Genomic DNA, 57,671 nt, shown 5'->3' with positions numbered 1-57,671 from the left:
TTCAAGGGCACTCCCGAACATGTCATCAACTATTTCTTCTACGTTGCAGAAGAAGTCCGCGAACTGATGGCAGGTCTTGGCATTGCCAAGCTGGACGATGTGATCGGCCGATCCGACTTCCTCGACAAGGACGCCGCGCTCGAACATTGGAAAGCAAAAGGCCTCGATTTCTCACGGATCTTCTTCCAGCCAGAAGCAGCTCCTGAAGAAACACGCTGGACAGAGCGCCAGGTACACCCGATCGACAATATTCTCGACCGCCGGCTGATTGCGGCAGCGCTTCCAGCGCTGGAAAGCAAAGAACCGACGGTGATCGACGAAACGATTTGCTCCGTCGACCGTTCCGTCGGTGCGATGCTGTCTGGTGAAATTGCCAAACGCTATGGCAACAAGGGCCTGAAGAAGCCTGACACCTTGAAGATTAACCTCAAAGGGACTGCTGGTCAGGCCTTTGGTGCGTTTGTCGCACGCGGTGTCACAATTGATCTTGCCGGTGATGCCAATGACTATGTCGGCAAGGGTCTGGCCGGAGGAAGGCTGATCGTACGCCCGCCGGAAAACACACGTATTGTTGCCGAGAACTCGATCATCGTCGGAAACACCGTGCTTTACGGTGCAACGGAGGGAGAGTGCTATTTTCGCGGTGTCGCCGGTGAACGCTTTGCCGTTCGCAACTCCGGCGCTATCGCCGTCGTTGAAGGCGTTGGCGATCACGGCTGTGAATACATGACCGGCGGTGTCGTTGTCGTCATCGGCCAGACTGGCCGCAACTTTGCGGCCGGCATGTCCGGTGGCATCGCCTATGTTCTGGACGAAGACGGATCTTTCGGCACCCGCTGCAATCTTGCGATGGTTGATCTGGAACCGGTGACTGAAGAGGACGACCTGCTTGAGAAACTCCATCACCATGGTGGCGACATCGAACACAAGGGCCGTGTTGACCTGTCTTGCGACATGACACGTCACGATGATGAGCGTCTGCGGCAAATGCTGACCAAGCATGTGGAGTATACCGGTTCGGCCAAAGCACAAACCATCCTGGACGACTGGACCACCTACCGGCCGAAATTCGTCAAGGTCATGCCGGTCGAATACCGCCGTGCACTTCGGGAAATGGAAGAGCAGCGCCTCGGCATGGTGGCGGCTGAGTAATCAGGCACTTGAACAAACAGGCTCTTGGTCATCTGAAGCGGCCAATCGAGCCCCCATGTGGAAGAGAAACGTTTTGAGGAGGTCGCCTTGGGTAAGGTAACCGGTTTTCTGGAAATCGATCGGCAGGAACAGAAGTATCAGCCTGCTTCGGATCGTATCCGCCATTTTAAAGAGTTCACGATTCCGCTGAACGATCAGGAAGTCGCGAATCAGGCGGCGCGCTGCATGGATTGCGGTATCCCGTTTTGTCACGGTCCAACTGGCTGCCCGGTCAACAACCAGATTCCCGACTGGAACGATTTGGTGTTTCAGGGCGACTGGGACATCGCGCTTCGAAACCTGCATTCGACGAACAATTTCCCGGAGTTCACGGGCCGCATTTGCCCGGCTCCCTGTGAAGAGGCCTGCACACTCAACCTGGAAGATATCCCGGTCAACATCAAAAGTGTTGAGCAGGCAATCGCTGACAAGGGATTTGAGCAAGGCTGGATCGTGCCGGAACCGTCTGCGACCAAGACCGGCAAGGCTGTTGCCATCATCGGCTCTGGTCCGGCAGGAATGGCGGCTGCGCAACAACTGGCCCGGGCCGGTCATACCGTGCATGTCTACGAGCGGGAGCCACGCGCGGGTGGGCTGCTGCGCTATGGCATTCCCGACTTCAAAATGGAAAAACACTATATTGACCGCCGCGTCGAGCAGATGGAAGGCGAAGGAGTGACCTTCCATTATGGCGTCAATGTCGGTGTGACTGTCAGCATGGAAGAACTGACGGAACGGCATGACGCGGTGATCCTGTGCGCAGGTGCCGAGCGTCCGCGCGACCCTGGCGTCACCGGCATGGAGCTTGAAGGCTGTCATTGGGCAATGCCCTATCTGGTTCAGCAGAACCGACGCGTTGGCGGCGAACCTGAAGGCGATGAAGCTCCTATCTGGGCGGGGGGCAAACATGTCGTCGTCATCGGTGGTGGAGATACAGCATCCGACTGTGTAGGTACCGCGTTCCGGCAAGGCGCACTCTCCGTCACCCAGCTCGATATCCGTCCGATCCCGCCGCTGAAGGAAGACAAGCTGACGGTTTGGCCCTATTGGCCGACCAAATTCCGCACGTCGTCATCGCAGGCTGAAGGCGCTGAACGTGAGTTTTCCGCCGCAACGCTTTCCCTTGTTGGTGAAGACGGAACGGTTACGGGTGTGAAATGCGCACGCGTTGATGAACAACGGCGCCCGATCGAGGGAACGGAATTCATCCTGCGCGCAGACTTGGTTCTGGCTGCAATTGGGTTTTCGGGTCCCTCGCTTGAGACTTATATCGCAGAGGCCGGAGACAAGCTGGAGCTTGACGGCCGCACCAACGTGAAGGCCAACACCGACGACTACAAGACCAGTCTCAACAAGGTATTCGCCGCCGGTGACGTGCGTAAAGGCCAGTCCCTCGTGGTCTGGGCAATCAGGGAAGGCCGTCAGGCAGCCCGTGCTGTGGACGAATTCCTGACTGGCTCCACCGATCTGCCTCGCTGATCGAACAAAGCTTTCAAACAAAAAAGCTCCGTCAGTTTAGCTGACGGGGCTTTTTGTTTAAGTTCTATCGACTTGTTCAGGATCCGCTTGACTGCTCATCGGTGAGCGCCGAAGTGCCCTCAACCGCGACCCCCGGGTCGTCGACGCGCCCCGGCATGGGTTTCAAAGGCTCTCCTTTGACGAAAAACCGATATGCGGCGCTGTCAGGATCTATAGCCTTGTCTTCCTCACCACCCAGAAGCAGAGCTTCCGGAGAGGTTGTTCGGCCTGTCAACACAATGAAATTCGGGTCGTCTTCGACACCTTCAAACGCCAACCCGCCATAACCGCCAAGAATGCGGGACAGTTCTCTCTCAACGAAGAATGCAACTTTTCGATAGCCCGCCCAAGTGAAGCCAACCCTGTCATTGGTTCTTAGACGAGCGTTCTTGCCATCCACATCCGGACCGAAGGAAGAATAGCTGCCATCCTCGGCCAGGAAGATATCCCAGATGTCGACATAGCGAACACGCCGGTCGGCGGCAGCGCCCTGAAACAGCGAATTCAATTGTGTGAAATCACCGTTGGTCAGCTCATTGTTCGTCGGCGGAAGACCAGCCCAGATCATCGGCTTTTTCTCCTGCCTGACCACCCTGACCAACGCTTCAACTTTATTGCGGTAAGTATCGAGCCATTCCGCTGTCATGAATTCGATTGGCGGGTCTCCGGGAAAGGTTTTCCCGAGATCGCGGCTTCCGATCATGACGACGACCGCTTTGACGTCTTCACCTCGAATTTTTGAAAGAACTTGTGTCGACCAGTCCGGTGGCGTTTCACCTGCGAAGCCAGCCTTGTCTTCGGTAATCCGTTCGACCTTGATCTGCGGCTTTTCCGCCAGTGTGAACTTCAACCCTTCGGCCACCCCACGTGCCATCCGGTCACCGACAACGAGGATCAGTCCAGCATCCGGGTCTTTCGGCATGACCTCAAACCTGGGCGCCGCGCCTGCTGGCCGTGTCGCTCTGGGACGTTGCTTGACGCGTTTCTGCGGCTCTCGGCGTCTTTCCGCACCGCCACCGAAGAGCCTTTGCAGCGGCGCGAACGGATTAAATCCGCGCAGCGGTCCGTTTTGCGCCACGACTATTTCGCCGGCCGGAGCGGACTGCGCCAAAGCGGCTGGCACCTCACTGAAGAGGACAGCCATCATACAGGCCAGCCCAACCCGTGTTGACCGGTTTGCCGGGGTCCAGCTTTTCGCTGTCGGGCCAGTAAAGCGCAAGGATGCCTCCTGTCAGGCGCCGTCCACTGAGGAGGCGCGATGGCGGCAGTTTAACTGTCGACTTTCAAACGCGCCAGCAAAACAACAGAGGCATAGCCATCCGGGATCATGCCACGTGAACGTTGATATGCCCTTATTCCACGTCGTGTCGCTGGCCCGACTTTGCCGTCCGCTGTTCCAACCGAAAATCCACGGCGGTTTAGCAACTTCTGGAGCTCCGCGGTCTCGGTGCGGTTCAATGGCATGTGCTCGCGCGACCAGTCTCCGGCAAGAGGACCGCCACCGATGATCCGGTCCGCCAGATGGCCTACAGCCAGGGCATAAGCTGTCGCGTTGTTGTACCGCTTGATGACGTAAAAATTGCGCAGCATCAGGAACGCAGGGCCGCTGGCACCTGCGGGCAACACGAGAATGCCCTTGTCGGAGGGACGCGGAAAGCCTTTGCCATTGATCCGCTGTACACCTGCCTTGTGCCACGCACCTAGTGTCTTCGTCTTCTCGCCATCGGCAAGATTATAGTCGAAACCCGCCGGCAGCCGAACTTCATAGCCCCAGGTCTTGCCTGTCTGCCAGCCATGTTTCTTCAGATAGTTCGCCGTTGAGGCAAGCGCATCGGGAATGGATGTCCAGATGTCGCGGCGACCATCGCCATTATAGTCGGCTGCATAGGCTTTCCAGCTGGACGGCATAAACTGCGTGTGCCCCATGGCGCCGGCCCATGAGCCTTCCATGTCCTTGAACTGTACATGGCCTGCCTGCACGATTGCCAGTGCGGTCAGCAGCTCGCGCTGCCAAAAACTCTTTCTGCGCGGTGCGGCATAGGCAAGCGTCGCAAGGGCCTGAACGACATTGTGGCGACCCATGAAGCCGCCATAGTTGGTTTCCATGCCCCAGATTGCCAGCACCGCTTCCCGGTCAACGCCATAACGGGCTTCGATCTGCCTAAGGACAGGACCATATTCCAGCAAAAGCTCACGGCCTTTTTCGACCCGCGTATCGGATACAGCGCTGTCCAGATAATCCCAGATGGGTTTGACAAATTCGGACTGCTTGCTCATCAGTCGAAGCGTGTCGTTGTCCGGCTCCATGCCCGTAAAGACGGCATTGTAGGTATTGGCGGAAATTCCCACTGCCTGGGCTTTTGGCCAGAAGTCCCGAACAAACCTGTCAAATCCGGCATCCGCGAATGCCGTGTTGGCTGAAACCGATAACATACCTGCAAGCAACAATGGTGTCAGCCGTTGCGCTCCAGCAGACCGGATCGGTTTTGCTCGCGACACAAGAAATCGGGACAGCGTCTTGATCACGCTAGACGTTTGCCGTGCAATGCTCCGCATCAGGGCCTCCTTAACGCCCAAATCTGTGTTGTACTGCCCCCGGCACTATCAATGATGCTTATTTGGTTAGCTTATAGTTAATGCCGGAAACGAAGACCGGCTTCAATCGCATTTTCCGAGTAATCGCTCCCGCTTTCAGAGCTGTCAAACCGGCGATGCGTGTAGTCAGCCGTAATCGCCACGTTTTGCGTCAATGCAAATGTGACACCGCCAAAGCCGGTCAAAGTACTTTCTTCGATCGATATTCCCTCATAGGTTCGATAGCTGTAACCAACCCCTGTTTCTCCGACCAGACGGTCGCTGAATGCATGTGCAAGCCGAATATCGCCCGAATAGATAATCGACCCGCTTGCGCCGTCAATATCGGTCGCCTCAAAGCTGGTTCCAAGCCCGGCAGTCACGGTCGTCAACCGGCTTGGAGACCAGACAAGCGATCCATCAATGACAAGTCCGGACAAACTGTCCAGTCGGTCGTCGTCAATGTCTTCAATCCGCCAACCAACGCCAACTTCGCCATTCATCTTGGGGCCCGACGCGATTGTGACACCGCCTCTCAGCTCATACCCGTTCGCATCGCGGTTTTCGCAGAGGCTGTCGTTACAGGCCTCTTCAAACCGGCGCAGCAACAACGACCCTTCCACGAAAGGAGCAATTACACTGCCTGTGTTGGCGTCGAGCCTCAGACTTGCCGAATAGAGTGTATTGTCACGGTCACTGTTCGTGGTGCCACCGTCATCCGCAGTATAGATACTGCGGTCAGCGCCAAGCCCAGCTGTTGCGGCCAGGAGACCGATACTCCGCGTTGCGCTGAGACTTCCGGAGAGCTGGTGAACATTGTCAGTTCCGCTGGCTGATTCTGCACTGCCATCTTCTTCGCGGGTAAAAGTATAAGCAAGGCCAGTGGTGACCTGGGTCGCCTCACTGACATCCAGTCTCAGGTTTGCTGCAGCAAATATCGAGGCATCATTGTCATCGGAGTTTTCCGGATATCCGGTGTAGGTTCCCCGCAGCGAAGCATCGAACTGGTGCCGCGACCATCCCGATGTAAGCGAGATATCCGGTGAAATCCGGTAAAGTCCGCCGGCGGTTCCATCCGCCGACTGGGCAGTATTGTCAGAATAGCCGGTCATGACCGTCACTTGCGGTATCAATGTGAACGAACCTAGGCGTATGCCTTCCGCGGCATCAAAGGTCGTGTCGCCACCAAATACGCTTATGTCTAGTCCCGGACCAGAAAGCGGCACAGCCCTCCCGACAGCGGCAATCCGATCGGAAAATGGACGGACTGGCGTCACTCGGCCATTAGTGCCAAGACCGGTCGATCCGGTTTCCGCGGCAGCTGCGTTAAGCGTGCGGCGAAGTGCAAAAACGTTGGCTTGTGCCGGGTTGGTTTGAGACGCTGCAGCCTGATCGGCTGTGTCTTCTGCATCAAGAGCGTCTGCCGGATCACCACTACCACGCAATTCGGTCACTGCCGTCTGTGCAGCAGCGGGTGCCGCCTGCAATACGGCACAACAGACAAAAAAGGGCAGGATACGGCGCATGAAGCTTGTAGAACCAGTCGACGTCGGGATCCCGTTCAAATTGACGAAGGTTGGTTAATGCTTCGTTTCTTTTTCGCATTTTGATAGTTTGAACAAAGATTCAAATTCTAATGCATTTAAAAGATCACAGGTTCTTGATCCTCTGATGAGAGTGGCCTAGAGCTACACCATTCAAGAAAAAGAAAAGTTGCATTCAATGACCAAGCCGTTGCTCGATGCCGTTTCAGAAGAAACAAATGACATTGCGTCTCATTGTCTTGTTTCCGCAGAACGCACGCTGGAAACAGAAATCGCAGGCTTGAGCGCGGTCAGAGCCGCATTGAAAAACGGGCTATCCGCCAGCTTCCAGCAAACCTTCGACCTTATCCGGAAGAGCCCAGGTCGCGTCATCGTCACCGGGATCGGCAAAAGTGGCCACATCGGCACGAAAATTGCCGCCAGCCTCGCGTCGACCGGAACGCCTTCCTTTTTTGTACATGCAAGCGAAGCAAGCCATGGCGACCTTGGCATGATAACGGATCAGGACGTCGTGCTGGCTCTGTCGTGGTCTGGTGAGACCCAGGAACTCGCCGGTATCGTCAGTTACACCCGCCGTTTCAAAGTCCCTCTTGTCGCCATCACATCGCGCCAGGACAGCACACTGGGCCGCGCCGCTGACCTTGTGATGAAGCTGCCAAGCGTTACAGAAGCATGCCCTCATGGCCTCGCACCGACCACATCGGCGCTCATCCAACTGGCCATCGGCGATGCTTTGGCGGTTGCACTGCTGGAAGGACGCGGCTTCACGGCACAGGATTTTCGGGTCTTTCATCCGGGCGGACGTCTCGGCGCAAGTTTGAAATCCGCAAAAGACATCATGCACTCGGATGATCGGATGCCGCTGACACCGGCCTCAACGTTGATGAGTGAGGGAATCGTGCTGATGACGCAGAGAGGCTTCGGCGTCCTGGGTGTCACGGATGAGCTGCGTCAGCTGGTTGGCATCATTACTGATGGTGACTTGCGCCGTCATGTCGCTTCCAATCTTCTGGAAAAAACGGCCGGTGAAATCATGACGCCGGCGCCGAAAACCGTAACGCCGGACACCCTGTCCGCGTCTATCCTGGAACTTGTGAACTCACTCTCGATCACATCTGTTTTTGTGGTCGAGGACGGTCGTCCAGTCGGCATCGTGCACTTGCACGACCTGCTTCGTATCGGCGCCGCCTGACACCCGAACGGCCTTCACAAATACGTCACGCACGGGAAAAACTGAATGCTCCGGTGCGCATTCTGTCGTTCATTAGGATTTGATTAGCCATAACCCACTTACACTGAGTCCAAGTTTCAATGGCTTGAACGCCACAAACACTGGTGTGTGTACAGAATGGATCTGGCGACATTAATCGGCATTATCGGTGCTTTCGGCGTCGTGATCACCGCCGTTTTCCTGGGCGGCAGCTTCGGTCAATTCATCGACATTCCGTCGATCCTGATCGTGCTTGGCGGCGGCCTGGCCGCTACCCTGATTCGGTTTCAGCTTTCAGATATCCTTGCTGCCTTCGTAACCGGCTTCAAAGTTGCTCTGGCGGGCAAAAACGCGAGCCCGCGGGATCTTATTTCCGAGATTACCAACCTTGGCGAAATCGTTCGCAAGTCAGGTCCGCTCGGACTTGAAAACGTCGATGTCTCTGATCCGGTGCTGGCAAAAGGTGTGCAATATGTCGCCGACGGTTATGAGCTGGAGTTCATCAAGGAAGCGATGGAACGTGAGCGCGACCTGCAGCTCACCCGCCTGTCGGAAGGAAAACGTGTTTTCAAAGCACTCGGTGATTCGGCCCCGGCTTTCGGGATGATCGGAACGCTCGTTGGTCTGGTGCAGATGCTGGCCAACATGGATGATCCGGCGGCCATTGGTCCTTCCATGGCAGTCGCCCTTCTGACGACACTCTACGGTGCGCTTGTTTCCAACATCATCTGTCTGCCCTTGGTGGACAAGTTAGACGCAAAATTTGATGTCGATGAACTCAGCCAGACACTGATTATCGACGGCGTTTGCCAAATCAGAGAATCCAAAAGTCCGGCGCTCATCAAAGAGATGCTGGTGGCGTATCTGCCTGAGAAGATACGTACCGAGCTTGCGGAAGCCGCCTAATGCGGACGGAAAACCATGGCTAGGAAGAAAAAGGCACAAGGCGGCGGCGCGCCCGATTGGCTGGTCACATTTGCTGACCTGATGTCGCTGCTCGTTTGTTTCTTCGTATTGATCATTTCATTTTCCATTCAGGACAAGGAAAAACTGCAGGTTGTTGCCGGCTCAATGCGAGAAGCTTTTGGCGTCAAGGATTCAGCTCGAAAAACCGGGATTATCGAGGTCGAGGGCATCCCGATCCGCGATTACATGAAAGACATCAGTCAGGTCGAACAGGAAGTGGACTCCGACTTCGCGACGGAGCGTCACGAAAAGCGTCGCAAACAGGGGCCGGAAGCAAACACACACGACACATTGGAAGCGGAAATCGAAAAACCGCGTCAGTTTGCGACCGCTGCAGCCTCGTTGCGCCAAGCCTGGCAGGAGATGCCGGAAATTACGGAGATCTCCAACAACATAATCCTTGAGGAAACCGAAGACGGTCTCAACATCATGCTGGTCGACCAGGATGGCCGGTCCATGTTCCGCGAAGGATCCAAGTACCCTTACGAAACTACACGGCGCTTGATCGCAAAAATGGCGCCAGTCCTGGCAAAGATGCCGAACCGCGTGGAAATCACGGGCCACACAACCGCTGGTCAAATCCCTTCGAACCCAAGTTACACGGGTTGGGATCTTTCCAGCGAAAGAGCCAATATCGCACGTCAGATCTTGGCGGAATATGGTGTTCCGGGCGACCAGTTCTATGCGGTTGTCGGCAAGTCGGATACAGAACCGCTCTTTCCAAACGACCCATATCTTGCCGCCAACAGGCGGATAGGCATCCTGCTCAAGGCAGAAGAGCCACCAATACCGCCAGGTCATAAGCCCTAGTACACTAGAGGCACGCCTCGGCAATCAGGCCAGGGACCAGGTGTTCACTCGCTGGCTGAGACAACCAGGCGAGCGCCGTCGATCGAGTCGACCCGCACCTTTGTACCCGCCGGCAGGTCGGGGCCGGTAATCCGCCAGATCGTATCGTCGATGGATAACTTGCCAGCGCCTTCATTCAATGGCGCAGCAAGTGTGAATTCCCTGCCGATGTAACGGCTGCCACGTTGGTTGAGACCCGGGTCCCCCTTTTCCGAGGCCAGGTTTCTCATCAAGCGTCTGCCGATCAAGAGGCTGGCCAACGACAGCACCAGAAACAGTCCGACATCTACTTGCCAGGCAAAATCAAAAAGGAGTGAAATGACCCCAACGACCAGTGCCGACAGCCCGAACCACAGGAAAATCGTACCGGGCGCCAAGATCTCCAACCCGAGCAGGAACAGGCCGAGAACGAACCAGCTCCATGGGCCGAGCGCTGCAATTGTGCTTTCGACAAGGCTCACCGATCATCCCCTTCGTTCTGACCGGTATTCGGGATCCCTGACGCAATTCTTGACCCGCTCTTGCCGTCGCCGAATGCTTCTTTCGCGATCTCGCCGATACCCGTCAATGCGCCCAGAAGCGACGTCGATTCCATCGGCAAGATCAGAGTTTTCTGATTTCTGGATGTGGCAAGAGCCTGGAACGCTTCGACATATTTGGTGGCGACGAAGTAGTTGATGGCTTGAACGTCGCCCGCTGAAATCGCCTCGCTCACCATACGCGTCGCGTTGGCTTCTGCTTCCGCTTCGCGCTCGCGTGCCTCTGAGTCACGGAACGCTGATTCCCTGCGGCCTTCCGCTTCCAGGATCAACGACTGCTTTTCACCTTCAGCTTTGAGAATCTCCGACTGGCGCTTGCCTTCGGCTTCCAGGATGGACGCGCGTTTGTCTCTCTCAGCCTTCATCTGCCGAGCCATTGCATCGACAAGATCGCGTGGTGGATTGATGTCCTTGATCTCGATACGCGTGATCTTGACGCCCCAGGGCTCCGCTGCAGCATCCACAACCCGAAGGATCTTGGCGTTGATTTCATCGCGGTTCGACAGAAGGCTGTCGAGGTCCATGGATCCCATGACCGACCTGATATTGGTCATTGTCAGGTTCAGGATCGCGTTCTGCAGTCCAAGCACTTCATACGCAGCCCGCGCAGCATCAAGCACCTGATAAAACGTTACACCGTCTGCGCTGACCGTAGCATTGTCCCGGGTGATCACTTCCTGGGTGGGAACATCCAGAACCTGCTCCATCATGTTCAGCTTGTGACCGATCTTGTCAACAAAGGGAACAATGAAATTCAGACCAGGAGTCAGTGTCTTACGGTACTTTCCAAATCGTTCAATCGTATAGTTGTAGCCCTGTGGCACGGTTTTCACGCCGGCGAAGAAAACCAGAATGACCAGCAATACGAGGCCGATCAGAAAAATGTCAAATCCCGCGATTGGCATGAATATCTCCCGGAAAAAATTGAAATCTGCGGCCACTATGCGTTGTTTCACCGCCCTGTTCCAGCATCTTTCCCTTGTGACCCGAGCAGTCGGGTCGTGCAACCGGTAATATGCAATTTTGTCAGTGTTGTCGCCAAACGCAGTTAACTGCGAACTATCCTGTGCTTCAAAAGGTTCAATGCTGCAGGCACCAAGGCGTTGCCCGCACTTTTTGAAGGCTTGCGCTAACACAAGCCTTCATATCCTCACTTGAACTCAGAAGTGTTCTTGGGCAGCGGATCTTCAGATCCAGCCCCCCAACTCGCGGCGGACAATATGAGCGATCACGTCCATGCCGAGTTCGCTGTCATTCAGACACGGAATATGAGTGAAGTTCTCACCGCCGCTTTCTTCAAAGATTTCTCCGGCTTCACCGGCGATCTCTTCAAGAGTTTCCAGGCAATCCGAGACGAAACCCGGGTTCATGACGGCGACGTTCTTCACCCCGTCTTTGGCCAGCTTTTCAACGGTCTTGTCGGTATAAGGTTGAAGCCATTCCTCCGGTCCGAACCGGGACTGGAAGGTCACACGCAGTTTTTGATCGTCCCAACCAAGGACCTCGCGCATCAGCCGCGTGGATTTCATGCAATGGCAGTGATATGGGTCGCCGCGATTAAAGTAGGACTGCGGAATACCGTGATACGATGTCAAAAGAACGTCCGGTTCGAAATCCAGGCTCTCAAGGTGGTTCTCAACCGATTTTGCAAGCGCATTCACATAAACGGGATCATCGTGATAGGGCGGGACAGTGCGGATGGCCGGTTGCCAGCGCATTTTCAATAAAGACTTGCAGACCACATCATTGACTGTCGCCGTGGTGGTTGCCGAGTATTGCGGGTAAAGCGGGAAGATCAGGATCCGGTCACAACCAGCGTCTTTCAGAGCCTTGAGCCGGTCCGGTATCGACGGCTGACCGTAACGCATTGCCCAATCAACGTGGATCCGCCCGTTGTCATCGCCAAGGATGTCAGAAAGTTTGTCTGACTGGCTTCGCGTGATTGTGCGAAGCGGAGACTCGTCCTTATCGTGGTTCCAGATTTCATCATATGCCTTGCCCGACTTTCCAGGACGGGTCATCAGAACTATTCCGAAAAGGATCGGGTACCAGACCGCCTTGGGCCACTCGATCACGCGTTTGTCCGTCAGAAATTCGCGTAGGTATCGGCGCATCGACCAATAATCGGTCGCATCCGGCGTTCCCAAATTGACAAGCAATATGCCAACCTTACCGCTCTTTACGGAAGGATGGCCCTCCGGCAATTTGACGGTCTTGAAATCTGCCTCGCTTTCAGCAGTCAAGGGAGCGGACGGTTGGACGGTCATCGGCGGGGGTTTTCCTCAATATCTCTGTCACTCTTGTGCCTTACATAAGCCACGCACGCGATAAGGCCAATGCGGCATATGTCATACGAGTGAGGAAAGCACCGGATCACCTGATGTCGGAGGCTCCTTCAACCTTGCCTGGGTTGGTATCAACCATACTCCCGCTCATCGGCGATAACCTTTCCGTCGTTCGGCAATCCACCTGGTGGCACGAGATGAATTTCTCCCTTTAGGCGCGTGACATCCCGCAAGGTTGCGGCCACGCGCTCGGACAAACCGTTCTCGACGGCCTCCGTTTCAACAGACAGTGTCATAGCGTCGGCTTCACCTTGCCGTACAACGGCAAGACGCGCCTTTTGCACTTCCGGATGTGCTGCCACAATTTGCGCAATCTGCGCCGGGTCGACAAACATACCTTTGATTTTGGTACGTTGATCTGCCCGTCCCATCCAGCCGGCAAGCCGCATGTTGGTGCGCCCGCAACCTGCTTGACCAGGCACGATCTTGGAAAGGTCGCCTGTGGCAAACCTGATCAGCGGATAGAGACTGTTGAAATTGGTCACAACCAACTCACCCACTTCACCTTCGGCAACCGGTTCGCCAGTACCGGGGCGAACGATCTCAACGATATAGTCCTCGTTGACCACCATGCCGTCGCGGCTTTCTGTTTCATAGGCAATCACGCCGAGGTCGGCAGTCGCGTAGCACTGACCGACCTGGATTCCCTGGTCTTCGTACTCCTGTCTGAGTGACGGAAACAGAGCGCCGCCGGAAACAAGGGCTTTCTTGATGGAGGAGACATCCCTGCCCTGTTCCCGGCCGCGGTCCAGGAGGACCTTCAAATAGTCAGGTGTTCCAACGAAGCCGGCCGGCTTGAGCACTTCTATGGCTTCGACCTGCGTGTCGGTATTGCCGACGCCCGCTGGAAAAACGGTGCAGCCGAGCGCAATCGCGCCTTGATCCAGGATGAAACCGCCAGGCGTCAAGTGATAGGAAAACGCATTGAGAACGACGTCACCTTTCCGAAATCCGGCGGCAAACAGGCTGCGTGCGCCGTTCCAGGCGTCAAGGCCGGGTGCCTGTGGTTCCCAGATCGGGCCTGGTGACATGAAAACTCTGGCAGCGCCTTCAAGCGTCCCGGCCAGAAAGCCACCAAAGGGCGGATTGGCCTTTTGCTTCTCCATAAGGTCGGATTTTCGCAGGACAGGAAGACCTGCCAATGCACTCCTGTCGCCAACTCCGGCAATATTCTGACCCTGAAGGTGTGCCGCCCAGCCGGGCGCGTTGGCCACCGCGTTCTTCAGAAGGTCCGGCAGCTTGGCAAAAAGATCCTGTTCGCGCAGAGCAGGATCTTGCCGCTCGCGCGTGTCAAACTGTGTGTCGCTCATGGTCGTCTCCGCCTGTTTCGGCCTGCTTGGTCAGGCCAGCCAGCGCTTCCTTCGCTTGTAGTGTTTGACATTTCGGAACGAGCGGCGGCCTTCGCCACCAGCGCCCAGATAGAATTCCTTCACATCCTCGTTCTCGCGCAGAGCCTTGGCATCGCCATCAAGAACGATGCGCCCGGATTCGAGAATGTAGCCATAGGTTGCATATTTCAGCGCGACGTTGGTGTTCTGCTCTGCCAGGAGAAACGAAACACCCTCATTCTGATTGAGCTGCCGCACGATCTCGAAAATTTCTTCGACAAGTTGCGGTGCCAGTCCCATGCTGGGCTCGTCGAGCAGGATCATCTTCGGCCGGCTCATCAGGGCCCGGCCGATGGCGCACATCTGCTGCTCTCCACCAGAGGTGTAGCCCGCCTGGCTGTTGCGCCGCTCGCGCAAGCGCGGAAAATACGTGTAGACCATGTCAAGGTCTGCCTTGATGGCGCCGTGCCCGTCTTTCCGGGTGTAAGCGCCCGTCAGCAAATTCTCTTCTATGGAAAGGTGCCCGAAACAGTGGCGCCCCTCCATCACCTGGATACAACCGCGCCGAACCAGATCATTCGGCGACAAAGCCTGCACTTCAGGCCCGTCAAACAGGATCTTGCCCTTTGTGACTTCGCCGCGTTCGGCACCAAGAAGATTGGAGATCGCCTTCAAGGTCGTCGTCTTGCCGGCACCGTTGGCTCCGAGCAATGCGACGATTCCGCCTTTCGGAACAGTCAGCGAAACGCCCTTGAGCACGAGGATCACGTGGTCGTAGATAACTTCGATATTATTGACCGACAGGATCGTTTCGGCCGTCTCAACGGCTGCTTCCCCACCAGGCTTTTCTGCATCCAGCAATGCCATTCCGTCTTCTCCCGTAAGGCTCCGCCGCACGACTGAGCGCGGCGGAGCAGGCTGCCAATCAGTTCGGGCAGGGTTCAGTGCGTGCCGGCCAAGGCGCGTTCTTTTCGGCATATTCAGCCGCGGCCTTTTCCAGCATCGGGCGAACCAGGTCAGTCATCGGCTCAATCCAGCCGGATGCCTGACGCCAGGTTTTGCCGTCCCACTCCTGGATGAACACGGGATGGCTACCCGCATGGTCTTCACATGTAACCTTCATCGGATGCGCGAAGCCTTTCAGGCCCAGCTCCTCCAGACGGGCTTCGTCCAGATTGAGCGCTTCAAGACCCATACGCATGTCTTCACCAGTGATGACTTTCTTGCCGGTCAGCTCCTGCGCAGTCCGGATGCCTTCCGCAATGATCACGGAGTTCAGAACACCGCGATTGTAAAGCGTTCCACCAATGGTTCCTGCGTCTGTGGAGCTGAGGCCAGCGTCAACGACATGTTTCTTGATGTCGTCAAGCGCCGGGAAGTCGCTGCCGACACCGGAGAAGTTCATCGCCTTGTAGCCCTTGGCACCATCGCCGCCGGCTGCTGCATCGTCATCGCCTGCGGACCACCAAACGCCGATGAACTTGTTCATCGGGAACCGAATCTTGACCGCTTCCTTGATGGCGGTCGGGTTCATCGCGCCCCAACCCCACATGACCATGTAGTCAGGACGGTCACGGCGCACATTCAGCCATTGCGAGGACTGGTTCTGCATCTCCTTCACGCCGACTGGATATTGCAGCAGTTCAAAGCCGTATTTTTCGGCGAGCTGCTCCAGAAGCGGGATCGGCTCACGGCCATAACCGGCATCCAGGAAGATGTAGCCGATCTTTTTGCCCTTCAGGTTCTCCAGACCGCCTTCCTGTTCACCGATGTATTTGATGACGACGGAAGCGCCGTCCCAGTATGTATCGGGAACATTGAACACCCATGGGAAAACCGAGCCATCGGCAGCAGCAGATAGACCGTAGCCCATGGACAGGACCGGGATCTTGTCAACGCCTGCCTTCGGTATCAGCTGCAGCGTGATACCGGTGGAGTAGGGGTTATAGACCAGGGCTCCCTTGCCTTTGGTCGCTTCGTAGCATTCAACACCCTTCTGGGCATTGTAGCCGGTCTCGCATTCTTCCAGCTCAAGCTTGACACCGCCGATACCGCCGTCGCGCTCGTTCAGCATCTTCAGATAGTCATGCATGCCGTTTGCGATGTGAATGCCGGAAGCTGCAAATGGGCCGGTCCGGTAAGTCAGCAGCGGCACATAGTTGCTGTCTTCTGCCTGGGCCACCGTTGTCATGGCGCCGGAAAGTCCGACACCAAGAGCAACAGCGGTTCCAAGCGCAAGTTGCATGATAGTTTTCATATTCACCTCCCATGCGGAGCCGGACCACCCAGCACCGCCAGACCAGTTGCGCCATTCCTCCCCGGACCGGTCCAAATCCGGATGGCGGGTGAAAAGGCCGGCAGTCCCTAATAGGGGAACGGCCAGACCCTTAGCTTTTGCTTCGCGATTTGCCAGAGCCGGGCAAATCCATGCGGCTCGACAATCAGGAAGAAGATGATCAGTGCACCGACGATCATGAACGTGACATGTTCGACCGTTTCGGCCGCGATTTCGATACCAAGCGTACCTGGAATGAACTTCAGGAACACCGGCAGGATCCAGATAAAGGCGGCTCCCATGAAAGCCCCGCTGAGGCTGCCCAAGCCGCCCAGTATCACCATGAACAGGATCTGGAAGGATAGCGAGATCGAATAGGATGACGGCTCGGCGGCATTCAGCCAGAAGAACACCATCATCGCACCGGCTACGCCACAGATGTAGGATGACACTGCAAAGGCCATCAGTTTGGTCTGAAGCGGACGGATACCCATGAGTTCGGCAGCGATATCCATGTCGCGTATCATCATCCAGGCCCGCCCGATACGGCCTCGCAGGACGTTTGCCATCAGGAATGCAATTCCAGCGGTGATACACAGTACGATGAAGTAGCGAACAATCGGCGTTGCTTCCGCACCGGAGGCAACAATTCCGAACACTTCACGGTGCGGGACTTCAATTGCACCGGAGGCGTTGTAGTTGTAAAGCCAGCCGATCCGGATGAAACACCATTCCAGAAAGAACTGGGCCGCCAGGGTTGTCACCGCCAGGTAAAGGCCCTTGATCCTCAGGCTCGGCAATCCGAAGATTGCGCCGATCGCTGCCGAAAAGACACCTGAAAGCAAAACCATCAGAATGACATTGGCATCAGGGAACATCGTGGTCAGCTTGTAGGCCGCATACGCGCCGACGCCCATAAAGGCACCGGTTCCCAGCGACAGCTGACCGCAGTAGCCGGTCAGGATGTTGAGCCCGATCGCCGCCAGTGAGAACACCAGAAACGGGATCATGATGGACGTCAGGAAAAAGTCGTTGGCAAACGCCGGAATGATCACAAAAGCAACAACAAGGATAACGCTCAGACCGATCCGGTCCTGAAGGATCGGCATGAGAGCCTGATCCGCCTTGTAGCTTGTCTTGAACTGGCCAGCTTCACGATAAAACATTGTTCAGGAGCCTCTTTTTCTTAAATCCGTTCGATGATGCGTTCACCGAACAGGCCTTGAGGCCGGAACAGCAGGAAGATCAGTGCGATGATATAGGCGAGCCAGGATTCGATGCCGCCACCGACAAGCCCGCCCCAATAGAGCTCACCAATCTTTTCGCCGAAGCCGATGATGAGTCCGCCAACAATAGCGCCGGGAATGGATGTAAAGCCGCCAAGAATGAGAACCGGAAGGGCCTTGAACGCCACGATTTCAAGCGCGAAGGACACATCGGAGCGCGCGCCCCACATGATGCCCGTCGCCAGAGCGACCAGCCCCGCAGCGAACCAGACGATGGCCCAGATCTGATTGAGAGAAATACCGACGGACAGCGCTGCCTGGTGATCGTCGGCAACCGCGCGCAGCGCCCGGCCAATCCGGGTCTTGTTGAAAAAGATCCCGAGCGAGGCCACCATGATGACCGCGATAACGGCGGCAGCGATATCGATATGCTGCAGGATCACCAGCCCGCGTTCGCCGAATTCAAACGCTGTCGACCCTGTTGGCAGACCGAGTTCCTCGGTAATCATCTGTTTCGGCTCACCGCCGAATACAAATTCGCCAAATCCGATCAGGAAGTAGGTCAGACCGATGGTCGCCATCAAAAGGATGATGTCGGGCTGGTTCACAAGTGGCCGCATCACGACCCGCTCGACCCCATAGGCCAATACTCCCATCACGCCGATGGTCAACAGCAGAGCCACGTAGGCGGGAACGCCGTTTTCGTGCAGTCCAACCAACGTCAGGCCGGCGAACACGACCATAATGCCTTGGGCAAAATTGAAGACACCTGACGCCTTGAAGATCAGCACAAAGCCGAGCGCAATCAGAGCGTAAAGTATCCCGGCGACGAAACCTTCCCAAAGAACCTGCAGGAAAAAATCCGGCATCTCGTACATTTGGACGAAGGGGTCGATGAAGATGTCGTAAAGCATGGTCCAGTTTCCCCCTAGTGGCTCACGCCGAGATATGCATCGATCACATTCTGATTGGCCTGAACTTCCTCAGGCGCGCCATCGGCGATCTTTTTGCCGTAGTCGAGAACCACCACGCGGTCGGAAAGATCCATGACAACTCCCATGTCATGCTCAATCAGGGCGATGGTCGTGCCGAATTCCTGATTCACATCGAGAATGAACCGGCTCATGTCTTCTTTTTCTTCCAGGTTCATTCCGGCCATTGGCTCGTCGAGCAAAAGCAGATCGGGCTCCATGGCAAGCGCCCTGCCAAGTTCAACCCGCTTTTGCAGGCCGTAAGGCAATCGCCCAACCGGCGTCTTGCGGATTGCCTGAATTTCGAGGAAGTCGATTATGTCCTCGACCTTCTTGCGATGTTCGATCTCTTCGCGTTCTGCCGGACCACGCCACATCAGTTGCCAGAAAAAATTCTTGTTCATTTTCAATGATCTGCCGGACATGATGTTGTCCAGAGTGGTCATTCCCTTGAACAAGGCAACGTTCTGGAAGGTGCGGGCAATTCCCTGGCTGGCGGCCTCATAAGGTTTCATCTTCCGCCGCACTTTTCCTTGCCAGGTAATTGTGCCGTGCTGGGGATGATAAAACCCGTTTATGACATTGAGCATCGATGTCTTGCCGGCACCATTCGGGCCGATGATCGCGCGGATTTCGCCCTTCAAGATATCGAAGGAAATGTCGGTGATCGCTTTGACGCCACCAAAAGACAGCGAGACATTGTCGACACGCAACAGTTCCTCGCGCGCGACCGGTTCAGAGGAGCCGGCAGGCTCCAGTTCCTTTTCCGATACCAGGGCATTCATTCGGCAGCCTCCTGAAAGCCCTTGCCGGCCTCGTAGGAATTCATGTCGCGGATCTCGACGGTCGCTTCGATTGCGCCCTTGCGGCCATCTTCGAAGGTCACTTCGGTCTTCACGTGCTTGGAAGTCGAGCCGTCGTAAAGCGCTTCGATCAGCGGGTCATAGCGCTCGGCGATAAAGGACCGGCGAACCTTCTGCGTCCGCGTCAGTTCTCCGTCATCCGCATCCAGTTCCTTATGCAGGATCAGGAACCGTCTGATCTGTGCGCCTGCCATCATCGGCTCCCTGGAGAGATCCCGGTTTACCTGATCGACGTGGCTTTCGATCATCGCATAAACATCGGGATTGGCGGCCAGCTCCTGATAGGAGGCATAGTTGACGTTGTTGCGCTCCGCCCAGGACCCAACGGCCGTCAGGTCGATATTGATGAAGACCGCCGCCACGTCCCGCTCATGGCCAAAGGCAACGGCTTCCTTGATGTTGGGGAAGAATTTGAGCTTGTTCTCAAGGTATTTCGGCGCGAACAGGGCCCCATCGTTAAGCTTGCCGACATCCTTTGCCCGGTCGATGATTTTCAGATGCCCATTTTCGGCAATGATACCTGCATCGCCTGTGTGCACCCACCCATCGGCGGTCTTGGTTTTCTCGGTCGCCTCATCATTCTTGAAATAGCCCACAAAGACGCCTGGCGACCGGTACATGACTTCGCCGCTGTCAGCGATTTTCAGCTCCACATCCGGGGCAGGCTTGCCGACCGTATCGCCGAAGATCTCTCCATCTGGCTGAAGCGTGATGTAAACGCTGGCTTCGGTCTGGCCATAAAGCTGCTTGAGGTTCAGGCCGAGCGCCCGGTAAAACTGGAAGATTTCAGGGCCAATGGCTTCACCTGCAGTGTAGCCTACCTTCATGCGGGTCAGGCCCATTCGGTTCTTGAGCGGTCCATAAACGCAGAACTCTCCAAGTTTGTAGAGCAAGCGATCCTTGAGGCCGACGTCTTCGCCATTGAGGATTTTCTCGCCGACAGTCCGCGCCAGATCCATGAAATAATTGAACATGGCGCGTTTTGTTTTACCGGCATCCTCCATCCGTACCATGATCATGGTGAGCATGTTTTCAAACACGCGCGGCGGCGCGAAGAAATAGGTCGGTGCAATTTCACGCCGGTCCACGTCAATGGTGTCCATACCTTCAGGACAGTTGACGCAGTACCCGGCGGTAAAAGCCTGAGCCAGAGAAAAGACGTGATCGCCGATCCAGGCCATGGGCAAATAGGCCAGAACCTCTTCGGTTTCATTCAGATGGTCGAAGATGTTGGCGTTCCTGGCGGAGATCACCAGATTGTCGAAAGAAAGCATCACGCCTTTGGGACGCCCGGTGGTGCCGGACGTATAAAGCATAACCGCAATATCGGTGCCCTTGCTGTCGGCAAACCCCTGCTCCCATTCGGTTGCCAGCGATGCAGACTTCGACAATTGCTCACGACCCAGATCACCGACGGATTCAAAATCGTGCAAATGCGTGTGGTCGTAGTCGCGAAGTCCGCGCGGTTCGTCATAGACAATGTGTTTCAGCGTCGTGACTTCGTCTGTCATCGACAACAATTTGTCGACCTGTTCCTGATCCTGAACAGCGGCGAATTTGATCTCGGCATGTCCGAGAACATACGCCATCTCTTCCGCCACACTGTCGGCATAAACTGGCACGGGCACAGCGCCAATGGCCTGCGCTGCGACCATCGACCAGTAAAGTCGTGGCCGGTTCGACCCGACGATTGCGATTTTGTCTCCAGGTTCCAGACCCAGAGTTTTCAATCCGATGGAAAATGCGCGGATTTCATCTGACACCTCGGACCAGGTCCAGCTTTGCCAGATCCCCAGATCCTTTTCCCGGAATGCTGTCCGGTTTCCGAATACCTTTGCGTTGCGCATCAGGATTTTCGGAAAAGTATCCTCCCCGCGCGACGAGGCGCTGGCCGACCCTACCATAATCGCTTCTTCCCTTTAGAAGGCGCCCCGGTTTGTTCGGGGTCGTTTCCTATTGGGTATGAAACTACCTGAGGTAAGAACCTTCAACCGATAAATTCCTAAAGGCGAAGTCTCAGGTTGTCCCAGCCCGTTAAAGAGAAGCTAGTCCGGCTGATTTGCAGCAGTATGTGTCAATCATTTCGAAATGTTTCAATTGCGCTGCACTTGCGAAAAGCAGGGCGTCTTTCAGTCGCGTGCGGCGTTCAACGGTTTTTCAGTAATCCTCCCCGGCATAGCGGTTTGGTTGGCCCACCGCATCCTGGCAGCCGATAAACTGCGCCCAGTCATTGCCGGGCCTCCATATTCCATCCATGAGGGAAAAGGCGTCTGCTTCCGAAAGTCCGCGCCCGGCTTTTGCATATCGATAAAAGAAGGCGCTGACACGTGCGTTGTAAATACAATGCACATGGACCTGTGTCGCAGGAAGGCTCTCCAGAGCATCGCGGAATGCCTCGAAATTTTCGTCCGTCGGATCGTCGAACTCCACAGGGATATAGATGTATTCCAGACCAAGTTCTGAAAGCGTACCCGGCTCGTCCTCAAGCGCCCCCTTGTTATGATGCGGTCCAAGATTGATGACATGGGTCACGCCCAGTTTCTTAAGTTCTGCAAACTGCTCTTCTGTTGGCTGACCCGAGGACGTGATCAGCTCAGTCAGTCGCCGCCAGTTCAATATGTTTGGCAAGTCGCGCATCACACCTCCGGAGTTATGCATAAATGTCCGCGCATTCGCCATGCGACTTCGTAAACCGTTTTGTAGATGCCGGGTTCTTCAAAAGATGTCTTGCTGGTCGGATCGGTCGTTCAACAAGGTTGCCACCGCAATTTGGGCAGATGTTTCCAAACCTCGTTTCGGCGCAATCCGCACAAAACGTGCATTCAAATGTGCACATACGCGCGTCGACAGCGCTTGGCGGAAGGTCTTTGTCGCAACACTCGCAATTCGGTTTGAGCAACAGCATGACGTGTCTCCTTCGTGTCTTCGCATAGACTACCAATTTGCGCTATGGCATGAATGGCAACATGACCTCGTTTTCTGCCAACTCACCTGAGCGCACCAATGCCCCGAGACTTGTTGTCTTTCTCGTTTATCCCGACATCGTACTCCTTGATCTTGTCGGCCCTTTGCAGGTTTTCAGCCATGCACTCGAACTGGCCACAGACAAAAACGGCTACGCATGTGCCGTGGTATCCAGCACAGGTGAAATGGTGCGGACGAACACGGTGGTTCCAATCCCGAGCGAGCCAGTTGCCCGATACCGGGATCAGCCGATCAATACACTCGTTGTCGTTGGTGGAGACGGTGCCAACCATGCAATGCTGGATGCAGATTTCCTTCAGGAAGTGAAGTTGCTGGCAGCCAATGCCGACCGCATCTGCTCGGTCTGCTCAGGCGCATTGATCCTTGCAGCTGCAGGCCTGCTTGAAGGTCGCAGAGCCGTGACGCACTGGGAGGACTGCAAAATGCTTGCAGAGACCTTTCCAGGCGTGCGGGTGGAAGTCGACCCCATTTATATAAAGGACGGCCACATCTGGACGTCTGCCGGTATCACGGCAGGGATGGATCTGGCTCTGGCTATTGTCTCTGAGGATCTTGGGCGGCAAGCGGCACTTAAGGTAGCAAGATCCATGGTTACTCATATGGTCAGATCTGGCGGCCAGTCGCAATTCAGTCCGGTTTTGGATCGCCAGCTGCTTGATACAGCCGGACGGTTTGAGGAACTCCATCACTGGCTTGCAGACAACCTGCAATGCGACCTCCGGGTGGACGCCATGGCGGAGCGTGTGAACATGAGCGCCCGCAATTTCTCCAGGCTCTATTCCAAACAGATGGGTTTGACACCCGCCAAGGCCGTTGAAGCAATGCGCACGGAAAAGGCCCGGGATCTGTTGGAAACGACGGACATCAGTATCAAGCGAATTGCGACGCAATGCGGGTTCAACGACGAAGAGCGTATGCGCCGGGCCTTTCTGCGTCTTCTGGGTGTCGCACCCTCAGACTATCGGCAGGGCTTCAAGACCCAATAGTTGGTATCATTGGCTACCATCCCGATCCTGTCTGAAAAGTTCTGTTTTGCGCGTCACTCACTCCGTCTGAAAATGCCACACAAGGCAAAAACTCACGCTCTTGGGTTGGGCACCGCTTTTGATCAATCAGTTATGCAAGCGAAGGTGGTCCATAGGGGCAATCAATCAGATAACCCCAACCACCGTTTTCGAGTTTCTTTGCAACTTCCGTTGACTTACCTTCAGCCAAAATCGTGCCGTCTGGAGAAACAACGCTCCAGTTTGCGCGCAGCAAAGCAACGTCACCACATACGATCTCGCTGAAGACTTCGCTCCTGATCTCCGGGCGTATGTCCAGAAAATCTTCGAACGCAGTTTGAGCACCGGCCAATCCGGTAAGCGGAGGCTCGTCTGGGGGAAAATAGATCCGACAATCCGGGTGGAACATTGACGTAATTCCGGCGAGATCTCCTTCTTGCAGGAAAGCGCTGACGCACTCCGCAATCTCGCGGGGTTGATGGGCAATTCGTTTGGTCATGGGAACCTCATTCGGCCTGGGAAGAAAGTCGGTCGCAAACAGCGAGGTGTCGAAGACACGACGTGCGAACACCAAATCCTCTTGGACATTCGCCGCCGTCGAGCTTAGGCCGGACCGTTGTTGTCGATATCGAGGACCATTTTCCATGCACCTGTCTCGTCGCGTTTGTAGACGATGACCAATCGGCCCTCAGGACTGCGCTCTTTTCCGGTGTCCCGCATCTTCATGGTGCCGTAGAAACGACCGGAGACAACTGCGACGTCATCGAAGAACTGAAGTTCTTCAATATCGTAACCTGAGGTGATTTCCGCAGCTTCAATTCTCGGAATGTATTTGTCCCGTATAGCCTGAATGCCGACCGTTACAGGCTGTCGTTCATTCACGGTCAGAACCCTTTCGTGACAGGTACTGATCATCGCTTCGATATCACCGCTGTCCAGGCCTTGGTTCCAAATGTTGATGACAGCTTGAATTTCTTCTCTCTTGCTCATGAATTCTCTCCATTCCTTTTCGCACCACAGCCGGTCAACCGAACAGAACCCGTTGCCGAAAGGCCCTCCGGTTTTCGCGAACAATTGGCATCAGCCACTTCTGTCCCTACTCGGTTTCTGGTGTTGGTCTTGTGCCGCTTGTTGAGAAGATAGGTGGATGCTATCGTATGGAAAACCCATCTATTTCCTAACTTAGTGATCGAAAAAACGAACAATGACTCGCAACGGCTTTAGCGATATCCGGATCTTTGTAGAGGTTGCGCGACGAGGCGGCTTTCGTGCAGCTGCTGAACACCTGCACCGATCGCCGGCATCTATCAGCGAAGCCGTTCAACGGTTTGAGGACCGGCTTGGCGTCAGGCTCTTCGAAAGATCGACCCGTTCTGTCGCGCTGACCCCGATTGGCGAGCAGTTTTACGACCGCAGTTTGCCAGCTATTGCCGATTTGGAAGAAGCCCTCAATGATCTCAATGAAAAGCGGGACGAAATTGCGGGTACATTGCGGCTGTCTGCTCCCTACAGCGCGGGACCGTTTTTCCTGGACGAACTGACTGCCCAATTCGCAACCCGATATCCCGCAGTCGATGTCGAATTGATCTACGATGACAAAAAGGTGGACCTGCTCTCAACAGGTATAGATGCCGCCATTCGTGCAAACACCCTGTTAGCCCCGGACACGCACGCGGTTCCGGTCGGTCCGGAACTCCGCATGTCGATTGTTGCGGCCCAAAGTTATCTGGACGAAAGGGGCACTCCCAAGCGTCCAGAGGACATTCTCAGCCACGCTTCGATCTGCTTTGCCTTCGGTCGAAGAGACCGGATTGCCCCTTGGGAATTCAGTGGTCCAAATGGAAACTTTACACTTCAACCAAAGCCAAGACTGACAACGAACGATATGCGGTCGCTATTGCGCTATGCATCCTCCGGCCTTGGGTTGGCATATGTTTACAAAGACGTTGCAGCGTCTCAGATCGCAAATGGCAAAGTGATTGAAGTCTTGTCCGGGCACTTATCCACTCTGCCACGTTATTCGATCAATTATCGCAGTAAAAAACATATGACGCGCCGACTGCGCGCTTTCATCAATTTAGCGAAAAATTCCAGGAACACAGAAGCAGAAAACGCGAAAGACTTTTTGGCAGACTGAGAGCTATTCTATGAATTGCAGCGCGGGAGCTTCACGAAATCGAGCACCGGCTGCTATTCGGTGGTGTCTTGGCCATTACTACGCCAGTTCGTTCTCAAGCCAGTCCAGCAGGCGCTCCGTACCCTTGTGTTCGTCACGTCCAGCGGCGCGATAGACGGAAATTTCGGTGGGCCGCGACACGAATTGAGCGCACGGCCGGATCAATTTGCCTTCACTGATCATGCCTTCGGTTGTCCGCCGCCATCCGAGCGCGATGCCTTGCCCCGCAACGGCGGCCTGAAGCGCAAGGGGATAGCTGTCAAATTCAACGAAACGAGGCTTGTGCGGCATCGATGCACCAACACCTTTGAACCACTCCGGCCAGGTCATCCAGTCCTGTGGGACAACGACATGGGTAAGAAGCGGATAGGTCACAAGCGATGACGGCTCGACAGGCGGTACAGCTTGCTCGGCCAGCGTTGGTGCGCAAACCGGAAAAATTTCGTCAGCAGCCGTGAAAGCCAGGCGGGCAGATCCTGAAGCACGTCCGGACGTCTGGATCGCGACATCGAAAACACCTGATGCATGAGTCAGTGGCTTTTGAGCGCTCACGACCCGCAACTCGATACCCGGATTTTGTTGATGAAACCTGGAGAGGCGCGGCATCAGCCAATAGAAAGCTTCACAAAGCTGGCAATGAAGAACCAGTTCGCCACCCCGGCGGTTGCCGCGCAAGACCGCAATTTCCGCGGCAATTTCCGACAGTGCCGAACCGACAATCTGACCTAGCCTGCGTCCGTCCTCTGTCAGGAAAACGGCCCGGTTTCGACGTTCAAACAACGTTAAACCCAGCTCAGCTTCCAAAAAGGCAATTTGCTTACTGACCGCGGTCTGGGTCAGCCCAAGCTCGTCGGCCGCCAGTGAAAAACTCTCATATCGGGCAGCCGCCTCAAAGGGTCTGAGACGTGAAAGGGGAGGCAAATTGGGCAACGAATTATCCATTCCATTTTCTCATGCAAATCGGAGAAGAACTCCTTTTTATTTCTGGATTTTACATGATTTTTATTCGTTTACGATGTCATCTGGATTCGAAACGCAATGTCTCCTAAACAAGTTGGAATAGTTTTTTGTCTTGCCTTTGTGACCCTTGAAGCATTCCAGGCGGTCTATCTCGGTTCGACATTTCAAAGTGTGAACCCGTTTCTCGTTGGCGCATGGGTTTTTGGTATTTCCGTTTGCGGTTGCACACTTGCGACACTGCTGGTGCGGCCGAACGAAATACTGGCTTCCATTCGTGCGTGGAAAACGGTTGTTGCCCTCAACCTTTTTGCAGCGCTCACATGGACATCCTATTTCGCCGCCGTTCAACTGATCGAACCTGCGGTGGTCTTCACCATTTTTTCCGGGATGGTTCCTCTGGGAACACTCATGGGCGCCAAGTTTGGATTGCCGGAAGCGGCATCTCCCGCGCCGCGGGCAAGCCAGATTGGACATGTGACCATTTTGATCTCACTGCTCCTGCTGGCCGCAATCACCATGCTCGGTTACTCCGGCTTCGTTCGCGGCGGCCTGATCAATGCATTGGCTGGCATAGGCCTGTCGGCCATTTCCGGAGGCTGCACAGCGTTCGTGATCCCCTACTCTGTCCGATTGAACGCCAAAGGGGTTGGGCCTCTTGCACAATTCGGTCTGCGCTTTGTTCTATATGCCCTTATTGCGTTTGCAGCTTTCCAATTCGGCCTAGACGACAAACCTTATGAAACACCGTCAGATGAACTGACATTGATCGTGCTGGTCGGTTTGGCGGTTATCGCCTTCCCGCTCTATCTGGTCCAAAAAGCCGTTCCACTGGTCTCTGCGTCCACTATCGCCGCGATAACAGCGCTCGGACCCGCGATGGTCTTTCTACTGCAGCTCTTTGACGGGCGAACACACTACTCAGCTCTGACCATGACCGGTCTTTCGATCTATATGGCCGGAGCGTTGTTAGCTGTCTTGGGAACGATCATGCCGAAGGCACAGTCAAGAAAATCGGCAAAGGAGTTTCTGGAACCGGCGCCTGCGCACGGCGACCGGGTGAAGAATGCCAAGTTCAGCGGCCCTTGAGGAGCAGCGTGCCAACCCAGCTTCCGTTCGGTTACCCAATCTCCACCGAACTTTTACGCACTTCCAGCCATGGCTCAAGCAAGGCACTGCCTTCATCGGGCCGCCCGCCCTGAAGCAAGGTGAGCAAAAGCTTGGCAGCCCGCTCGCCAATGGCGCGCCGGGGTTGATGAACCGTCGTCAACGGCGGCACGAAATGCGCGGCGATATCGATGTCGTCATAACCGACTACCGAGACGTCTTCCGGAACGCGCACGCCTGCAGCACTGAGCGCCGAAATGAAGCCGAATGCTGTGCGGTCACTGGCACAGAAAACCGCGGTTGGCTTGTCCTCCAACGCCAGCCAGGCGGTAGCGGCCAGTGTTCCGACTTCCAGCGTGTAGTCACCTTCAAAAACCCAATTTGCTGCCGGGTCGAGACCAGCGCCTGTGAGGGTGGCTTTGAAGCCGTCGAACCTGTCACAACCCGGTTTGTGCGTGAGCAGACCCGTGACATGCCCGATCTTCTTATGTCCGAGTTCAAGCAAATGCGACACGGCCAGTTCTGCGCCGAGCAGATTGTCCACCACCGCGATCGGCACGGCGGGATCGTCGCTCCACTCGCCGGCGGTGACGATAGGCGGCAGTTTGGGATTGGCCGCGCGAATGCCCGCTATCGAAAAGTGCCCGTCCATAATGACGATCCCGTCGCAATTGTTGCGGCTGAAAAAATCGCTGAGATTTGACCGTGACATGGACGGCTTGCGCGTGTCCGCAATCAAAACCTTCAACCCTTTTTCCGCGCAGACGGTCTCTATCCCTTGAAGGATGTTCGAAAAATGAGAATTGCCGATGTCGGGAACAAGAGCGACAATGGCTCCGGTATCGCGCCGGCGCAGGTTGCGGGCAGCATGGTTTAGAACATAGCCGGTTTGCTCGATCGCCAGTGCCACCTTTTTGCGGGTTTCGACCGAGACACGATCCGGCATCGACAGCGCGCGGCTCACCGTCGCCGAGGAGACCTTGGCGGCACGCGCAACATCCTGGACCGTGGGATTTGTCTTCTTGAGGTCGGGTTTCGTCATTCTGTTCTTTTGGCCGATGGCAATCTGAATTCATGGCCATTCTTCAAAATTCGACCTGAAATGCAATGTCTGCCAAGACCCCAAAAGGCTTGTTCAGTGACTTTCCGCCCTGTGAAATTGCCAAAGCTTGCCTCAACTACAATCCCAATCAAGTTGGACCTTGTCGCTGTTGTCGAAACCGGAACGCTAATCGGTGCGCTGCGAACTCGAAATGGAGCTCAAAAATCCCGCCACGGCGGTCAAAGGTCTGCGGCCTTTCCTCAAACTTTCAGAACAGCCCTTCACGAATATCCAGCAAGGTAACCGACGGGTGCAGCGCAGAAGAGCGACATGGCATTGAGCCGGAGTGACATGGCAAGAGCAATGAGGAAGTTGCTGAATTGGGCAAATTCTGCAGCAGTTTGCACTCGAGTTGCAGAGGACCTCTGTGCTCAAGGCTCACCTTTCGGACTACGTTTCTTCAGTTCAGTCTCCAAAGTTTTTGAACTATTCTCACGGCATGGAGGAGACACAACAGCTGAGGGCTCAGATCGACCTGCTTCAGGCAGCGCTCGATCACATCAGTCAGGGGTTCACGGTGTTCGACAATGAGCTGCGGCTCGTTGCGTGGAACCGCGGGCTGTACGACATGCTCGACATGCCAAGGGCGATCGTCAAACGCGGTTCTCATCTGGAGGCATTCATTCGCGTCAATGCCGAGCGCGGCGAATATGGCGAAGGTGACATTGAAGGCAAGATCGCCCGAAGGATCGAGCGGGCCAAGCTGTTTGAACCACATTATTTTGAAAGGGTTCGTCCGAACGGACAAATCATCGCTGTCTCTGGGACACCGCTGCCACAGGGTGGTTTCGTCACAATCTATTCTGATGTTACCGAGGAACGGCAACGGCAGGAAAAGCTGGAACGTACGGTTCAGGAACGCACGCGCGCGCTGCAACAGAGCGAAGACTGGCTGCGTCTCGTCACCGACAACATTCCTGCGCTGATCGCTTATATCGCGCCTGGACCGGTGTTCCGGTTTGCCAATCGCCGATATGCCGACTGGTTTGGACATTCCGTCGTCTCGATCGCCGGACGACCGGCACCTGAAGTTGTCGGCGAAGATCTCTTTTCTGAACTCGAACCGCACATCAATCACGCGTTCGAGGGCAACGCGGTTTCATATGAATACCAGCGCAAGCGCCATGACGGATCCACAGCCTATATGCGTTCCACGCTTATCCCGGACATGACCCAGGACGGCCGCACGCTTGGCATTTTCGTGTTGTCTCTGGATGCGACCGACCAGAAACAGGCGGAAGCAGCTCTTGTCCAGTCGCAACGCATGGATGCGGTGGGCAAACTGACCGGTGGCCTTGCGCATGACTTCAACAATCTGCTCGCCATTTTGATGGGCAATCTGTTGAGCCTCAGCCGGATGGAGGAACCCGTTTCCAAGCTTGCATTGGACAGCAAGGTCGCGCCCATGCGCGAGGCGACGAAAAGGGGATCGGACCTTATTCAACGCCTACTGGCATTCAGCAGAGGCGAAGCAATCGATCCCCAAACCGTGCCCTTGGCCCAGGTTCTGATCAATGTTAGCGGACTACTGGAAGGGTCCTTGCCGTCAGCAATCAAGCTCGAAACCGATATACAGGACCCGCGCATAGCCGCCCGTATAGACCCCACCCAGATGGAAACGGCCCTTATCAATCTGGCGTTCAATGCACGTGACGCGATGCCAGAAGGAGGCACACTGCGCATTGCTCTTACCGAGACGCGCCTCAACAAGCGAGAGGCAGACGATCTTGGTGTTCAAAAGGGACGCTTTGCGGAAATCCGTGTGGAAGATACCGGCACGGGCATGGATGAAGACACCCAGCTGAAACTGTTTGAACCTTTCTTTACCACCAAGAATTTCGGCACTGGAAGTGGGCTTGGTTTGTCCATGGTCTATGGTTTCATCAGGCAATCGGGCGGGGCTATCAGTGTCAGCAGTGCACTTGGAGCCGGCACCTGCTTTACGCTTTATCTGCCTTTCATTCGGCTGGCAAAGCACGATGGCCCGCTTGGCGGCGAAGCTGAGGCAAGTGACTTCAAGCAGGGCGAAGGCGAATTGCTGCTGTTGGTCGAGGACGATCCCGATGTTGCCACAGCTGTCACCGATCAATTGCAAAATCTTGGCTACAGCGTGCTGCTGGCGGAAAGTGCCGAGGATGCGCGCTCACTCGCTCTCGACCTTCCCGAAATTCGAGGCGTCTTGAGCGACATTGTCATGCCCGGACAAATCAACGGTCTGGCACTGGCCCGTGAAATTCGCCAAAAACGAACGGACCTCGGCATTGCGCTCATGTCGGGCTACGCGGACTGGTCCTCACTTTCAGGCCATGGCCAACAATGTGAATTCCCGGTCTTGGCGAAACCGTTTGCAGATGATCAACTTGCAGACACGCTGCAGCAGATTCTTTCACCCAAGAGGTAGGCTTCCTTTGCAGACACACTCGGTTCAAAGCGCCAAACGCTCGGTCTTCATCGTCGATGATGAACCGGAGATCGGCAATCTGCTGCTCGACGCTATGCTTCAGTTTGAAATGGAAGGCAGGGTCTTTTCGACTGCGGCCCAGATGCTTTCAGCCCTTCAGCAGCAAACTCCGGACGCCTGCATTGTGGATCTGGGACTTCCAGACATGGAAGGTATGGCGCTCATCAACGAAATCAGGCGCCAGTCTTCGGTCCCGATCATTGTCCTGTCGGCGCGCGGTCATTCGACAGATCGCGTTCTGGGACTGGAATTGGGAGCCGACGACTACGTGGTCAAACCCTTCGATCCGCGCGAGGTGGTTGCAAGGATCAGATCCATCCTGCGGCGCAGTTCTGATCAGGCTCAATCCGATTTAAAGGTCCAGATCGCCCGGTTTGACAACTGGGCGTATCAGCCGGCGTCGCACTGTCTGACATCTCCTGAGGGTGAAGAAACTTTCCTTTCGACTGGCGAGGCCACCTTGCTGGAGGCCTTGTTGCGCGCTCCAAAGCGCGTTTTGACGCGCGACTATCTGCTAGAGCATGGCGGGCGGGATGAAAGCCTGGATCGGTCCATTGACGTGCGGGTCTCGCGTCTCAGAAAAAAACTGACGCGAAAGGGCGAAGCTGAAGTCATCAGAACCGTTTATGGATCAGGCTATATGTTCGCAAGCGGTGTGAACTGGACGGGCTGAAAGCCGGTAAAGATCCAAGGCACGCCTCAGCTCTTGCGAAACTTTTCCCTGAACTCGGCAGCCGTCAGGTGCCTGGTGTCGTTTGAAAACGCATAATTTCCGGGTTTCTCATCAATGAAGAATTCAGCCTTGAATGGCAGATCCGATTGATCGTCAAAAAGACCAATCGGGATACCATGCAGCCCGCTGCCTATCGGGTGAAAGAAAAGGTTCGATCCGCATGTCTCGCAAAATCCACGCTCAAAACCTTCGCTGGATGCATACCGTTTAACGGGCCCTTGGAACTCGGCCTTTTGGCAGGGAACGGAAAGGAACGGACCGCCGACCCATTTGCGGCATGAGGAACAATGGCAAGCCTGAAAGCGCGGCATCGCTTCTGCCGTGAAGGTTACCTCGCCGCAAAGGCAATGTCCTGTTCGCCCCATGTCGCTCTCCTCCACTGATGAACTCAACGCGTAGTATGGCTTTGAGGCCTTGGCGCCAGGCTCAATCTATTTAACCGAAGGGCCAAAGAAAAGAGCGGGAGGATTGCTCCTCCCGCTCTTTCATCACGTGTGAACCGGTGATCAGAAACTCAGGGAAATGTCCCTGTGATCGGACAGACAAGCTGCTACGTCCAGCGCCATGTCGTTCGGCAACCGGCTTTGCTGACGCAAACCGATATTGTTGACGATCGCCGCGTCATACTCGGCAATCTGCGGCAGGATTTCACTTGCCGCTTTCTGGCGCCAGGCAAGGTCAGCGTCGAGTGCCGCCAGAGATTTGTTGATCTCTTCTACGGCTGCCTCCGCATTCGGCTCACGGCTCCGCATGATCTTGCGAGCTTCGGTCAGGCCCTCGCGGATATCGCTTGTGCCTTCTGCGGAACCAACTTTTGACCGCATGGCTGCAATCGCTTCCACTGCCGCATCCGGTTCAAGCTGGGGAACTTCCTGCTTCAGCGCTTCCAACTCAGGTTTGAAAGCGGCAACTGCTTCGGCATCCGCCAGGATTGCGTTCAGCTCCAGCATCGGTTCATAGGCTTGGTCGACTGTTCTGCGATAGGTTAGCCGGGCAGTATTTTCCGCCTTCTGGATCTGGGAGAACTCGCCATAGACGTCTTCCCAGGTCTCGGGGATCTCGGCCAACAGAGCGTCATGCTCTTCCTGTAGCGCCTTGATACGCGCCTGTGCGCGTTCGCCCTGTTCAGGCGAATAGACACCACCCTCGCCGGACCTGTCGACAATAACCTGCAGCTCTTCGATGCGTTCGTCGATCCGGCGCGCATCGCGCTCCAGCGCCCGGACCTGTATGTGCATCGGTCTATAGTCGCCGGAGGCCAAAGCCACCTGACTTTCGGCATCCTTGATGGCTTGCATCAAGGGAATAGCTTCTTTTGCTTTCGCAAAACCCTCGGAGAGGTCTTCTTGCAGATCCTCCGGAAGGTAGCTCATGTCGATGCTTTCCGCATTCTGGATCGCGGTCAGGATCGAACTGCCGTTTTGCTGGAAGTCCTCGTTAACAAGGCGCTCCATGCAATATTGCAGACGCGGGTTCTTGGGTGGCGGTGCGGTTTCCGACAGGAGCGTCGACCGGTTCGGCAGATAGTTCACCAGCTGCGGGTAAAGGCCGACAATACCAAGCGCCAGCAATTGCAGGCAGATGAAGGCAATCACGCCCTTGTACATGTCCAGCGTCTTGACCACTGCAGGTGCAACACCGCGCAAGTAAAACAGCGCAAATCCGAACGGCGGTGTCAGGAACGAGGTCTGGATGTTGAGACCGATCATCACACCGAGCCAGACGGCGGTCACATTTGCCGACGGATCTGCAAGCAGAATCGGTGCCACGATCGGCACGACCACCACGGCAATCTCAATGAAGTCCAGGAAGAAGCCCAGAATGAAGATCACGAGCATGACGATCAGGAACTGGGCCCAGAACCCTCCAGGCAAACCCTGCAGAAAGTCCTTGACCAGCTCTTCGCCGCCAAAGGCCCGGAAGGCCGATGTGAGCATCGCAGCGCCGAGCAGGATGATGAACACCAGTGACGTCGTCTTGGCGGTTTCCACCATGACACCACGCAAGGTGTTTTCAAGCTGCAGCGTGCGCCAGCCGGACCAGAAAATGGCAATTAAGAGCAGTGAGACTGCTATGAGCGCAAGCACCAGGCCAAGCACATCCTGACTGGACGTTATCAGTTTGATATTCACCGCGCCTATGAAGCTGATCACCATGGCCAACCCGAGCAGGGCAATTACCGCAAGGATAGCCGGCGAATAGGCGCCTTTTTTGCCTTCGCGGAGACGGTAGCCGGCCATGATCATCGCGCCGACGGCACCAATGGCACCAGCCTGGTTCACTGTGGCGATGCCTGCGATGATGGAGCCGAGCACTAGGAAGATCAAAGCGAGGGGTGGCACCAGGGTGATGACCACTTTGCCTGCGAACTTTCGCGTGAACGTTCCTTCCTCATGGACGGCCGGTGCAGCCTTTGGATTAAGCAGGGCGAAGCCGAGAATGAACAGCATATAGAGGCCGACCAGAACAAGGCCTGGCAGAAACGCTCCGAGGAACATTTCACCGGCGCTGGTCGAAACCACGGAAAAATCCGACGGCATGGAGAGCTCGCCGGTGCTGTCTTTATAAAGTGCCTGACGCAGCGACCCGGCCTGATCCACTGCACTTGCCAACTGGTCGGCAAGAATGATGAGAACGATGGAGGGAGGGATAATCTGGCCAAGCGTACCTGACGCGGCGATCGTACCGGTTGCCAGGGGAACCGAATAATTGTTGCGCAGCATCGCCGGAAGCGAGATCAGGCCCATGGCGACAACGGTTGCGCCGACGATACCTGTCGTCGCCGCCAGTAGTGCACCCACGAACACCACCGAAATGCCGAGACCGCCGGGAACAGGTCCGAACAGCCGCGCCATGGTCACAAGCAGATCTTCGGCGATCTTCGAGCGCTGAAGCATGATGCCCATGAAGACAAAGAGCGGAATGGCAATCAGCGTATCTCGTTCCGCTTCCCAATAGATGCCTCGGAAGTTTGTGACCCCTGCGCTGAGCCACTGTCCGGCACCACCATGGGCGAAATAGGCCGCAGGATCACCGGCGAACAGGTAACCCGATCCTGCAGCGATACCGATGGTAAGAATGGCCGAGCCCGGAAGGGCAAAGGCGACCGGAAAGCCGGACCCCAAGGCGAACGCCATCAGGACGACAAGAAGGAAGAGGAAGAAAAGTTCCATATCAAGTGGTCTCGTCAGGCTCTATTGAACAGAATGGCTGTCATGATCCCGGCCGCCGGGTTCGCCACGAATGTCGGCGACAGCGTCCAGGAAATAGGACACGAACTGGACCATCATGGTCACGGCAAAGACACCGAGGAAGCCCGCCATGAGATACTTCACGTAAAGGCCAAATCCGGCCTGGGTCACTTCGTAACTCAAGATCGGACTGTTGATGATGTTTTGCTTGCCGCCCATTCCAATGACCAGGATCACTGTACAAAGGCTCATGCCCAGGACCACGGACCCGACAGCATTGACATATCCTTTGGTCTTCGCGGCCATGCCCGCGTAGAAGACGTCGACCCGCACATGACCTTCCTCCAGAAGCGTATAGGCGCTGGCGAACAGGAACAGTGCTGCGTACCAGAAGCGCACGAGGTCAGCCAAGAAGGCCTGTTCGTAAGAGAAAACGAAACGGCCAATCACGATCATGAGCTCAGCACCGACAACCAGCAGTGCCAACCAGGTAAAACCGAGAGTTCTGGTGAAAGCAGCAATCACCACGGATGCGGCGATCAGCGGCATATGAACATATGCGCCCCGGAAGCGCGACTTGCCGAGATCTTCCGCCAGCTGGTCGCCAACCACACCCGCGAGCAGACCTTCCACACGCAAAAATGAAATAGCAGCGTCAACAAGACCCACAATCAGCACGGCAAAAAACGCGGCCCGGATCAAGTAGGCATTGATCTGGCTGATCCGCGCGCTGTCTTCGCGCAGCGTTGTGTTTGATCGCAATACGTAGGAGATGCTCCAAAGAGCGAGTGCTGCGTAGATGGCCAGCTGCAGCCAGGACCAGAGGATCGGCATCGATCCGTTTGCCTTCCCGCCGAATATGGGGGAAATCCCGGGCAGGTTCTGCCAATACGTGAGGTAGTTGTTGATCAGAAACGCTGCCATGATTGCAAGCACGACCCACCCGATCAGGCGGTAAATGCGAGCGTTACCGGACGAATGTGAACCGTCGGAATTTATGGCAGACGAGCCGTCTTGAACTCCGTCCAAGGCCGTCATCGTGGCTTTGCCTTTTTTAGTCTTGTCAATGCGAAGAGGGACGGGATTTCTCCCGCCCCTTTAGCCCCGAACCTTGTTTAGGACGGAATGCCCAGAACGCGGTTACGCTTGTTGGAATAAGCAACGTCGGAGATCGCCATCCAGCTGCCGATTTCCTGGCGCGCATTGACAACGCTTTCGAAGATCTTCTTGGACTCTGGAGAATGATCCATAGCCTCTTCGAGAACTTCCTGCGCGGCTTCACCGAACGCATCGTAGATCTCGTCATTGAACTCTCTCAGCTCAACGCCGTGCTCTTCGATCAAGCGCTTCAGATAAACACCGTTGTTGGCGTTTGTTTCCGCCATGGTGTTGGCGTTTTCTTCCGCACAGGCGGCTGTAATGATGGCCTGGTCGGTCTTGGAAAGTCCGTCGAACCAGTCCTTGTTGCAGCCCATGGCCAACATTGCACCCGGCTCATGCATGCCCGGGAAGTAGTAGTACTTGGCCGCTTCGTAGAACTTCATGAAGTAGTCGTTGAATGGACCAACCCACTCGGTCGCGTCAATCGCACCGGAAACAAGGTTTTCGTAGATCTGGCCGCCCGGCAAAGATACCGGAGATGCGCCGAGTTTCGCCAGAACGTCACCGCCCTGACCCGGAATACGCATCTTCAGACCTTTCAGGTCGTCTGCAGTTTCGATTTCCTTGTTGAACCAGCCACCCATCTGAACGCCGGTGTTACCGCAAGCAAAGTTCTTCAAACCGAAGCCTGCTGCCAGCTCATCCCAGAGCTCCTGGCCGCCACCGAACTTAATCCAGGCGTCCATTTCGGTGACAGTAAGTCCGAACGGTACAGCAGTGAATGCTGCCCAGCCCGGATGCTTGCCTTTCCAGTAGTAGTCGGCGGCGATGTAGGCCTGCGCGTTACCGGAAGCAACTTCGTCGAAGGAGTCAAACGCGCCAACGCGCTCGCCAGCAGCAAAATACTGAACGTTGATACGGCCTTCGGTCAGCTCGGCGATACGGGCGGCAAGGCGCTGCGCCGGAATACCCAGCCCAGGGAAATCCCGTGGCCACGTGGACACGATCACCATGTCGGTGGTGCCCTGCGCAATCGCCGGAGCAGCAAGAGCGGAGCCAGCAGCAATACCGCCAGCGCCCAGGCCAGCCTTTTTGATAAACGAACGACGATCCATTAGTTTCCTCCCTAAACGGACCCGATTTCAGATCGGAACACACACTTGCACCGATCTCGACGTATGTCTAGTTGACGGAGTGACCGCAAATCTATTCGTGGTTCTGCGCAACTTCTCAGTAGTTCTACCGAGATGTGCGCAAGAGATGGCAAGAGCAAAGAGTATTGGTGCAACAAGAGGGCGAATTTAGTGACATTTAAGACCAAATTGCTGCTCATCACCATTTTACCGCTGATCGCGGTTTCGATGCTGATCGGAGGCGCGACGTACTATCAGTCGCTTGAGCTCATCAATGCCGAAACCCAGTCCGTCGAACAACGTATTCTCGCCGCCAAACGGCAGGAAATTCGCAACTATGTCAGCCTGGCGCTGACGTCCATCGAACAGATTTACAGGGACGAGCCGGACGGCCGCGAGGCAGCCCAGGCCGAAGTGAAGGAAATCCTGCAAAACCTTACCTTCGACTATGATGGATACTTTTTTGTCTATCAGCTGGACGGCACCAATGTGGTTCATCCGAAACTGCCGCATCTTGTCGGGGGCAACTGGTGGGACCTGCAGGACAACAACGGCGACTACGTGATCCGCAACCTCATTGGCGCGGCCAAGGAAGGGGGCGGATTTCATCAGTATGTCTGGCACAAGCCTTCAACCGGGTCGGTGGAAGAAAAGCTCGGCTACGCGATCCTGCTCAGCAAATGGGACTGGATGCTTGGCACCGGCCTCTACACCGACGACATTGCACGAGAAGTTGCTGCAATCCGGACGGAGTTCGCTCTCAGCATCAGGCAGACCCTGTTTGTCATTTTCATGATTACGCTCGCAGCCATCGTGATTGCTGGCTCATTGATTGCTGGCGTGCGGTTCTCCGAACAACGGTTTGCGGACAGCAAATTGAAGGAACTGACCAACCGGATTTTCCAGGTTCAGGAACAGGAGCGCAAACGGGTTTCAACGGAGCTGCATGACAGCATCTCACAATTGCTGGTCTCCGTGCGCTATGGCGTTGAAATGATCCATAGCGAAGCGAACAGGGACCCGGATCTTCAAGTCCAGGCAGCCAAGTGCCTGAAGACGCTCGACGGCACGATTGCCGAAGTTCGGAGGATTTCCCGCGACCTCCGGCCAAGCGTCCTTGACGACATGGGACTTGCTGCAGCTCTCGGCAGTTTGGGCAAGGAATTTCAAAATCAGTCCGGTATTACCGTAAATGTGACCGCAGAGCAGTGTCACAGCCGATTGTCGGAAGGTGCCAAAACCGCCCTTTATCGCGTGGTCCAGGAATGCATGACGAATGTGGCGCGGCACTCCCAGGCAAATGAGGTCAGCATCAGCCTGAAGGTCGGATTGCAGTCGCTCGTCCTTTCCGTCGAAGACAATGGTGTCGGCCTGCCCCGTCCGTTGCCGAAATCGGGTGGGCTTGGCTTCCGAAACATGCGCGAACGGATCGAGACCTATGGCGGCAGCCTTTCCTTGAGCCGGCGTTCTTCCGGCGGCACCCGGATCAAGGTTCAGATGCCGCTCGACAATTCGGCAGCAAAGGCGGCATGATACCAAAATGACGATGCATCCACCGCCGCCACAAGCCACAACCAAACCCATCCGGGTCTTGCTGGCTGACGACCACGAACTGGTCAGGGACGGCATTCGGGCCCGTCTCCAGAAAGTTCCGGAACTCGAAGTCGTGGGCGAAGCAAAAAACGGCCGCGAGGCGCTGGCGCTCGCACAGGAACTTCGACCTGACGTCTTACTCATGGACGTTTCAATGCCGATCATGAACGGCCTTGAAGCGGCTATGCAGATCCGCAAGACAATGCCCGGCGTCGCCGTGTTGATGCTGTCGATATACGACAACCCGGAATATGTGCGCGGTGTCGTGCAGGCCGGTGCGCGCGGCTATATTTTGAAAGACATCTCCGCAACTGAAATGATCACTGCGATCACGAGTGTCGCTACCGGAGGGTATTACTTTTCATCTGCAGTCGGACCAACGCTCGTCGGAGCTGGCACATCAGCACCCGTTGAAGACCCTTACGGGCTGACAGACCGGGAAAGGCAAGTCCTGACTGCCGTGGCAAAGGGCCAGCCGAACAAGGAAGTTGCCAAGGAACTTGGCATCAGTGTGCGTACCGTTGAATCACACAGGTTGAACCTGCGTGAAAAAGTCGGCAACAAGAACGCGGCCCAACTTTACAAAGTCGCACAGGATCTGGGATTGCTGGACTGAACCAATCTCCGTTACATCTGGCTCCGATACCGCTCTCAAGACCATTGCCTCCTTCTTACGGAATTCGACATGACAAAACCCCTCGTCCTGGTCACTGCTGACGTGAAATCCATAGACGGCTTCAATTGGCACGCCGTCATCTCGACTTATCTGCATGCAATCCTTAAAGGCTCGGATGCGATCCCGATGATCCTGCCGTCCCTGGGCGTCGAACTGGACCTGGATGCAGCCCTTGATCAGGTTGACGGTGTTGTTGCGACGGGTGCGCGGTCCAATGTCAATCCTCAGCTCTATGGCGACGTTCCGACCGAAGAGAACGGACCATACGATCCGGATCGGGACGCCACCACTTTGCCTCTTCTTAAAAGAGCTATTGAACGCGGCATTCCCGTTTTTGCGATTTGCAGAGGGATGCAAGAACTCAATGTCGCACTAGGCGGCACGTTGCACACCGAGATTCAGGCCATGACCGGGCGGCGGGACCACCGCGCACCACAGTCGGACAATCAGGATGAACGCTTTCGTATCGCGCATCCGATCGAGGTCGCACCCGGCGGCTGTTTGGAAAAAGTGCTGGGTGCAGAACCTATTGAAGTCAATTCACTCCACCGGCAGGCTGTCGGCGATCTTGGCAATGGCCTTACGATTGAAGCGCATGCTGAAGATGGAACAATTGAAGCTGTCTCGGTAAAGGACAGCCCAGGCTACGTCCTCGCCACACAGTGGCATCCCGAATATTGGGTCACCACAGATGGTCCTTCCAGAAAACTGTTTGCAGCATTTGGCGATGCGGCCAGAGCCTTCAGGGAAAAAAGGCTGGCGTTGTAAGAAATGAGCGGTTGCCGCTAGCCCCAGCCAACAGAAGCAATCAACAGTGTCAGCCCGAGCAGGAACACAATCGCTGCGCCCAAAATCTCGATCGACCTGTGAATGCCGATCGACATCGGGCTGCCTTCACCGAAAAGCTTGACGGCAAGCTCCTTGGCACCGACAGCAAGACCGGCCAGCAGCGAAACAGTAATGCCTGTGCCGACGGCCATGGCCAGCGTGGATGCCACACCGGCAACGATCATGCCTTGAGAAAGGGCAAACACAAGAACAACAAGCGCGCCTGTGCAGGGTCGCAATCCGACAGCAAGGATGATCGAGGCTGCGCGTGCCATTGTTATCTTGCCCTCCACCATGTCAGGTGTCGGCGCGTGCGCATGGCCACAGGTGGAACAGACCCCATCAGCTCCGAGCTCGTGATGGTGATCATGGTGATGGTGGCCATGATGGTGATGACCGCTTGCTCCGGCGAAAGCCAGTTCTCCGCCCGAGGACCGTGAGGCAACCATGGCGGCAAACGGGCGCACCGCTTTCTGCCAGAGCAACCACGCACCAAGCACGGTAATCAGTACATAGGATCCGATTTCAAACCATCGGGCAGTATCCTGGATGGCAATGCTTGTCAGGTTGAACAAGACTGCGATACCGCCAACCAGAACAATCGCTGTCACAGCCTGAGCAAACGCTGAAGCGAAGGACAGAATAATACCCTTACGCAACGTTTCGTTGTTGGCGACGACATAAGAGGTAATGATGGCCTTGCCGTGCCCGGGTCCGGCCGCATGGAACACACCATACGCAAAGGACAGGCCGATCAACAACCACATGGCGTTCGGGTTGTTCCTGAACGACCGGAGGCTCGACACAAGCGCCTGATAGAATTCCTTCTGCTTGACGGCAATCGTCCCGAATACACGATCAAGGATACCGGGCTGGATGACGATGGCATCGGAACCGTCAATGACAGTGACGACGGACTGGGCGGAATCGACAACTTCTGCCGCTCTCGTTTCCGTTGCATCGGCTTGCTGCTGTGCAGCTTGCGAAACATCGTCCACGGCACCAGATGCGGTGTCCGTTGGTATCTCGTCGCCGGCGCCTTCATTCGCGCTGACGGCTGCAGCAGCCACAGCACTGCAATTGACAATCATCTGATTGATCTGAGATGCCGCCGCCGATTGCAATTCCGGTGGCAGATCGCGCTGATCGGGACCGATTTGTGCAAGTGCATATGCGGTCGCGTCGTCGAGAGGTGGCGGTTCCTTGCGTGTGACCTGACAAGTCCCTGGCGGGTTTACGGTTCCAACAGCCCCATCTTCACTACCGAACCGGAAGTCGACATAGTAGGTTGGATCGTAGACATCGAGAGTGATGACATTGCCTGCATCGCTCGGGTCTTTTAGCGGCAACGTGAAATGCAGCTCCAACAGCTGAACGTCTTCAGGGGCAGTACCGCCATTCATACGGACGTCTTCCTGAATGGCTTCAAAGTCTTCAGGCTTCATTGTCCAATAGTCTGCAAGCGGAACCGTCGCCACTTCCAGCCAGTATTCGGTCGGCGTGTCGAAATCCAGTTCGACCCGAGTATTGTCACCAAATGTGAAGTAGCCGAAGTCGGCCATGCTTTCGATGTTGACCTGGGCAAGCTCGGCAAGCTCTTCGCGTGAATAGACACCGTCTCCGTTCGTATCGAAACCCTGGATAGCGAATGCGGAGAATGCATCGTCAAATCGGAAGATGTGATTGACGGCAACGGCTTGGCCGTTTTCGTCAAAAACCAGTTTCGACCGGGCTTCGACAAAAACATGAGGGTGTGCCGCAACAACAACAACCGACAGCATCAATGCAAATAGGCACATCAAGATCCGGCCGCCAGCGGCTTGAAGGGCCGAAATTGGGTTCAAGTTGAGAAGATGCAACGGCCTCATCCAAAAGATCGAATGTTATATGTTTACATTGCTTGCGCACTCATTGGCCAGAGAAGACGGCAGGAAGATGGCAAATCAGCTGCTGCGATGCAAAATCTCTTTGGAACAATTTTCACAGATTTTATCAAATGATGGAATGTTTCTCCTAAATACGACTGCAATTTGAGGAGAAGAAAGACAATTTACCTCTATTTCCGCCTAAAATATTCACAATGACAACAACCTTACAGAGCCAACAATGAATGCCTTGCACACATCTGTTCACCACAGCGCTGTTTTCGATCATCCGGAAATGGGAGAACATGAGAACATTGTTTTCGTTCAGGACAAGGAAACGGGCCTGAATGCCATCATTGCGGTTCACGACACCACGTTAGGTCCCGCACTCGGCGGTTGCCGTGTCTGGCCCTATGCCAATCCCGCCGATGCGTTGACCGACGCACTTCGCTTGTCGCGCGGCATGACATACAAGAACGCGCTCGCCGGACTTGATCTTGGCGGTGGCAAGGCCGTGATCATAGCAGACCCGCGAAAACACAAGTCGGTGGAACTGATGGAAGCCTTCGGACTGCATGTGGAGCGACTGTCGGGCACCTATGTCACTGCGGAAGATGTCGGTGTATCGCCTGAGGATATGGAAGCTGTGGCAAGGTTTACCCAGCACGTGCGCGGTACCAGTGCCACAGGTCTTGGGGATCCTTCCCCTTATACGGCACTCGGAGTGTTTCAGGGCATCAAGGCATCGGCCCGGCATGTTTTTGGCAATGATGACTTGAATGGCAGATCCGTTTCGGTGCAGGGCCTTGGCCATGTCGGATTTGATGTTGCCCGGCAGCTGCACGAAGCAGGCGCAAGCCTTATCGTCTCAGACATTCATGCCCCTGCGGTGCTCAAGGCTATCGACACTCTCGGTGCGACGGCGGTAGATCCCGCAGAGGCTCACGCAGCAAATGTGGATATTTTCGCCCCTTGCGCGCTCGGTGCCGGCCTCAACGCCCGAACCATCCCGCAGATCAAGGCTAAAGTCGTTGCGGGTGCCGCCAACAATCAGCTTCAAACCCCTGCCGATGGCATCGCCCTCAAAAAGCGCGGCATTCTTTATGCGCCAGACTACGCAATCAACGCCGGAGGCGTGATCTCCATTGCATTGGCATCACCTGGCGATGGCGACCGAATGGTTCGTGAAAAGACTATCGAGATTGGTGACACGCTGACTGCCATCTTCAAGCGCGCGGAAAGTGAAAACTCCACGCCTGAACAGATTGCCGACACCATGGCGGAAGAACGGCTTGCGAAAGCGAAATTTAATTAAATCATTGAGATCGAAGACAAAAAACGGCGGCCTTCACCGCCGTTTTATATTATCCGCGTCGCTTGAAATCAGGAGTATTTGCGCGCGTTCGAGGTCTTGAACATCTGTCGAACAAGGGTTTTTGCATCTTCAACCGCTTGTTCTCCCATTTCTGCGTAGCAGGCAGTTACCCCTTCGTGCAGCAAATAGAGTGTGGACGCAAATTCCTGCTGGCCGCTCAACTCGCCGAAGAACTTCACCAATTCTCCCTTGTGGCGTTTCACCGTCGCTTCGATATCCGTGCTGTCAGGGTTGGCAGCAAGCGCCTGGCGGAAGAAACACTCCTTGCCGTTTGTCATGCGCATCCAGCCACCAAGCTTGTCGAACAATTGTTCCGCAGCCTCCAGGCCGGGTTGCGACACGCCCTCATGAACATATTTGAGGTATCGACGATGACGGTGTTCCAGAGCACCGAGGATCATTGCTTCCCGGGACGGGAAATGCCGATAGAGCGTCCTCATGCTGACACCAACGCCAGCACGCAATTCAGGCACACTTGGCTCTGCGAAACCACGGCTCCAAAACACCTGTTCCAGGCCAGCTGCAATTTGTTCCTGTGCTTCGTTCATTGTTTGAGTGTGGTGCGTATACATTAGATTTGCAAGACAAAGCTTCGAACAAATCCAATTAGTACGCCTAAACTTAAGAATTGAAGGTGAACTATCTCAAAAATCTCCAAATAAGTATGTACTTAATATTTCAATCAGGCAGTTCCAAATGCACTTAACTGAGGCGAATCTCTGACATGTTCGGAATGTGCAGCCCTATGCCTTTGCGGCACCGGATGAGAACCAGTCGACCAGAAAATCGACAAACGCACGCACTTTGGCGCTGAGGTGCCTTCTGTGCGGGTAGACCGCATGAATGCCCCTCATTGGCTCTTCGTAGTCTTCCAGAAGGGTCACAAGCCGCCCTGCTTCGAGATCCTCTGCTACAAAGAACTGGGGCGTTCTGAGGAACCCCAAATGGCACAGAGCCGCCTCACGCGCAGCTGCAGCACTGTTCACTTCCAAGGGTCCTTTCACCGATACAGAAAGCCGTTCGCCATCGTTTTGAAAGGCCCAATTCTGTTTGTAGCGATAGTTCGTATCGATGATGCATGGGCGGCTTGTCAGGTCGGCGGGAACGCGGGGAGCACCATGGGCCTCGATGATCTTGGGGCTTGCGCACACGACCGTTCTGAAAGGTGCGATTTTCCGCGCGATCAGGCTTGAGTCTTCCAGTTGTGAGACCCTTACGGCAAGATCGAAACCTTCTTCCACCAGATCGACGAATCTGTCTTCCAAGCGCAGATCCAGGTTGATTTCCGGATACTGCTTCAGAAATTGCATCATCGCGCGGTTCAGACTGTCGTCACCCATCGACCGTGGTGCAGACACCCTGAGCCGGCCACGAACCTCCTGATGTGACGACTGGACGGATGCTTGCAGATCGTCGATCCGTTGTAGAATTTCGATGGCTTCCTTGTAGTAGGCTTCACCCACTTCCGTGAGGGATACCTGGCGGGTGGTTCGGTTCAGCAACCGAACACCGAGCTCATCTTCCAGTTCACCAACATATTTGGATACCAGTGCCTTGGATCGCCCCATTTCTCGGGCCGCTGCGGAAAATCCCTTGGAATCTACAACTTGAATGAAACATCGCATCCGGGTGATTGCATCCATCCGGTTTTCCTTCTGCTCAGGCAATACTCAGATGAAATGCTTACAGTTTGCGTAGCTGCCGGTCAAAACCGCCCTTGGTCCAATAGGCCGCACCGGTTGTCCTGCTCGCCGGTTTTAGTAACCGCGTGCTCGGCAACCTCTTCCTAGAGCCCCTGCATCCGCGCCGGAACCTGATTTTTCTTGCGCGCATAATGGCGCGCCGCTTTTGCCCGGTTCCCACAGCTTTCCATGCTGCACCAGGTCCGCCTTCCGTTTTTTGTTTCGTCTATAAACAACCAGCCGCAATTTTCGCCCGGGCACATTTTGATGCGGTCATGTTCCCTGGCATCGGCCAGGAGTGAGATCGCTGAGGCGGCGAGCAAGGCTCTGAACGGCTGGCGTTTTGTGATGGAGCCATTTGAAGCATCTTCAAAACAGAATGTCTGAACGGCGTTCAAACTGCTGGGGCTGGCGCCAAACAGGATGATCTGCCGAAGCGAGGCCCGATAGCTGATGAGGTCCGTCAAACAGTCGGAAAGCTTCAAGTCCAGTTTGACGGCCTTAAGCCAAAGAGTGAGGTCAGCTGAGGAGTGCAGTTTTTCGTGCGCAATTTTTCCGTCGGCCGTCCAATCGGCCGTATTGACGAAATCAAGCGCGAGCCTGCCGCCGATCAATCGAACGGGATGTCCTGTCGAGTAACACATGCATAAATTCTAACCATTGTTCTGGTTGACACTCAATCGGAAGTTTTGTCTAACCAGTAAAATGGTTAGAAAATCTGATCGCAATGGAGTTCAACCGATTACCACCCTGACCCGGGAAGGCGTCTTTCGTGGTATGCACAGGTTGCTTCCAGTATGCATTTTTGTAATCCCGTTTGGCATTGCCTTTGGCATCGCGGCGACCGAAAGTGGTCTAAGCCCTTTTCAAGTGACCATGATGAGCGTCTTTGCCTACACGGCAACTGCGCAATTCGCGGCACTGGAATTCCTGCAAGACCCGATCGCCTTCTTTTCGCTTGGCCTCGTTGCGCTCGCTCTCAGCGGCAGACACATCATCATGGGCGCTGCTTTGTCGAAATGGATCAACCAACTACCTGTTGGTCGACGTATATTAACGCTCGCTTTCTTGAGCGACGCCAATTTTGCGGATTCCCAAAGAGCACTCCATCGCGGAGAAACCGATCTCGGGCCGTTGTTGGGTGGTGGCCTGATGTTGTGGGTCTTTTGGGTCGGCAGCACAGCCGCAGGCGCTTATGGCGGTGACCTGCTGGGCAACACGGAAGCCTACGGGTTCGGGGTTGTGATGCTGTGCTTCTTTGCAGCGACAGTTTTTGGGATGGTGCGCAGTTCTGTCTCGATGGCAATACCCGTCGCTTCTGCCATGGCAACCTCCGCACTGACATATTCTCTTCTGCCGACGGGTTGGAACATCATACTCGGAGCTGTGGTTGGCGGCATGACTGCGGTTTTCAGCCATGATGGATGACTGGTCCTATGCCCTTGTCGTGCTGATTCTGGCTGCCGCTGCCTTCGCCACACGCATTGCAGGGGCCGTTCTGATGTCGTTTGTGACCCTCACCCCGAAAACGGAACGATTTTTGGAGGGGCTTTCCGTGTCGGTGATCGCAGCGCTTGTTGCTTCAAACCTTGTCACCGCGGATTTCAGGACGATGACGGCAACCTTGCTTGCCGTGGCTGTTATGGCGCTGTCACAGAGCGTGATCTGGGCTATGTTCGCAGGGATGACGGCAGCTGCTGCCTTTCCTTTTGTGTTCACGCCCTAGGGAAATCTGGACAGGCAACTGCAGCAATTAAATGTCTAGGGTTCGCCCCTAGACGCGTCCATCGGAAACCGTCCTCCGGCGGCGCCCAAGGCGAAGGATGCCGGCAAGGACCCGAAGCACAAGAAAGCCAATGAGAGCACCGACACCGGCACTCGCAAACCCTGCGGTCGTAACGGGTACGGCCGGCTCATAGTCTTCTGCCGTTGCCTGGGCGAGCTGAGGATCAAAGCCACGCGAAAAAATCACCAGCCGCTCAAGCGGCCCCGCATTTTGCAGGTCAGCTTCCTGCTCTTTGAGCCTGCTCAAACGTATCTCTGCATTGAGCATGCTGTCGCCTCGTGCACGCACGAAGGGGTCTTCAGACGACTGTTGACGCGCAATCGCTTCAGCAGAGGTCAATCCGTGCGCGGACGCATCCCGATTGAAATCTGCAAGGATCTCTTCCAGCGCATCGATCGCGCCGCCAAGACGCTGACGGTACTGCTGCGAGAATTCAGGCAATTGTGAAGTGGCTGTTCCGCTCATCACCATGACAAACAGCATGAAGACACGCATCATTTTGGCCACTCCCGCTCTAGGCGCACTTGTTCATTTAATCCTGCAAAGAAATCAGCCCGGCTTCGGCCTCCTCGGTTCCAAAGGCCAGTCTTGTGCCATCCTTGTCCCAGTCCATGGTGGAAATGGGGCCTTTTCCGGGCCGTCGCAACTGAACTTCGGCATTGTCCGCAAACCGGCACATCATAATCATGCCGTCCTGATAACCGACCGCGACGACATCTTCTTTCGGGTGGCACGCAACAGCGCTAACAAACGTTTCGTTGCGCGCCCCCAATTGCAGGGGCGTCTGCCCCATCGGACCGGTCTTTCCGAAGAAGGGCCAAAGGATTGCAGCATTGGCGCCGGATGTTGCAAGATACTTGCCCTTGACCGACCAGCTGAAGGATTTAACTTTTGCAGGATAACCGGTCATGCGCATATCTTGCGCGTCCGACAGCCGCCAACCGTGAAGTGCGTTTTCCTGCATCGCCGTAACCAGGTATTTGCCGTCGGGCGAAAAGCTGATGCCGAGATGCGCGCCCTTCCAACTGAGGTCTACTGGATCTCCGTCGGTTCCCGCCCACCACATGGTCGCGCCGTCATAACGGGAAACGGCAAGCCGCGTTCCTTTCGGCGCAAACGCGAGGCCGCCGACGGCGCGCTCGTGCGCAAACTCTTTTTCACGGCCATCAGCGAGGCGGACCCAGGCTGTGCGCCCGCTTGCATAGGCGACGGCACCGGAAGGTCCTGTAGCGATGAGATCAATCCACTTTCGAGCCCGTTCTGCGACCAAAGCAGGCGCACCATCCGATCCGAACTGATAGATGCACCCGTCGTCACCAGAAGTAACCAACGCGCTGCCATCCATGCTCGGCACCGCAGCCAGCAATCCGGCCTTGTGTGGCCTGAGCCTGGTCTCGCCTCGGCCTGAAAACAGAACCTCGCCTTCACCGGATGCAAAATAGGCGCTGTCTTTCAGGAAACCGGCACGAACGGCAAAACCGTCGATCTCCACGGGAGCTATGGTAGGCAAGGTCCAGAATCCTTATTGAGCGGCGCAGGCGGCAAAGCTGTCTTTAAGCACATCCCAATTGAGGTCGCGGCCAATGAAGACTAACCGGCTCTCACGCGGCTCGCTTTCCTTCCAGTCACGCTGGTGATCACCTTCCACAATCATGTGCACACCCTGGATGACATACCGTTGCGGATCGTCCTTGAAGGCAATAATGCCCTTCATGCGCAGGATGTTCGGCCCCTGTACCTGTGTCACCTGATTGATCCATGGGAAAAACATATCGGGATTGAGGTCACCGGCTTTGAGCGAAATACTCTTCACCGAGTGGGTGTCTTCGTGATGATGGTGGCCGTGGGAGTGATCGTGACCATGACCGTCGTGATGGTCATGATCGTGATCGCAGTCCGGGCCGCACTCTTCGGAGTGGTGACCATGAGCAAGAAAATGAGGGTCGAGCGACAGGATCCTGTCGAGATCAAAAGCTCCCCGATCCAGGACCTTCGCAATTTCGACACCGCAACGCTCGCTCCGGTGTAACACGGCATATGGATTGATCGACCGGATCCGGGCTTCGACATTGGCCAATTCTTCAGAACTGACCAGATCCGTCTTGTTGATCAGGATGACATCCGCGAAAGCCACCTGGTCTTCGGCTTCTTCAGTATCTTCTAACCGCTGAAGCACATGCCTTGCATCGACAACGGCAACGACCGCATCGAGACGCGCGGCGGCCCGGACATCATCATCCATGAAAAAAGTCTGGGCGACTGGAGCGGGATCGGCAACTCCCGTCGTTTCAACAATGATCGCATCAAACGCATTTTTGCGTTTCATAAGGTTCTGCACAGTCCGGATCAGGTCGCCGCGAACCGTGCAGCAGATGCATCCGTTGTTCATTTCGAAGATTTCTTCGTCAGACTCCACCAGGAGATCGTTGTCAATCCCGACTTCCCCGAACTCGTTCACGATCACCGCATACCGCTGGCCGTGATTTTCAGTAAGAATCCGGTTCAAAAGAGTGGTTTTTCCGGCTCCGAGATACCCTGTTAATACGGTAACAGGGATCTGTGCAGAAGCGTCCTGTGTCGCAGTCATTGCGCAACTTCCTGGAATGAAGAGTGATGAATAAGCCCGCAAAGCAGGCGTCCTGGGCGCGAATATAAGCACATACTTGGCCCAATGGGAGAGCCAGCCCGAAATTTCCGCCACTCACCCGAACCGATTCACCCTCATGCCGCCTTTCCAAGGATTTACAGGAGGCACTACCTTTGCTCGAAAGACAGATTGAAACGGGAGATCCCGATGCTGAAAACGATTGCCGGCTTTGACCGGATTGGCGAAGAAAATGCTTTCGCCGTGCTGGCACGCGCAACCGAGTTGGCCAGTCAGGGCCGAGACATCATCAACCTGGGCATCGGACAACCTGACTTCAAAACGCCTGCCCACATAGTCGAGGCTGCCATCAAGGCGCTTCAGGACGGACATCATGGATATACGCCTGCGACCGGGATCGCTCCGCTCAGAGAAGCCGTTTCGGCTGACCTTTTGAAGCGTCATGGAGCCGAGACTGACCCTGGTCATGTCCTGATCGTGCCCGGCGGCAAGGTGACTATGTATATGGCGATTCTGATGTTCGGCGAAACCGGCACGGAGATCCTTTATCCGGACCCCGGTTTTCCGATCTATCGCTCAATGATCGAATTCACCGGTGCACGCCCAGTTCCGGTGCCAATTCGAGAGGAGAATGACTTTGCTTTTTCAGCCGAAGAAACGCTGTCTCTGATCACAGACAAGACACGCTTGCTAATCTTGAATTCGCCGGCAAATCCGACAGGTGGCGTAACACCGCGATCTGAGATCGAAAAACTGGTCCGCGGCCTGGAAAAACACCCGAATGTTGCTGTTCTGTCCGACGAGATCTATTCCCAAATGACCTATGATGGCATGGAACATGTTTCGTTGTTGCAGTTCCCGTCGTTGCGTGATCGGCTGATCCTGCTTGACGGCTGGTCGAAAACCTATGCCATGACAGGTTGGCGTATCGGCTTCTCGCTCTGGCCGGAACAGCTGATCGACAAGGCACGTAAACTTGCGGTCAACGCCTGGTCGTGTGTCAATGCGCCGACCCAATACGCCGCTTTGTCAGCACTTGAGGGCCCGCAAGACGCCGTCAACGACATGGTTGCCCAGTTTGACGCGCGAAGGTCGGTGATCGTCGAGGGGTTGAATGCAATTGAAGGCATTTCATGCCGGACCCCGCTCGGGGCCTTTTACGCATACCCGAATATTCAGGGAACCGGCTGGAAGGCGAAAGAGCTTGCATCTGCACTTCTCGAGGACGTTGGTGTCGCCACAATTGGAGGACCGGACTTTGGAGTACTTGGTGAAGGATATGTCCGATTGTCCTACGCAAATTCGACTGAAAACATCAAAATCGCGCTTGAGCGGATCAAACACTATGTAGAAAACAACTCAAAATCTTAGTTGATTGCGTAATCACAAAGACTCACTCGCACTTGCATTTAGAAATCTCTGAATAACTGCGGTATTTTCCTTTACGTAGTCTATTTCTTAAACTTTTATCCCCTTGATAGCGTCGAACCCGAGGTATTCGCGTGGAACGGGGGCATTGATGATCGAAAGCATAACTCTGAACCTGGATCAGTCGTTTGGCGATCTGAAAGAGTGTGTGCTCGTGACGGATGCCGAACGAACCATCGTCTTCGTGAACAAGGCGATGGAAACGCTGTTTCGCGTTGACAGGGCGGACCTGATCGGCTCCCAAACCAAGCGTTTCTTCGCTGACCCGTCCCAATTCGAACAGATGGCCGATCTTTATCGCGGACCGTCAGAAAAACAGCACAAACTAACACACACGATCGATCTTGTTCTCGGCGATGGGTCGAAAACAACCGTTGAAGTTGTCAGCGCTCCCCTGTTCAACGCCGAGCGAGATGTTTCCGGCATCCTGTTCATTGCCCGTGATATCAGCGAACGCAAAGCCCTTGAGAACAAACTCAGCGACATTGCCCTCACGCTGGAAGACGCGCTGGACGCCATTTTGGAAGGGTTTGCAATATTTGATGCCGACGATCGGCTCGTCCTGTGCAATGACAACTACAGGGACATTTACGCCCATTCAGCTCCGGCCATGTTTCTCGGCAACCGTTTCGAAGATATCCTGAAATTTGGCCTAGGCAAGGATCAATATGACACTGGAGACCTGCCACAGGAACAATGGTTCAGCGAGCGGCTGAAATGGCACCAGCAAGCCGATGGCAAGGTCCTTGAACAGAAACTGCGGGACGGGCGCTGGATCAGGATCTCAGAGACCCGCACGCGCACGGGCGGAATTGCCGGAATTCGCGCGGATATTACAGAGCTTAAAGAAGCCAGGGCCCAGGCCGAAAGCGCTTACAAGAACCTGTCCCTGATCGCAGATAATGTGTCGGCCAGCATTACAGAAACGGACAGGGACGGTAACTGCCTTTTCATCAACAAAACCGGTTGCCGCTGGTTCAACCAATCGCCGGAAGAACTGCTGGGAACACGGCTCCGGGATCGCTTGCCCTGGAAAGAAAGAGAAATCATTCGCACGGTTTTTCAAAATGCGCTGGAAGGCAATAAGGTAACCCATGAAGCCAGGTTCAGTTTTCCGGACGGTGTGAGCAGGGAATGTTTTCTGGAGGCGAACCCCCGTCTGAATGAGAGCGGTGAAGTGGACGGCCTCGTGGTGCTTGTCACTGACATTACGGATCGTAAAAAAACTGAACGAACTCTGGCTGAACTCTATGCCATCACGTCAACGCGCGAACTTGGACACGAAGACAAGATCGCAGAGATCCTGAGGCTTGGATGCGAGCATTTCGATCTTCCCTTCGGCCTCATCTCGCACGTGATTGACGAGCACTACACGATAACCCACGCCCAGAGCCCGAATGGCGAACTCGTTCCGGGAACGTCCTTTGATCTTAAGGATACCTATTGCACTGTCGCGTTGTCGGCCGATGAGCCGATCGCAACTTCGAACGCGGCAGATTCGCCATTTGCCAAACACCCCTGCTACGGCATCTTTGCCCTGGAAAGCTACATCGGCGCTCCATTGCTGGTCGACGGTGTCGTCCATGGCACGATCAACTTTTCTGCGCCTGAGAAAAGGGCACGTGACTTTTCGCCGGAAGACATTCAGATCATTCGTCAATTTGCTGATTGGGTGGGCCACGAAATCGCCCGGCAACGCGATCACCAGGCACTCATGGATGCCAAAATCAGTCTTGAGCGTGTCGCCAGCATCGATGATCTGACCCAGATCTTGAACCGACGTGCTTTCCTTGAACGTGCCAATACGGAAATTCAACGCTTCCGGAGAACCAAGCGCCCCTTTACCGCTGTGATGCTCGACATCGACAAATTCAAGCAGATCAACGATATGCATGGTCATTCCACCGGTGACGACGTGCTTGCAAGATTTGCACACACGGTTGGCAGCGAATTGCGTGCGGTCGACGTGTTCGGCCGGGTCGGGGGAGAAGAATTCTGCTTGATCCTCAATGAAACCAATATGGACGATGCCATGCAGGTTTGCGAACGGCTGCGCGAGAAAATCGTCAATGATTGTCAGTTCGACAGGGTGACGCAGACCATAACCTGTAGCCTGGGGCTTGCGACCTCTTCGCGCGAAGACGTGGAGTTCTCGACCCTCATGCAAAAGGCCGACACGGCACTCTACCAAGCCAAATCTTCCGGACGAAACAAGTGTGTTGCCTATCAATCCGGCGGGGACACTGTACTGGCATCAAGGGCCTGACCATTCATTCCAGGCTTTGGCCAGTTCCAGTTGTTACGCGCCGCCTTGTCGTCTCCAGATGCCGGATTTGACTGCGCACCCTGCCTGCGTCACAGTATCTTAGGTCGGCAGCGGACTGGACCAAGAGCACCCAGAAAGACATCAGAATTTCCGAATTAGCGGCCTCCGCTGGAAGACCTTCTCGTGCGCGTTCCATTCGTTTCTTAACGAGCAGGTCAGGGAGGGAAATTTGTTTGATAGTCCGAATGCCCTTGCTGATCTGACATACCCGGCCAAGTCGGCGATAGCTCTCTCTGCATTGTTGTTTTCTGCAGCCGAAAGTCCCGTCGGTCGCTACGCTGCCAATTGCATTGATCCAAGCCTGGCTCACGATCCGCGTGCACTTATCGCACTCTTGTCCGGCGCCACTCCAGATCTGGACACAATGGCTCGAAAACGGGTCACAAATCCGACCCTGGCCACAGCTGGTCAACAATCATCGAATTGGAAACAGGTCACGATGGCCATTCCGTATCCCAAGTCAGACAACGCCTTTCACCCAACATAAGGAACGTGCCCATGAGCGACAGCGAAACACCCCAGGGCATCCGCAATCCTGAAGGCGATGCCAATATCATCGACACCGATTATGAAATTGGCCAGGACAATATTGAAACCAGAATCGGGCCGTTCAATCTGGACATTCACAACCCGGTCTTTCTGGTATCCGGTCTGACAATTGCCGCTTTCACCTTCCTGACGCTGGCCTTTCAAAACGAAGTAGGACCCTTGTTCGACGCCTTGCGCAAATGGCTGACATCCAACCTGGACTGGTTCTTTATCATTTCTGGCAACATATTCGTCGTTGTCTGCCTCGCGCTCATCGTCACGCCGCTCGGCAATGTGCGCATCGGTGGCAAAGACGCGGCACCCGATTACAGCTACTTCGGTTGGTTCGCCATGTTGTTCGCTGCCGGGATGGGCATCGGGCTGATGTTCTTCGGCGTGTTGGAGCCGGTTTATCACATGGCCTTTTCGTCACCGCTCGGCGTGCCTGCTCCATTTGATGCCGATGGCACTCTGATTGCAGAAAACGTCGCCGCGGCAAAGGCCATGGGGATGGCGGCAACAATCTTTCACTGGGGTCTGCATCCCTGGGCGATCTACGCCGTTGTCGCGTTGGCTCTCGCCCTGTTTTCATTCAACAAGGGTCTTCCGCTCACAATGCGGTCGGTCTTTTATCCGATTTTCGGAGAACGCACCTGGGGCTGGCCAGGGCACATCATCGATATCCTGGCAGTATTCGCGACCCTGTTCGGGCTGGCGACATCTTTGGGCTTCGGCGCGCAGCAAGCGAATGCAGGCCTCGATTTTGTCTTCGGGATACCAATCAGCAACACCGCACAGGTTGTCTTGATCATCGGCATTACGGCAGTCGCTCTGATTTCAGTTTTGCGAGGCCTTGATGGCGGTGTGAGGATACTGTCCGAAATCAACATGTTACTTGCTGCCCTTTTGCTCCTGTTCGTGATTTTTGCGGGACCGACAGCGACGCTGGTGTCGAGTTTCGTGTCCAATCTCGCTTCTTATGCACAAGAGATCATTCCCCTTTCGATGCCGTTCGGCAGAGACGATGACGGCTTTCGTCAGGGCTGGACATCCTTTTATTGGGCCTGGTGGATTTCTTGGTCGCCTTTCGTCGGCATGTTCATCGCGCGTGTCAGCCGCGGAAGAACCGTGCGGGAATTCGTTGTGTGCGTCCTGATCATTCCAACCGTTGTTTCGGTCATCTGGATGACTGCATTCGGCCAAACTGCAATCGAACAGGTTCTGGCTGATCCCGAAGGCAGCCAGGTACATCAACACGTGATTGCCAGCTACAGTCCCGAGCTCTCGCTTTTCGGCATGCTTGCAGACCTGCCACTCGCCTCGATCACCTCGTTTATTGCCATTATTCTGGTGATCGTGTTCTTTGTTACCTCGTCCGATTCAGGCTCGCTTGTAATCGACACGATCACCGCGGGGGGCAAGGTCGACGCGCCGGTCTCTCAGCGGGTGTTCTGGTGCACTTTCGAGGGTCTTGTTGCGATAGCCCTTCTGCTCGGCGGCGGATTGGGCGCGTTGCAGGCAATGGCGGTCTCAACGGGGTTTCCCTTCACCATTGTCCTCCTGCTCGCCTGTTATGCCATTTTCAAGGGCCTTATGGACGAACCGCGATGATGGCCGGCGCATAAAACGAAAGGGCGGCCGTGCCGCCCTTTTTCCATAACAGTCCAAAGATCAGGCACCTACTCCGCCAACTTTGGTGCCAGACGGACACCTGGAGGCGGCGAGCTTTCGCGGACCTTGAGTTCCGGCTCGATGACGATCGGTGTGTTGGGAACGCGGTCGCCTGCAATCTGACGGAGCAAGGTCAAGGCCGCCAGTCTGCCGATTTTGTCGGGTTGACTGTTGACGGATGTCAGTGCCGGTGTGCGGGCATCCGCACCGTCGATATCGTCATAACCGGTCACGGCAATATCCGGTCCGGGCTCAATTCCGGCGCGGCGGAATGTCGTCATCAGACCGAAGGCAACCAGATCGTTGAAACCGACAATTGCTGTCGGTCGCTCCCGAGCTTCCAGAACCTTTGATACGGCCGCGCGGCCGTCGGCCTGTGTCATCAACTCGGGCAGATCAAGCTGGCTGTCGGGATCGAACCCCGCTTCGCTCATTGCCTTGCGCCAGCCCGCATTTCGATACTTGCCGGTGGAACTGTCGCGGCGCCCGCCAATCATCGCGATATCCTTGTGGCCCTGTGCGAGCAGGTGCTTGGTGATTTGAAACGTACCGGACAAATCGTCGCCACGTACACACGGCGCCCAGACGCCCTGAACCTCGCGAGCAACGAGTGTCACGGGAATGCCCTGATCCACCAGGCGATTGATCTCCTCAGCTGAAGTGCCAACTGAAGGGCACAGGATCAACCCATCTGCGCGATGCTGCAAAAGCGTGTTTACAAAGGCGCGTTGTCGTTTCACGTCATCCCTGTGATTGCAGATGAAAATCATCTGTCCTTGTTCTTCAAGAACATCTTCAAGAGCGGAAAAGACTTCAGCGAAAAAGGGGTTCAGAATGTCATGGACAGCGACGCCGACAATCTGGCTTCGCGCTGTCCTGAGCGACGCTGCCGAACGATTGTAGATATAACCGACTTCCTGTGCGGTCTGCTTGACCTTTTCACGTGTTTCTTCAGCAACAAGCGGGCTGTCACGTAGTGCGAGGGAAACCGTCGCCGTCGAAATGCCGAGCTGATCTGCGATATGTCCCAGTGTCAGTCGTTTGCCGGGCTTCGGTGGGAGGCCCGGTGTTGGAGACGATGATCCGTTGTCTTCAGACATTTATTGTTCTCAGGTAACCGCTGCGGCAGTGGCAGAGAGCGTTACAACCCTCTGCCTTCGCGGTAAACAGATTTTTGTTATTTATCTGAGGCACGCGCCTTATCAACGCGCCTGGGGAGCGGAATCGTCATACTCCTCGCGCAAATTGACGACGACGCGGCGATTTTGCGACTGACAGGCCACATCGTCGCAATCCGTCACCGGGCGTTCGACGCCATAGCCTTTGGCCCAAACCCGCTGCGATGGCACGCCCAGCTTTACCAGTTCGGCCACAACCGCATCTGCTCGCTTGGTAGACAATGTCTTTTGCGCTGCTTCACTGCCCGGATCGTCTGCGTGACCTTGCACTTTTACCAACCACTTCCTGTTGTCTTTCAGCCATTTGGCTTGGTTCTGAAGCGTCAGCTTGGCCTCATCGCTGACAACCGACGACCCTTTGGAAAAGTAAACCCGGCGACCGACATTCATGATGAATTCTTCTTCGGACCCAGGTTTGATTTCAACAAAACCTGCTGCCGGTGCATTCGTGACGTCAGGCGAAGTCAATCCACCCGCGCTGTTGCACCCTGCCAATCCCAACAAACACATTCCGGCGACAATCACGCCCTGGCCTGACCGGCCCAACCACTTACCCAACGAAGCCCCCAAATCCTTTGCAAAACAGCACCGCGCCGGCATTAACCGGCGTTGGCGCCAAGATGTTCAAGCACCAGTACGGCTGTCCCTTTCGGGCAACGCTGGTAGAGATCGATCACGTCTTCGGGCAGCATGCGGATACAACCGCTGGAGACATCATGTCCTATGCTCCACGGCTCCAGGGTTCCATGTAGACGGTACCCGAGATCCTGCCCGTTCCGGT

Annotated in this window: 52 protein-coding genes and 1 pseudogene (2 of these 53 cut by a window edge); 20 read left to right on the top strand and 33 right to left on the bottom strand. The window is 55.4% G+C overall.

The window, feature by feature from the left end; all coding sequences use genetic code 11:
* Window positions 1-1,152 (top strand): annotated as a pseudogene (gene gltB, locus Q0835_RS10450) (glutamate synthase large subunit) (its annotated part extends 3,474 nt beyond the left edge of the window); the annotation flags it as partial.
* An 87-nt stretch (window positions 1,153-1,239) separates the two neighbouring features.
* Complete coding sequence (locus Q0835_RS10445; protein WP_298819784.1) at window positions 1,240-2,670, top strand: glutamate synthase subunit beta; 1,431 nt, start codon at window positions 1,240-1,242, stop codon at window positions 2,668-2,670.
* A 76-nt stretch (window positions 2,671-2,746) separates the two neighbouring features.
* On the opposite strand, the gene Q0835_RS10440 is transcribed toward Q0835_RS10445, so the two are convergent.
* The 3 genes from Q0835_RS10440 to Q0835_RS10430 all read right to left on the bottom strand — a co-directional run bounded on the left by Q0835_RS10440 (window position 2,747) and on the right by Q0835_RS10430 (window position 6,809).
* On the bottom strand, window positions 2,747-3,928 hold the full coding sequence (locus Q0835_RS10440; protein WP_298960929.1) for a DUF459 domain-containing protein: 1,182 nt from the start codon (window positions 3,926-3,928) through the stop codon (window positions 2,747-2,749).
* A 50-nt stretch (window positions 3,929-3,978) separates the two neighbouring features.
* Window positions 3,979-5,265, bottom strand: a complete 1,287-nt coding sequence (locus tag Q0835_RS10435) for a lytic murein transglycosylase (protein ID WP_298960925.1) — start codon at window positions 5,263-5,265, stop codon at window positions 3,979-3,981.
* A gap of 77 nt (window positions 5,266-5,342) precedes the next feature.
* Window positions 5,343-6,809, bottom strand: coding sequence for an outer membrane beta-barrel protein (locus Q0835_RS10430; RefSeq protein WP_298960922.1), 1,467 nt, complete (start codon window positions 6,807-6,809; stop codon window positions 5,343-5,345).
* A gap of 196 nt (window positions 6,810-7,005) precedes the next feature.
* Between Q0835_RS10430 and Q0835_RS10425 the strand changes: the two genes are divergently transcribed.
* The 3 genes from Q0835_RS10425 to Q0835_RS10415 all read left to right on the top strand — a co-directional run bounded on the left by Q0835_RS10425 (window position 7,006) and on the right by Q0835_RS10415 (window position 9,813).
* Window positions 7,006-8,019, top strand: coding sequence for a KpsF/GutQ family sugar-phosphate isomerase (locus tag Q0835_RS10425; RefSeq protein ID WP_298819775.1), 1,014 nt, complete (start codon window positions 7,006-7,008; stop codon window positions 8,017-8,019).
* Window positions 8,020-8,175: 156 nt separating this feature from the next.
* Window positions 8,176-8,943, top strand: a complete 768-nt coding sequence (locus Q0835_RS10420; RefSeq protein ID WP_298819773.1) for a MotA/TolQ/ExbB proton channel family protein — start codon at window positions 8,176-8,178, stop codon at window positions 8,941-8,943.
* 15 nt (window positions 8,944-8,958) lie between these two features.
* Window positions 8,959-9,813: a flagellar motor protein MotB gene (locus tag Q0835_RS10415; protein WP_298960919.1), complete on the top strand. Its 855-nt coding sequence runs from the start codon at window positions 8,959-8,961 to the stop codon at window positions 9,811-9,813.
* A gap of 44 nt (window positions 9,814-9,857) precedes the next feature.
* Here the strand turns inward: Q0835_RS10415 and Q0835_RS10410 are convergent, their stop codons facing one another.
* The 12 genes from Q0835_RS10410 to Q0835_RS10355 form a co-directional block, all read right to left on the bottom strand.
* Complete coding sequence (locus tag Q0835_RS10410) at window positions 9,858-10,313, bottom strand: NfeD family protein (RefSeq protein WP_298819769.1); 456 nt, start codon at window positions 10,311-10,313, stop codon at window positions 9,858-9,860.
* Window positions 10,310-11,290, bottom strand: a complete 981-nt coding sequence (locus tag Q0835_RS10405; protein WP_298820168.1) for an SPFH domain-containing protein — start codon at window positions 11,288-11,290, stop codon at window positions 10,310-10,312. Before Q0835_RS10405 ends, Q0835_RS10410 begins: the two co-directional genes overlap by 4 nt.
* 288 nt (window positions 11,291-11,578) lie before the next feature.
* The gene (gene hemH / locus Q0835_RS10400) at window positions 11,579-12,658 is read right to left on the bottom strand and encodes a ferrochelatase (protein ID WP_298960916.1); all 1,080 of its coding nucleotides are present in this window, start codon (window positions 12,656-12,658) and stop codon (window positions 11,579-11,581) included.
* Between the two features lie 149 nt (window positions 12,659-12,807).
* Window positions 12,808-14,046, bottom strand: a complete 1,239-nt coding sequence (locus Q0835_RS10395; RefSeq protein ID WP_298960913.1) for an AMP-binding protein — start codon at window positions 14,044-14,046, stop codon at window positions 12,808-12,810.
* 30 nt (window positions 14,047-14,076) lie between these two features.
* Window positions 14,077-14,931, bottom strand: a complete 855-nt coding sequence (locus Q0835_RS10390) for an ABC transporter ATP-binding protein (protein ID WP_298960911.1) — start codon at window positions 14,929-14,931, stop codon at window positions 14,077-14,079.
* 58 nt (window positions 14,932-14,989) lie between these two features.
* The gene (locus Q0835_RS10385) at window positions 14,990-16,321 is read right to left on the bottom strand and encodes an ABC transporter substrate-binding protein (RefSeq protein ID WP_298819761.1); all 1,332 of its coding nucleotides are present in this window, start codon (window positions 16,319-16,321) and stop codon (window positions 14,990-14,992) included.
* A 107-nt stretch (window positions 16,322-16,428) separates the two neighbouring features.
* Window positions 16,429-17,505 (bottom strand): branched-chain amino acid ABC transporter permease, encoded by a 1,077-nt coding sequence (locus Q0835_RS10380; protein WP_298819759.1) that lies wholly within the window; start codon window positions 17,503-17,505, stop codon window positions 16,429-16,431.
* Window positions 17,506-17,525: 20 nt separating this feature from the next.
* Complete coding sequence (locus tag Q0835_RS10375; RefSeq protein ID WP_298960908.1) at window positions 17,526-18,479, bottom strand: branched-chain amino acid ABC transporter permease; 954 nt, start codon at window positions 18,477-18,479, stop codon at window positions 17,526-17,528.
* Window positions 18,480-18,493: 14 nt separating this feature from the next.
* Complete coding sequence (locus Q0835_RS10370; RefSeq protein WP_298960905.1) at window positions 18,494-19,321, bottom strand: ABC transporter ATP-binding protein; 828 nt, start codon at window positions 19,319-19,321, stop codon at window positions 18,494-18,496.
* Window positions 19,318-21,246 carry an AMP-binding protein gene (locus Q0835_RS10365; protein ID WP_298819753.1) on the bottom strand — a complete coding sequence of 643 codons (1,929 nt, stop codon included), beginning with the start codon at window positions 21,244-21,246 and terminating at the stop codon, window positions 19,318-19,320. Before Q0835_RS10365 ends, Q0835_RS10370 begins: the two co-directional genes overlap by 4 nt.
* A 310-nt stretch (window positions 21,247-21,556) precedes the next feature.
* Window positions 21,557-22,036 (bottom strand): protein tyrosine phosphatase family protein, encoded by a 480-nt coding sequence (locus Q0835_RS10360; protein WP_298960902.1) that lies wholly within the window; start codon window positions 22,034-22,036, stop codon window positions 21,557-21,559.
* Between the two features lie 13 nt (window positions 22,037-22,049).
* Window positions 22,050-22,304, bottom strand: coding sequence for a DUF1272 domain-containing protein (locus tag Q0835_RS10355; RefSeq protein WP_298960898.1), 255 nt, complete (start codon window positions 22,302-22,304; stop codon window positions 22,050-22,052).
* A 61-nt stretch (window positions 22,305-22,365) separates the two neighbouring features.
* Between Q0835_RS10355 and Q0835_RS10350 the strand changes: the two genes are divergently transcribed.
* Window positions 22,366-23,370 (top strand): helix-turn-helix domain-containing protein, encoded by a 1,005-nt coding sequence (locus tag Q0835_RS10350; protein ID WP_298960894.1) that lies wholly within the window; start codon window positions 22,366-22,368, stop codon window positions 23,368-23,370.
* Between the two features lie 130 nt (window positions 23,371-23,500).
* Here Q0835_RS10350 and Q0835_RS10345 read toward each other — a convergent pair whose 3' ends face one another.
* Both Q0835_RS10345 and Q0835_RS10340 read right to left on the bottom strand, forming a co-directional pair.
* Window positions 23,501-23,959 (bottom strand): nuclear transport factor 2 family protein, encoded by a 459-nt coding sequence (locus tag Q0835_RS10345; RefSeq protein ID WP_298960892.1) that lies wholly within the window; start codon window positions 23,957-23,959, stop codon window positions 23,501-23,503.
* A gap of 32 nt (window positions 23,960-23,991) precedes the next feature.
* Window positions 23,992-24,378 (bottom strand): DUF4440 domain-containing protein, encoded by a 387-nt coding sequence (locus Q0835_RS10340; RefSeq protein ID WP_298819744.1) that lies wholly within the window; start codon window positions 24,376-24,378, stop codon window positions 23,992-23,994.
* 214 nt (window positions 24,379-24,592) lie between these two features.
* On the opposite strand from Q0835_RS10340, the gene Q0835_RS10335 reads away from it, so the two are divergent.
* Window positions 24,593-25,525: a LysR family transcriptional regulator gene (locus Q0835_RS10335; RefSeq protein ID WP_298960889.1), complete on the top strand. Its 933-nt coding sequence runs from the start codon at window positions 24,593-24,595 to the stop codon at window positions 25,523-25,525.
* A gap of 78 nt (window positions 25,526-25,603) precedes the next feature.
* Here the strand turns inward: Q0835_RS10335 and Q0835_RS10330 are convergent, their stop codons facing one another.
* Window positions 25,604-26,506, bottom strand: a complete 903-nt coding sequence (locus Q0835_RS10330) for a LysR substrate-binding domain-containing protein (protein ID WP_298960886.1) — start codon at window positions 26,504-26,506, stop codon at window positions 25,604-25,606.
* Between the two features lie 96 nt (window positions 26,507-26,602).
* Here Q0835_RS10330 and Q0835_RS10325 point away from each other — a divergent pair, with 96 nt between their 5' ends.
* Complete coding sequence (locus Q0835_RS10325; protein WP_298960884.1) at window positions 26,603-27,610, top strand: hypothetical protein; 1,008 nt, start codon at window positions 26,603-26,605, stop codon at window positions 27,608-27,610.
* A gap of 31 nt (window positions 27,611-27,641) precedes the next feature.
* Here Q0835_RS10325 and Q0835_RS10320 read toward each other — a convergent pair whose 3' ends face one another.
* Window positions 27,642-28,670, bottom strand: coding sequence for a LacI family DNA-binding transcriptional regulator (locus tag Q0835_RS10320; protein WP_298960882.1), 1,029 nt, complete (start codon window positions 28,668-28,670; stop codon window positions 27,642-27,644).
* Between the two features lie 427 nt (window positions 28,671-29,097).
* Between Q0835_RS10320 and Q0835_RS10315 the strand changes: the two genes are divergently transcribed.
* On the top strand, window positions 29,098-31,131 hold the full coding sequence (locus Q0835_RS10315; protein ID WP_298960879.1) for a PAS-domain containing protein: 2,034 nt from the start codon (window positions 29,098-29,100) through the stop codon (window positions 31,129-31,131).
* A gap of 7 nt (window positions 31,132-31,138) precedes the next feature.
* Window positions 31,139-31,864 (top strand): response regulator transcription factor, encoded by a 726-nt coding sequence (locus Q0835_RS10310; protein ID WP_298819738.1) that lies wholly within the window; start codon window positions 31,139-31,141, stop codon window positions 31,862-31,864.
* 26 nt (window positions 31,865-31,890) lie between these two features.
* On the opposite strand, the gene Q0835_RS10305 is transcribed toward Q0835_RS10310, so the two are convergent.
* From Q0835_RS10305 to Q0835_RS10290, 4 genes are all read right to left on the bottom strand, one after another.
* Window positions 31,891-32,289, bottom strand: coding sequence for a GFA family protein (locus tag Q0835_RS10305; protein ID WP_298960876.1), 399 nt, complete (start codon window positions 32,287-32,289; stop codon window positions 31,891-31,893).
* 141 nt (window positions 32,290-32,430) lie between these two features.
* Window positions 32,431-35,097 (bottom strand): TRAP transporter large permease subunit, encoded by a 2,667-nt coding sequence (locus tag Q0835_RS10300; protein WP_298819736.1) that lies wholly within the window; start codon window positions 35,095-35,097, stop codon window positions 32,431-32,433.
* A gap of 21 nt (window positions 35,098-35,118) precedes the next feature.
* Entirely contained in the window at window positions 35,119-36,153 is a 1,035-nt protein-coding gene (locus Q0835_RS10295; protein ID WP_298819735.1) for a TRAP transporter small permease subunit, read from the bottom strand.
* A gap of 77 nt (window positions 36,154-36,230) precedes the next feature.
* Window positions 36,231-37,331 carry a TRAP transporter substrate-binding protein gene (locus Q0835_RS10290; RefSeq protein ID WP_298819734.1) on the bottom strand — a complete coding sequence of 367 codons (1,101 nt, stop codon included), beginning with the start codon at window positions 37,329-37,331 and terminating at the stop codon, window positions 36,231-36,233.
* Window positions 37,332-37,520: 189 nt separating this feature from the next.
* Between Q0835_RS10290 and Q0835_RS10285 the strand changes: the two genes are divergently transcribed.
* From Q0835_RS10285 to Q0835_RS10275, 3 genes are all read left to right on the top strand, one after another.
* Window positions 37,521-38,882: a cache domain-containing protein gene (locus Q0835_RS10285; protein WP_298819733.1), complete on the top strand. Its 1,362-nt coding sequence runs from the start codon at window positions 37,521-37,523 to the stop codon at window positions 38,880-38,882.
* Between the two features lie 7 nt (window positions 38,883-38,889).
* Complete coding sequence (locus tag Q0835_RS10280; protein ID WP_298819732.1) at window positions 38,890-39,558, top strand: response regulator transcription factor; 669 nt, start codon at window positions 38,890-38,892, stop codon at window positions 39,556-39,558.
* 69 nt (window positions 39,559-39,627) lie between these two features.
* Window positions 39,628-40,386 (top strand): gamma-glutamyl-gamma-aminobutyrate hydrolase family protein, encoded by a 759-nt coding sequence (locus Q0835_RS10275; RefSeq protein WP_298960874.1) that lies wholly within the window; start codon window positions 39,628-39,630, stop codon window positions 40,384-40,386.
* A gap of 17 nt (window positions 40,387-40,403) precedes the next feature.
* Here the strand turns inward: Q0835_RS10275 and Q0835_RS10270 are convergent, their stop codons facing one another.
* Window positions 40,404-42,305, bottom strand: coding sequence for a DUF1007 family protein (locus Q0835_RS10270; RefSeq protein WP_298960871.1), 1,902 nt, complete (start codon window positions 42,303-42,305; stop codon window positions 40,404-40,406).
* A 247-nt stretch (window positions 42,306-42,552) separates the two neighbouring features.
* On the opposite strand from Q0835_RS10270, the gene Q0835_RS10265 reads away from it, so the two are divergent.
* Window positions 42,553-43,626, top strand: a complete 1,074-nt coding sequence (locus tag Q0835_RS10265) for a Glu/Leu/Phe/Val dehydrogenase dimerization domain-containing protein (RefSeq protein ID WP_298960868.1) — start codon at window positions 42,553-42,555, stop codon at window positions 43,624-43,626.
* 68 nt (window positions 43,627-43,694) lie between these two features.
* Here Q0835_RS10265 and Q0835_RS10260 read toward each other — a convergent pair whose 3' ends face one another.
* From Q0835_RS10260 to Q0835_RS10250, 3 genes are all read right to left on the bottom strand, one after another.
* On the bottom strand, window positions 43,695-44,234 hold the full coding sequence (locus Q0835_RS10260; RefSeq protein ID WP_298819728.1) for a TetR/AcrR family transcriptional regulator: 540 nt from the start codon (window positions 44,232-44,234) through the stop codon (window positions 43,695-43,697).
* Window positions 44,235-44,429: 195 nt separating this feature from the next.
* A complete protein-coding gene (locus Q0835_RS10255) occupies window positions 44,430-45,329 on the bottom strand; it encodes a LysR family transcriptional regulator (protein WP_298960865.1) in 900 nt (299 codons plus the stop codon).
* Window positions 45,330-45,472: 143 nt separating this feature from the next.
* On the bottom strand, window positions 45,473-46,012 hold the full coding sequence (locus tag Q0835_RS10250) for a CGNR zinc finger domain-containing protein (RefSeq protein ID WP_298960860.1): 540 nt from the start codon (window positions 46,010-46,012) through the stop codon (window positions 45,473-45,475).
* Window positions 46,013-46,073: 61 nt separating this feature from the next.
* Between Q0835_RS10250 and Q0835_RS10245 the strand changes: the two genes are divergently transcribed.
* Together Q0835_RS10245 and Q0835_RS10240 are read left to right on the top strand one after the other, a co-directional pair.
* On the top strand, window positions 46,074-46,796 hold the full coding sequence (locus tag Q0835_RS10245) for an AzlC family ABC transporter permease (protein WP_366142335.1): 723 nt from the start codon (window positions 46,074-46,076) through the stop codon (window positions 46,794-46,796).
* On the top strand, window positions 46,786-47,094 hold the full coding sequence (locus Q0835_RS10240) for an AzlD domain-containing protein (protein WP_298960854.1): 309 nt from the start codon (window positions 46,786-46,788) through the stop codon (window positions 47,092-47,094). The genes Q0835_RS10245 and Q0835_RS10240 overlap by 11 nt, the downstream gene beginning before the upstream one ends.
* A gap of 48 nt (window positions 47,095-47,142) precedes the next feature.
* Here Q0835_RS10240 and Q0835_RS10235 read toward each other — a convergent pair whose 3' ends face one another.
* Genes Q0835_RS10235 through Q0835_RS10225 form a run of 3 tightly spaced genes read right to left on the bottom strand, consistent with a single transcriptional unit; the run spans window position 47,143 to window position 49,741 of the window.
* Window positions 47,143-47,652: a DUF2937 family protein gene (locus Q0835_RS10235; RefSeq protein WP_298819723.1), complete on the bottom strand. Its 510-nt coding sequence runs from the start codon at window positions 47,650-47,652 to the stop codon at window positions 47,143-47,145.
* Window positions 47,653-47,686: 34 nt separating this feature from the next.
* A complete protein-coding gene (locus Q0835_RS10230) occupies window positions 47,687-48,664 on the bottom strand; it encodes a WD40 repeat domain-containing protein (protein WP_298960851.1) in 978 nt (325 codons plus the stop codon).
* Between the two features lie 12 nt (window positions 48,665-48,676).
* A complete protein-coding gene (locus tag Q0835_RS10225) occupies window positions 48,677-49,741 on the bottom strand; it encodes a GTP-binding protein (RefSeq protein WP_298960848.1) in 1,065 nt (354 codons plus the stop codon).
* Window positions 49,742-49,948: 207 nt separating this feature from the next.
* On the opposite strand from Q0835_RS10225, the gene Q0835_RS10220 reads away from it, so the two are divergent.
* From Q0835_RS10220 to Q0835_RS10205, 4 genes are all read left to right on the top strand, one after another.
* Window positions 49,949-51,130 carry a pyridoxal phosphate-dependent aminotransferase gene (locus tag Q0835_RS10220; RefSeq protein ID WP_298960846.1) on the top strand — a complete coding sequence of 394 codons (1,182 nt, stop codon included), beginning with the start codon at window positions 49,949-49,951 and terminating at the stop codon, window positions 51,128-51,130.
* Between the two features lie 148 nt (window positions 51,131-51,278).
* A complete protein-coding gene (locus Q0835_RS10215; protein ID WP_298960843.1) occupies window positions 51,279-53,453 on the top strand; it encodes a diguanylate cyclase in 2,175 nt (724 codons plus the stop codon).
* Window positions 53,454-53,682: 229 nt separating this feature from the next.
* The gene (locus tag Q0835_RS10210) at window positions 53,683-54,000 is read left to right on the top strand and encodes a hypothetical protein (protein ID WP_298819718.1); all 318 of its coding nucleotides are present in this window, start codon (window positions 53,683-53,685) and stop codon (window positions 53,998-54,000) included.
* Between the two features lie 11 nt (window positions 54,001-54,011).
* The gene (locus tag Q0835_RS10205) at window positions 54,012-55,652 is read left to right on the top strand and encodes a BCCT family transporter (RefSeq protein WP_298960840.1); all 1,641 of its coding nucleotides are present in this window, start codon (window positions 54,012-54,014) and stop codon (window positions 55,650-55,652) included.
* Between the two features lie 68 nt (window positions 55,653-55,720).
* On the opposite strand, the gene Q0835_RS10200 is transcribed toward Q0835_RS10205, so the two are convergent.
* The 3 genes from Q0835_RS10200 to Q0835_RS10190 form a co-directional block, all read right to left on the bottom strand.
* A complete protein-coding gene (locus Q0835_RS10200; protein ID WP_298819715.1) occupies window positions 55,721-56,812 on the bottom strand; it encodes a LacI family DNA-binding transcriptional regulator in 1,092 nt (363 codons plus the stop codon).
* A gap of 102 nt (window positions 56,813-56,914) precedes the next feature.
* Entirely contained in the window at window positions 56,915-57,448 is a 534-nt protein-coding gene (locus tag Q0835_RS10195) for an OmpA family protein (RefSeq protein WP_366142334.1), read from the bottom strand.
* Window positions 57,449-57,489: 41 nt separating this feature from the next.
* Window positions 57,490-57,671, bottom strand: partial view of a L,D-transpeptidase family protein gene (locus tag Q0835_RS10190; RefSeq protein WP_298819713.1) — the end only. 463 nt of this gene lie beyond the right edge of the window; only the last 182 of its 645 coding nucleotides appear in the window; its start codon lies off the right edge, out of view; the stop codon is at window positions 57,490-57,492.

It is taken from the genome of uncultured Roseibium sp. (assembly GCF_947499295.1).
Classification (GTDB): Bacteria; Pseudomonadota; Alphaproteobacteria; order Rhizobiales; family Stappiaceae; genus Roseibium.
This window is presented reverse-complemented; position numbering and strand designations above follow the sequence as displayed.

What these genes read in the sequence shown, in the direction of transcription:
- Q0835_RS10435 (WP_298960925.1), bottom strand. Translation starts at nt 5,265, where the DNA reads ATGCGGAGCATTGCACGGCAAACGTCTAGCGTGATCAAGACGCTGTCC.
- Q0835_RS10430 (WP_298960922.1), bottom strand. Translation starts at nt 6,809, where the DNA reads ATGCGCCGTATCCTGCCCTTTTTTGTCTGTTGTGCCGTATTGCAGGCG.
- Q0835_RS10425 (WP_298819775.1), top strand. Translation starts at nt 7,006, where the DNA reads ATGACCAAGCCGTTGCTCGATGCCGTTTCAGAAGAAACAAATGACATT.
- Q0835_RS10420 (WP_298819773.1), top strand. Translation starts at nt 8,176, where the DNA reads ATGGATCTGGCGACATTAATCGGCATTATCGGTGCTTTCGGCGTCGTG.
- Q0835_RS10415 (WP_298960919.1), top strand. Translation starts at nt 8,959, where the DNA reads ATGGCTAGGAAGAAAAAGGCACAAGGCGGCGGCGCGCCCGATTGGCTG.
- hemH (WP_298960916.1), bottom strand. Translation starts at nt 12,658, where the DNA reads ATGACCGTCCAACCGTCCGCTCCCTTGACTGCTGAAAGCGAGGCAGAT.
- Q0835_RS10395 (WP_298960913.1), bottom strand. Translation starts at nt 14,046, where the DNA reads ATGAGCGACACACAGTTTGACACGCGCGAGCGGCAAGATCCTGCTCTG.
- Q0835_RS10390 (WP_298960911.1), bottom strand. Translation starts at nt 14,931, where the DNA reads ATGGCATTGCTGGATGCAGAAAAGCCTGGTGGGGAAGCAGCCGTTGAG.
- Q0835_RS10385 (WP_298819761.1), bottom strand. Translation starts at nt 16,321, where the DNA reads ATGAAAACTATCATGCAACTTGCGCTTGGAACCGCTGTTGCTCTTGGT.
- Q0835_RS10380 (WP_298819759.1), bottom strand. Translation starts at nt 17,505, where the DNA reads ATGTTTTATCGTGAAGCTGGCCAGTTCAAGACAAGCTACAAGGCGGAT.
- Q0835_RS10375 (WP_298960908.1), bottom strand. Translation starts at nt 18,479, where the DNA reads ATGCTTTACGACATCTTCATCGACCCCTTCGTCCAAATGTACGAGATG.
- Q0835_RS10370 (WP_298960905.1), bottom strand. Translation starts at nt 19,321, where the DNA reads ATGAATGCCCTGGTATCGGAAAAGGAACTGGAGCCTGCCGGCTCCTCT.
- Q0835_RS10365 (WP_298819753.1), bottom strand. Translation starts at nt 21,246, where the DNA reads ATGCGCAACGCAAAGGTATTCGGAAACCGGACAGCATTCCGGGAAAAG.
- Q0835_RS10360 (WP_298960902.1), bottom strand. Translation starts at nt 22,036, where the DNA reads ATGCGCGACTTGCCAAACATATTGAACTGGCGGCGACTGACTGAGCTG.
- Q0835_RS10355 (WP_298960898.1), bottom strand. Translation starts at nt 22,304, where the DNA reads ATGCTGTTGCTCAAACCGAATTGCGAGTGTTGCGACAAAGACCTTCCG.
- Q0835_RS10350 (WP_298960894.1), top strand. Translation starts at nt 22,366, where the DNA reads ATGACCTCGTTTTCTGCCAACTCACCTGAGCGCACCAATGCCCCGAGA.
- Q0835_RS10340 (WP_298819744.1), bottom strand. Translation starts at nt 24,378, where the DNA reads ATGAGCAAGAGAGAAGAAATTCAAGCTGTCATCAACATTTGGAACCAA.
- Q0835_RS10335 (WP_298960889.1), top strand. Translation starts at nt 24,593, where the DNA reads ATGACTCGCAACGGCTTTAGCGATATCCGGATCTTTGTAGAGGTTGCG.
- Q0835_RS10330 (WP_298960886.1), bottom strand. Translation starts at nt 26,506, where the DNA reads ATGGATAATTCGTTGCCCAATTTGCCTCCCCTTTCACGTCTCAGACCC.
- Q0835_RS10325 (WP_298960884.1), top strand. Translation starts at nt 26,603, where the DNA reads ATGTCTCCTAAACAAGTTGGAATAGTTTTTTGTCTTGCCTTTGTGACC.
- Q0835_RS10320 (WP_298960882.1), bottom strand. Translation starts at nt 28,670, where the DNA reads ATGACGAAACCCGACCTCAAGAAGACAAATCCCACGGTCCAGGATGTT.
- Q0835_RS10305 (WP_298960876.1), bottom strand. Translation starts at nt 32,289, where the DNA reads ATGGGGCGAACAGGACATTGCCTTTGCGGCGAGGTAACCTTCACGGCA.
- Q0835_RS10300 (WP_298819736.1), bottom strand. Translation starts at nt 35,097, where the DNA reads ATGGAACTTTTCTTCCTCTTCCTTCTTGTCGTCCTGATGGCGTTCGCC.
- Q0835_RS10295 (WP_298819735.1), bottom strand. Translation starts at nt 36,153, where the DNA reads ATGACGGCCTTGGACGGAGTTCAAGACGGCTCGTCTGCCATAAATTCC.
- Q0835_RS10290 (WP_298819734.1), bottom strand. Translation starts at nt 37,331, where the DNA reads ATGGATCGTCGTTCGTTTATCAAAAAGGCTGGCCTGGGCGCTGGCGGT.
- Q0835_RS10280 (WP_298819732.1), top strand. Translation starts at nt 38,890, where the DNA reads ATGACGATGCATCCACCGCCGCCACAAGCCACAACCAAACCCATCCGG.
- Q0835_RS10275 (WP_298960874.1), top strand. Translation starts at nt 39,628, where the DNA reads ATGACAAAACCCCTCGTCCTGGTCACTGCTGACGTGAAATCCATAGAC.
- Q0835_RS10265 (WP_298960868.1), top strand. Translation starts at nt 42,553, where the DNA reads ATGAATGCCTTGCACACATCTGTTCACCACAGCGCTGTTTTCGATCAT.
- Q0835_RS10260 (WP_298819728.1), bottom strand. Translation starts at nt 44,234, where the DNA reads ATGAACGAAGCACAGGAACAAATTGCAGCTGGCCTGGAACAGGTGTTT.
- Q0835_RS10255 (WP_298960865.1), bottom strand. Translation starts at nt 45,329, where the DNA reads ATGGATGCAATCACCCGGATGCGATGTTTCATTCAAGTTGTAGATTCC.
- Q0835_RS10250 (WP_298960860.1), bottom strand. Translation starts at nt 46,012, where the DNA reads ATGTGTTACTCGACAGGACATCCCGTTCGATTGATCGGCGGCAGGCTC.
- Q0835_RS10245 (WP_366142335.1), top strand. Translation starts at nt 46,074, where the DNA reads ATGGTTAGAAAATCTGATCGCAATGGAGTTCAACCGATTACCACCCTG.
- Q0835_RS10240 (WP_298960854.1), top strand. Translation starts at nt 46,786, where the DNA reads ATGATGGATGACTGGTCCTATGCCCTTGTCGTGCTGATTCTGGCTGCC.
- Q0835_RS10235 (WP_298819723.1), bottom strand. Translation starts at nt 47,652, where the DNA reads ATGATGCGTGTCTTCATGCTGTTTGTCATGGTGATGAGCGGAACAGCC.
- Q0835_RS10225 (WP_298960848.1), bottom strand. Translation starts at nt 49,741, where the DNA reads ATGACTGCGACACAGGACGCTTCTGCACAGATCCCTGTTACCGTATTA.
- Q0835_RS10220 (WP_298960846.1), top strand. Translation starts at nt 49,949, where the DNA reads ATGCTGAAAACGATTGCCGGCTTTGACCGGATTGGCGAAGAAAATGCT.
- Q0835_RS10215 (WP_298960843.1), top strand. Translation starts at nt 51,279, where the DNA reads ATGATCGAAAGCATAACTCTGAACCTGGATCAGTCGTTTGGCGATCTG.
- Q0835_RS10205 (WP_298960840.1), top strand. Translation starts at nt 54,012, where the DNA reads ATGAGCGACAGCGAAACACCCCAGGGCATCCGCAATCCTGAAGGCGAT.
- Q0835_RS10200 (WP_298819715.1), bottom strand. Translation starts at nt 56,812, where the DNA reads ATGTCTGAAGACAACGGATCATCGTCTCCAACACCGGGCCTCCCACCG.